The following is a 53,514-nucleotide window of genomic DNA, read 5'->3' as shown; positions in this document are numbered from 1 at the left end:
CCGGCTCGATCAGGCCCATGACCAGCTTCATCAGGGTGGACTTGCCCGCGCCGTTGCGACCGACGAGGGCGGCGCGGGTGCGCGGCTCGATGGCCATGTCGACGCCGTCGAACAATGGGCGTTGACCATCCTGAAGACGGACATCCTTGAGAGCGACGAGGGGGGGACGGGCAGCCATGGCGGGCCATATAGCGACCATCCCTGCGTTCGGCCATTGGCGTTGACGCATCAGGCGGGGCGCGATGTAGTCGCGATCGAACGGAACAGAGGCTGCGGATGACGAGCGCGGAAGGCCGGTTGCGGCCAGCAAGGCCCCGGCCGGGACGGATCTTCTATCTGGTCGCCCTGCTGCCGATGATCCTCGGCTTCGCCGCCATGGGCGTGATCCTGGCGACCCAACTGCCGAAGATGAAAGACGGCCTACAGCAGATTGTCGTTCCCGGCGCGCGCGAGGTGGCCCTCGAGCCGGGAACGCACACGGTCTTTCTGGAGACACGCAGCGTCGTCGAAGGGCGGGCGTATGTGGTCGATGAGGTTCCCGGTCTTCAGGTCCGGGTCGAAGATGCTGAGGGCGCGTCGGTCGCCCTGAGCGATCCCGCGGCATCCTCCACATACAGCCTCGGTGGGCGGCAGGGGCGTTCGATCGGCGCGTTCCGGATCGAGCAGGCCGGGATTTATCGAGTCAGCGCCGACTACGGCGAGGGTGGTGGTCCGCAGGCGGTCATCGCGGTCGGGCGGGATTTCATCGGCGGCTTGCTGATCTCCATCTTCTCCTCTCTGGGCGCGGTGTTCGCTGGGCTGGGCCTGACAGTCGGGCTGGCGATCTGGATCTATGTCAGCCGGCATCGCGCGAGAGCCGGCGACTGAGCGACACGCCGCCGCAGCGGAGGTTGGTTGACGCTTACCGTCTGGATGGTATGTAGTGGAAATGGATACGCTGACCCGCCGCCGCGCGCCCGAAACCACGCGCGCAGAGATCATCGACAGGGCGCTGGAAGTCGCCGCCGAGGTTGGGGCGATGGGCTTCACGCTCGATGCCGTGGCCGCACGGACATCGGTCAGCAAGGGCGCGTTGCTGCATCATTTTCCGACGAAGCTGGCCTTGCTGGAAGGTCTGACGGACCATCTGGCGGACATGTTCTGTGAGGCGGTTCTGGCCGAGGCGGCGCGTGATCCGCAGCCCTATGGGCGCCATGCCCGCGCCTATCTGCGGGTGACGATCAACGATGCGGTGACGGCCTGCGACGTCTCGATCGGACGCGCCATGCTGGTCGCTTGCGCGATTGAGCCCTCGCTGCGGACCCGGTGGTCGGACGGCGTCAGACGGGTCAAGGAAGAGGATCCGACCGATCCGGTCGGGGCGGACGACGCCCTGTTGCTCCGACTGGTCGCCGACGGGCTCTGGATGTCGGACCTGTTCGGAATCCACGACGTGTCGCCGGCCCAGAGGCAGGCGCTGCTGTCGCTGCTGACGCCTGGCCAGACGCTGATGGAAGCAGCCTGATGAACCCGACGACCTGGGCGGCCCTGCTGGGCGCTATCGCGTTCGAGGTGGTCGGCACCACCTTGCTGCAGAAGTCGGAGCAGTTCAGCCGGCTGTGGCCGACGCTGGGGCTGGCGGTCTGCTACCTGACCGCCTTCTACCTGCTGAGCCTCGCCCTGCGGCAGATTCCGGTTGGGCTGGCCTATGCGATCTGGAGCGGCCTGGGCGTGGTGGCGATCGCGACCATCGGCGTGGTCCTGTTCAAGCAGAAGCTGGACCTGCCCGCCATCGCCGGGCTGGGGCTCATCGTGACCGGGGTGCTGGTCATCAACCTGTTCTCGAAGAGCGTCAGCCACTGAGGCCCGGCTAGCGACGGCCGTTCTTCCGGGTCGGTCGGGACAGAAGCTGGTCGAGGCGGGGCGCCGCTTCCGTTACGAAGGTCAGCAGGGCGCCGCCGGCCAGCCACGCGCCGGCCGCGACGAAGGTCGCCGAGGCCATGACCGTGTAGGGCGCGAACCAGACCGCGACCGCGCAGGGGAGCCAGCCGAACCGCATCCAGTTGAACCACAGAGTCTGGGCGGCCAGGGACTGGATCAGGCGGATCGGACGGGCGGCGAGGATCATGAGGATGAGGGCCGCGGCGGCGACGGTCCTGAGGCTCCAGTCGTTGTCGGGAACCGGAACGGTGGCGACGGCGACCGTTGCGGCCACCGTGGCGATGGCCAGCATGGTGGCGGTGATCTGCCGTCGGCCGTGAGACAGGTTGAGCCAGGCGTCCTCCAGCGCCGGGCGTCCGTGGTGCGCCACAAGCGTCACACCCGTCGCGACCCAGCAGAGGCTGACCCAGGGCGCGCCGTGGGCGTGGACGACCAGCCAGCCGAGCGGAATCATCGCCATGAAGAAGCCGGCTCTCAGGCCGTTCCGGCTTTCCTCGAAATGGGCGTTGGTGATGCTCGTCCAGGCGACCAGCGGGCCCAGGATGAGCCACCAGGCCGCGACCCAGGGAAGATCGCCGGGAATGACCGACGAGACGAGTAGAACGATCACGGCGACCGGGGCCCAGCCGAGCCGGATCCACGCAGGTCGGGTCCAGACCCGTCCGTCATCTCGCCACCGCCGCCGCGGGCGAACGAGGCCGTAAAGCCAGACGGCTCCCAGCCCTGTGAGGACCGACAGCGCCAGAACCCAGAGGGCGAGGGCGTCGATCAGGTCCGGTGGTCCGAACAACTCCGCCGACATTCCCAGGCCGGTGAAGAGCAGGGGAAGCGTCAGGAGCGCCCAGAGGAAGATCGCGGGAAAGATCGGCGCTCTCTGCCGCCGGCGCCATCTTTCCATCGCTTTGGGATCGGTCTGGGGAAGCAGGCCGGCGAGGTCGTAGTCGAGGCGGTCGAGCAGGGCGCTGACCCTGGCTTCAAGTCCGAGGGTGAAGCGCTCGCGGAGGCGGCTCTGGAGCGTTGCAGGCTTGCTGAGCGCCCGCCAGGCCGCGTGATCCGGGGAGTTGCTCTGCTGGAGATGACGAAGGACAGCGGTGGTCTCCCGTCGCTGCAACACCATGGAAGCATGGCTCAGGTCGACGCCAATCCGACGATTATCCCAGCCGAAGAACTGGATCAGCGGCTCGACGAGATCGTCCGCCACCGGCCCGGCGCCGCCGATCGTCCACGCGAGCCAGTGTTCGGTCTGGATGTGCGTCTGAAGGGAGTCCATCGCCGGAGACCGGAAGATCGCCAGCATGGCCGAGAGGGCGGAGTGACGATCCCCGTCGGGATGGGACAGCAGGTGCGTGAGGCGGTCGCAGAGCGCCCTGTGGGACTGGACCAGCTCATGTTCGCGATCCAGTTCGGCGCGGATGTCCGCGGCGTCTTCCGAGGCAGGAGCGGGCGCGCCGATAGTCCAGTCCTGCGTGGAGCGCGACGGACGGGGCGCGGGTTCCTCGATCGGTGACGGCGGAACCTCCGGGCGGGTCCAGCGACGGGAGGCCTCGATATCGGGCCAGACACCGTCGAAATCGTCATCCTCGTCGTCATCGACGTCGTCCGAATACGCCCGCGGCACGGCCCAGCCATTCCGGGCCATGTCGGTGGCCTGATCGAAGGCGGCGCGGAGGTCCTGGAAACCCTCCGGGTCATCTTCAGGATGGACGATCTTCAGCCGTCGGGCGTAGGCGCGCCGGATCTCGTTGACGTCATTGGTGGGGTCGATGCCGAGCGTGGCCCAGATCGAGCCCCTCACAGCCAGGTCTCGCCCTCGAAGCGGTCGAGCACCTCGCTCAGCCGGGTGCGGGCCTGCTCGATGTCGCGAGGATCCTGACGCTCGAGGGCGCCTTCGAACAGCTGGATCTCGCCGGCGATGAACTGACGATCATTGCCGAGACTTTCCTCGTAGCAGCGGTTGGCGCGCGCCATGACCGCCTTGTTGGCGTCCGCGTCCCGGGGGTGCTGTTTGAGAGCCGCGAGAACCGCGCGGCGCTTCTCGAAGTCCTCGTTGTTCTTCACCGCCTCATCAGCGATGACCAGTTCGCGTCGCTCGCCGGTCTTCGGGATGTGGACATCGACTTCCAGAAGGCCGTTGATGTCGTAGCTGAAGCGGACTTCGATCTGGACCGAGCCGGGCGGGCCGGACGGGATCGGCACTTCCAGTTTGCCGAGTTCGATGTTGTCCGCGAGGTTTCGCGACTCGCCCTGATAGACAGGGATATCGACCACCCGCTGGTTGGCGGAACTGTTGGCGTAGTACTGAACGCGACTGGCGGGAATGACGGTGTTGCGCTCGATAATCGGCGAAAGGGTCGCCGGGAGCCAGCGGCCGTTCGCATCCTGATCGCTGGCGGCGATGCCCAGGGTGTAGGGACAGACGTCAGTCATGACGACTTCCTTGAGGGCGACGTCGCGGGCCTTCAGGCCGGCCTGTACGGCGGCGCCCACGGCGACAGCCTCGTCCGGATTGACGGCATTGGCCGGGAAGCGGCCGAACATGCGGGTGATGGCCCGGCGGACCAGCGGCATGCGGGTCGAGCCGCCGACCAGAATGATCTCGGACAGTTCATCGGCGCGCAGGTTTGCATCCCGGAGCGAGCGAAGGACCGGATCGCGAAGGCGGGTGATAAGCCCGGCGGCAAGAGCCTCGAAGTCGTCCGCGGTCACCTGCCGTTCGTAGGTCCTGTCCTTCCAGGTGACGGACATGGTCGCCGAGGGCGCGTCGGTCAGGGCACGACGGGCGCGCTCGGCCGCGTGGCGGATGCGCTCGCGAAGAAGGGGATCGGCGCGGTCCTTCTCGGGCACTTCCTTGCCGGCGGTGCGACGGAATTCCTCGCACAGGATGTCGTTGAAGTCCTCGCCGCCGAGCCGGTTGTCGCCGGTCGAGGCGCGCACCTCGATGATGCCCTCGAAGATCTCGAGCACGGAGACGTCGAAGGTGCCGCCGCCGAGATCGAAGACGAGGAAGCGGCTGGCGTCGCCCAGTTCGTGAATGCCGTAGGCGAGGGCGGCGGCGGTCGGCTCGTTGAGCAGGCGCTCGACCTTCAGGCCGGCCAGTTCGCCGGCGCGTCGTGTGGCCTTGCGCTGCTTGTCGTTGAAGTAGGCCGGAACGGTGATGACGGCCTCGGTCACCGGCTGGCCGAGCCAGGCCTCGGCGTCCGACTTCAGGCGGGCCAGGACCAGGGCGGACAGTTCCTCGGCGGTGAAATCCTTCTTGCCCAGCCGGGTCACCCGGTTGGAGCCCATGTAGCGTTTGAAGGCCGTGGCGGTCAGTTCAGGGTGCGTCGATTGCCGCTCGCGGGCCGCGAGGCCGGTGATCACCTCACCGGTGGTCTCATCGAAGCTGACCGCGGACGGGGTGAGGATGTGACCCAGGCTGTTGGGGATCAGCTCCGCCTTGCCATCCCGGAAGACGCCGACCGCACTATTGGTCGTGCCCAGATCAATCCCGATAATCACGCCTATCCCCCGAAGAAGCCGTGACTTTTTCTAGCGTGGCCACGGCCTTGGGGAAAGTGCGTGGGCGACACAACGGGCTGATCGGCGTATGGAGCCGCCGATGACCGCCTTCTGGGACACAAAGACCCTCGATCAGATGACCCGCGAGGAGTGGGAGAGCCTGTGCGACGGGTGCGGCCTGTGTTGCCTGGTCCGGTTCGAGGACGAGGATACGGGCGAGGTGATACCCACGCGGGTTCACTGCAAGCTGTTTGACCCGGTGCGCTGCACCTGTTCGGACTATGCCAACCGCAAGCAGCATGTGCCGGATTGCATCAAGCTGACCCCGTGGAACATCGAGGCGCTGGAGTGGATGCCCAAGTCCTGCGCCTATCGTCGCCTGCATGAGGGACGGACGCTGGCGCCCTGGCACCACCTGATCTCGGGGAGCCGCGAAACGGTGCATGAGGCCGGGGTGTCGGTGAAGGGGCAAACCGTTTCGGAGCTGGCGCTGAAGGAGCCGGAAGACGCGCTCGACTTCGAGGCGCCGGAGTGGCGCGAGGAGCGCGGCGTCTGAGTTCGGCCGAACTCACGCGAGGAAGTCCCACGTGATCAAGCGCTTGTAAAAAAGAGTCCGCGATCTTCCAGCAGTCGGACGCTGGCGGTGCATACTTTGGGCATGACGGGAAAGACCGACAGGGCCGAGGCGGCCCCGGTCCCGCTCCACGGAGATCATCATGCTGAACTGGCGACGGCCCTTCGGGGACCGCCGGCGCATCGCCGCGCCTGAAACCAAGGACAGCCGGGTCGGCGCCCTGATCGCGGTCGGCAGCGGTGGACGGGCTCGCTGGACGCCGAGGGATCTGGCCAGTCTGACGGCGGCCGGTTTCACGCAGAACCCGGTGGCCTACCGTTGCGTCCGCATGATCGCGGAAGCCGCGGCGGCGACCCCGCTGGCGGTGTTCGTGGATGGCGTTCGCGACGAGACGCATCCGCTGGCGGATTTGCTGGGCCGGCCCAATCCGGAGCAGTCGGGCGTTGAGTGGCTGGAGGGCGTCTATGGCGCGCTGCAGACCGCGGGGAACGCCTATGTCGAAGCCGCCGGAACGGAGGCGCCGGAAGAGTTGTGGTCCCTGAGGCCTGACCGGATGAAGGTCGTGCCCGGGCGCAGCGGATGGCCGGACGCCTATGAGTATGCGCTGAATGGCCGGTCGGTGACGTTCGGGCGGGCGTCGGACGGTTGGATGCCGGTCCTGCACCTGAAGCTGTTTCATCCACTGGATGACCACTACGGCTTCTCGCCCCTGGAGGCCGCGTCCTTTTCCATCGACGTGCACAACGCTTCCGGCCAGTGGAACAAGGCGCTGCTGGACAACTCGGCGCGACCGTCCGGGGCGCTGGTGTTCACCGCGCGGGAAGGCGAGCGGCTGACGGACGAGCAGTTCACGGCGCTGAAGGGCCAGATCGATGACCTGCACAGCGGGGTCGCCAATGCCGGCCGGCCGCTGGTGCTGGAAGGTGGAATGGACTGGAAGCCGCTGAGCTGGACGCCGGCGGACATGGATTTCATCGCCGGAAAGCATGCGGCGGCCCGGGAGATCGCCCTGGCGTTCGGGGTGCCGCCGCAATTGCTGGGCATCCCCGGAGACGCGACCTACGCCAACTATCGCGAGGCCAACACGGCCTTCTGGCGAGGGACCATCGCGCCGCTGGTGCGCAAAACAGCGGCGGCGTTGACGGTGTGGCTGGGCGGGCGGTTCGACGGGGTGCGGATTGAGCCCGATCTGGACGCCGTGCCCGCCCTGCAGCCCGAACGGGAGGCGCTGTGGGCGCGTCTGGAGGCGGCGAGCTTCCTGACCGACGAGGAACGGCGACGCATGGCCGGGCTGGGAGACTGACCGATGGACAGTTTGCGAAAGATTCCGGTGGCGCTGATCACCGCCCTGGTCGTGCAGACGATCGGCGGGCTGGTCTGGGCGGGCGGAGCGGCGGCCCGGATCGCGACGCTGGAGGAACGGGTCGGCGAGCAACGGCTGGTCGCGGAACGTCTGGCGCGCCTCGAAGCCCAGGGTGAAGCGACGCGGGCTGCGGTCGAGCGGATCGAACAAAGGCTGGAGGCACGGCGATGACGGAGGCCGTGGCGGACGCCGGCTTGCTGATCGAGGGCTATGCCTCCCTGTGGGGCGTCGCGGACCTGAACCGGGACGTGGTGGCTCCGGGCGCCTTTGCGAACAGTCTGGCGAAAACCGGAGCCGGCGGCGTGCGGATGCTGCACCAGCACGAAGGCCGCGCCATCGTCGGAGTGTGGGAGCATATGCAGGAGGACGAGCGGGGTCTGTTCGTGCGCGGCCGCATCCGGGACTGGTCCGCCGAGGCGCGGTTCGCCGGGGCGCTGGCGCGGGCGGGGGGCATGGATGCGCTGTCGATCGGGTTCCGGGCTGTCCGGGCCAGACGGGAGGGCGCGCTGCGCGTGCTGACCGAGGTGGACCTCTGGGAGGTGTCGCTGGTGACCTTCCCGATGCTGCCGGGCGCGCGGTTCAGTCTTTCCCGGTAGAGGCGGCGGTCCAGCCGTCGACAACCTTGCGAACCCTCGCCAGCACCTTCGGGTCTTTCACTGTTCGCCCAACGATGAGGGCGAAGAAGACGCCGAAGGCGAAGGGGAGCTGGAAGACGAAAACGAGAAGCAGGGCCGTCACGCCGATTAGCGCCCAGAGACCGATCAGCAGGGTCATCTGATCGACGACGACCGGCTCGGCGGGCTGCGGCGACCGGGTGGGAAGATGCGGTGCGGGGATATCTGCCTTCCGGACCTGCTGCGGGGCGTCGACGGTCTTCACCGCAGGAGGGACCGCGACCGCGGTCGGACGGGGCGTATCGTTCCGGCGTTGCAGGTCACGCGCAGGGCTGGGCGGCGCCGATCGGGCGGGCTCGAACGAGATGGAACGGCCCGATGCATCGACCGTGAAGACCTGATTGAAGGTCACGGTCGCGAAATCGATTGCGCGGGTGTCCTGGCCGTAGCTGTCGCCCAGGAGGCCGAGCAGGACGCCGTGACGGACGCGGGCCTTGAAGGCGATAGCATCGGGCAGGGATCCGACCATGGCGTGGACCGTGCCGAGATCGCCGGTGGGACCGGATGACGGGGCCGCACCGGCCCGATCCACGATCATTTCCGTGAACAGGCCGAAGCCGGAGTTCACCCGCTGATTGGGGCGGCTGCCCTCGAACTGGCCGGCGAGGTCAGGAATTTCCGCGCGCAGATCATGGGCCAGGGCGTTCATCACCGTGCGCTCAAGACGGCTGTAGCGGCTCATCGGGCGCAACCCGATGACGCGCAGGCGAAGCCGATCAGGCGATGAGTTTCGGGGCGATGCACGCCCTGACCCTAACCGCGTTCCGCGGTTCTTCAACCGGAGACACCATGAAAGAGACCAAACAGGCCCCGGCCACGCCGGAGGCTCGCGCCGCCATGCATGAAATGATGGCGGCGTTCGAGGCGTTCAAAGGCGCAAATGACGCACGGCTGGACGAGATCGAGCGGAAGGCGTCGGCGGACACGCTGCTGGAGGAAAAGGTGGCGCGTATCGATCAGGCGGTCAGCAGCGCCCAGGCGCGACTGGACCGGGCACTGAGCGAACAGCGCCGCACGCCGATCGGCGGTGAACCGAAAGCCGTTGAGGCGCCGGAAGCGAAGGCGGCGTTCGACGGCTATCTGCGCGCCGGGCAGGCGCTGGAGGTGAAGGCGGGACTGTCGTCCGCGTCCAACTCGGCCGGCTATGTCGTGCCGGAGCAGACCGAACGGGCGATCGAGCGCCGCCTGATGGCCGGCTCGCCGATGCGCGACATCGCCACGGTGCGCACGGTGCAGGCGGGCGTGTTCCGCAAGCCGGTGTCCATCGCGGGTGTCGGATCGGGCTGGGTCGCCGAGACGGCGGCGCGACCGGAGACGGATCCGGCGACGCTTTCGCTGCTCGAGTTTCCGGCGGCCGATCTCTATGCCTGTCCGGCGGCGACCCAGTCCCTGCTGGATGACGCCCTGGTCGATCTGGATGAATGGCTGGCCGCCGAGGTGGAGGACGCCTTCGCCGCGCAGGAGACGCAGGCCTTCGTCACCGGCGACGGAACCAACAAGCCGCGGGGCTTCCTGAACTACGAGATCGTCAGCCAGGCGGACCATTCGTGGGGTGAGATCGGCTATGTGCCGTCCGGTGGCGCTGGCACCTTCGCGGCGACCCACGCGACCGATCGGCTGATCGATCTGATCTACGCGCCCAAGGCCCAGTACCGACCGAACGCCCGGTTCGTGATGAACCGACGGACGGTGTCGGCGGTGCGCAAGTTCAAGGACGCGGACGGCAACTACATCTGGCAACCGGCCCAGCGGGCGGGCGAGACGGCGTCGCTGCTGGGCTATCCTGTGACCGAGATCGAAACCATGCCGGACATCGCGGCCAATGCGCCGGCAATCGCCTTCGGTGACTTCCGCCGGGGCTATCTGATCGTGGATCGCGCCGGGGTCAGGGTGCTGAGGGATCCGTACTCCGCCAAGCCCTATGTGCTGTTCTACACCACGCGTCGTGTCGGCGGCGGGGTGCAGGATTTCGACGCCATCAAGGTGATGAAGTTCAGCGCGAGCTGACGGTCACGCCTTGTCCGCAGGCGGCGGGCCCAGGCCCGCCGCCGCAACGTCCAGACAATCGAGGTTCTCATGACCGCACCGGTGTCTCTCGCCGAGGCGAAGCAATTCCTGCGCGTCGAACACGGCGCGGAGGACGAACTGATCCAGACGCTGATCGAGGCCGCGCGACTGCGGGTCGAGGGGGATGTGGGGCTGGGCCTCACCTCGACCTCGCCCGCACCGCTGAGGCTGGCGATCCTGATGCTGACGCTGCGCGCCTATGAGCGGGGCGAAAGTGAAATGCCGATCCAGCCGGTCGAGGCCTGGCTTGCGCCGTATCGCGTGGTGCGGCTGTGAGCCCGCGCCGGAACCTGCTGGCCGAACTGTTCGAGGCCAACGAAGCGGAGACGCCTTATGGCGGCCGAAGCGTCACCTATGCGCCGATGGGCACGGCCTGGCTGAAGGTCGGTCAGGTCCGCAGGCGCGACCGGTCCGAGGCGGGCGGATCCATCGAGATCGAGAGCCTGACCGCCGAGGCGCGGTCGGACGCCCGGCTGTCTGCGGGCCGTGTGTTGAGGTTTGGCGGCGGCGACTGGCGTATCCGGTCCGGCGAAGTGGTCGGCGGGCGCAGCATCCTGAATCTGGAGCGACGGCCATGAGCCATGAACTGGCCCTGCAGAAGGGCATCATCGCGCGCCTCAGGTCCGATCCGGCGACACAGGCCCTGCTCGGAGACCGGATCTGGGACACGGCGCCATCGCCTCCGAGGTATCCGCATCTGACCTTCAGCCGTAGCGAGAGCCGTTCGCTCGGCGCGGATGGCGGCGCGATCGAGCATCTGCTGACCCTGACCATCGTATCGAGTTTCCTCGGTGGGGAGGAAGCCAAGGCGGCGATGGCGGCTGTCCGGTTGTGCCTGCAGGACGCGGTCGTGGAGGCCGACGCCGTGCGGGCCGTGAGCCTGGGCGTCCGGTTCACCGACGTCTGGCGCTCCTCCACCGGCCATCGAACCTATGCGGTCCTGCGCGTGCGGGCCGTGACCGAAGACATCTGACAATCGGAGACCGACATGAGCGCTCAGCGCGGCAAGGATATCCTACTGAAGATCGAAGGCGAGGGCGGCGGGTTCACGACCGTGGCCGGACTGAGGGCGAGAACGATCGCGCTCAATGCCCGAACCGTGGATGTCACGGATGGAGACAGCGCCGGCCGCTGGCGTGAGCTGCTGTCGGGCGCCGGGGTGCGAACGGCGGCCGTGAACGGGCAGGGCGTGTTCCGGGACGCGGCTTCGGACGCTCTGATCCGGGAGGCCTTCTTCAGCCAGGCAGCGAAGGTCTGGCGGCTGATCGTGCCGGACTTCGGCCAATTGGAGGGCCCCTTCCTCGTGGCCGCGCTGGAGTACGCCGGTGAGCACGAGGGCGAGGCGACCTTTGCGATCAGTCTGGCCAGCGCCGGCGAGATCGGGTTCGAGGCGCTGTGATGAACGGCGTGCGGGGTGAGGTGCGCGCCATGCTGGGCGGCGCCGAGCGCCAGCTTTGCCTGACGCTCGGCGCACTGGCGGAGATCGAGACCGTGCTGGGCGTGGACGGACTGAACGCCCTCGCCGCCCGCCTGAAGGCGCTGTCGGCGAGAGACCTGCTGGCGGTCCTGGCTGCCCTGCTGCGGGGCGGCGGGGAGGGGGATCTGGCAGTCCAGATCAGCGGTTTGAAGCTGGATCCAAGGGAGGCTGCGGAAGCCGTGTCCCGAGCCTTTCTGGCGGCGGCGGAATGAAGACGCCCTGGGGCGAGATGTTGCGCGCGGCGGCGCGGTCGGGCGTGACGCCGGCGGCTTTCTGGTCGCTGTCGCTGCGTGAATGGCGGCTGCTGACCTCCCCGGGCCGCCAGCATGAAGCGCTTTCACGGGACGTGTTCGAGAGACTGGCGGAGGCCTGGCCGGATGACTGACAATTTCGATCAGAATGGATCGAGCCTTGGGGTTCGCGAAATTGAAGAGGCCGCAGAGGCGCTGGAGAGCTTGCGGGAGCCTGCCGAACGGGCGGCCGAAGCGATCCAGGACGCCTTCGGGAAGGCGGGCGAGAGCATCGCACGGTCATTGGGGCGGGCGGCCGCGGACGGGGAAATTTCCCTCGCCGAACTGGCGCGGGCGCTGCTGTCCGTTCTGAACAGCGCCGGGAGCAGCGGCCTTTCGGACGCCATCGCGACGGCTGTGACGGGTGCGTTTTCCGGGAGCCGGGCGGACGGTGGTCCGGTGCAGGCAGGCGGCGCCTATCTGGTGGGCGAGCGCGGGCCGGAGGTTTTCCGTCCGGCGAGCGGCGGAAGCATTGAGGCTGTCGCCGGCGGCGTCACGGTCAATTTCCAGCTGGAAGGCGGGGCGCCGTCGATCCTGAGATCGGAATCCCAGATCGCCCAGATGCTGGCCCGGGCGGTGGCTCTGGGCGTGCGCCGCAGCTGACACATCGCATGGAGGGTTCGATGGCATTTCATGAGGTGCGCCTGCCCGCGCGGCTGGCGTTCGGATCGACCGGTGGTGTCGAGCGGCGCACGGAGGTGGTGACGCTCGGCTCCGGTCATGAGCGACGGTCAACGCCGTGGGCGTCGGGGCGACGGCGGTATCTGATCGGAGGCAATCTGCGCTCGCTGGACGACATGGCGACGCTGACCGCCTTCTTCGAGGCGCGCCGGGGACGGCTCTACGGATTCCGGTTCAAGGATTTCGCGGACTTCAAATCCTGCCCGCCCAACGGCGCGGTCAGTTCGAGTGATCAGGTCCTGGGAACTGGAGATGGTCAGCGAAGGCAGTTCCAGCTCGCGAAGACCTATGCCGACGATGAGGGCGGCTGGCGACGGGAGATCACCAAGCCGGTGGACGCCACGGTGATGGTGTCGGTGGACGGCGCGGAGACGACCGCCTTCTCGCTCGATCTCACCAGCGGCGTGATCACCCTCGAAACCGCGCCGGCGGAGGGGGAGGTCGTCAGAGCCGGGTTCGAGTTCGATACGCCGGTGCGCTTCGACGCGGATCGGATCGAGATGACCCTGGAGACCTTCGAGGCCGGACGGGTGAGCGCTGTGCCGCTGATAGAAGTCAGGATCTGATCTGATGAGAGATGTTCCCGAAGAACTGGCCGCCCGCCTTGAAAACGGTACGGCGACGCTGGCCCATGCGTGGATTGTTCGTCGCAATGACGCGGTCCGGCTGGGGTTCACCGATCACGACCGTGATCTGATCGTCGAAGGCGTCACCTGTCTGGCCGGGAGTGGATGGACCGGAGGGGCTGTGGACGCCGCGCTTGGCGCGCCCGGTACGGCCTCCGTGAGTGGGGGGCTGGACGATGACGCGATCACCGAGGCGGATATCGACGAAGGGCTCTATGACGCGGCGGGTGTCGAGCTCTGGAAGGTGGACTGGTCGCGACCGGACCTGAGAGTGAGGCTGTGGAGCGGACGGCTTTCGAGAGTTCGGCGCGAGGGCGCCGGCTTCACCGCCGATCTGGAAGGACCTGCCGCGGCGCTGGATCGGGTGGTGGGACGGACGCTGGGCCGGGACTGCGACGCGGAGCTGGGCGACGGGCGGTGCGGTGTCGATCTGTCGACCTTTCCCGGCCTCAAATGCAATCGTCGTTGGGAGACCTGTCAGCGGGTCTTTCAGAATACCCGAAACTTCCGCGGCTATCCGGACATGCCGGGCGATGACTTTCTGACCACTATTCCTGTCGAGGGCGGGCGCAATGACGGCGGTAGCCGGAGATGAGGGCGCGAGCACTGGAGGTGGCGCGAGCCTGGGTGGGAACGCCCTACCGGCATCAGGCCAGCGTCAGGGGACATGGGGCGGACTGCCTGGGTCTGCTACGAGGCATATGGCGCGAGATCGTCGGAGCCGAGCCGGAAGCCATCCCAGCCTATCAGGCCGACTGGGCTGAGGTCGGCGGGGAGGAAGCGCTCTGGGCGGCCGCGCGACGGTGGCTGGTCGAGATACCGGTGGCGCGTGCGCGGCCCGGCGATGTGCTGCTGTTTCGCATGCAGCCGCATGCGCCGGCCAAACACTGCGCTGTTCTGGGCAATGACATCAACGAAGGACGGATGATCCACGCCTATTGGGGGCGCGCGGTCGTCGAAAGCTGGATGGGGCGCTGGTGGCGGTCGCGGCTGGTCGCAGCCTTTACCTGGCCCGCGCCGGCAGTTGCGAAGGATTTCTGAAATGGCGCAGGTGATCCTGGGCGGCATCGGGCAGGCGCTCGGCGGTCCCCTCGGCAAGGCGGTTGGCGGCATCATCGGTCAAGGTCTGGACCGGAGCCTGGTCGCGGGGCTTGAGACGCCGCGACAGCGTGGACCGAGACTGGAGAGCCTGAAGATCCAGGGCTCCGCCGAGGGGGCGCCCCTCTGCTGCGTCTTCGGTCGCGCACGAGTAACAGGGACAGTCATCTGGGCCGCCCGCTTTCGCGAGGACCGGCACACCTCATCGCCCGGTAAAGGAGCGCCCAGACGCGTCGAGTACGGCTACTCCCTGAGCTTCGCCGTTGCGGTGTGTGAAGGAGAGATCGACGGCATCGGTCGGATCTGGGCCGACGGCCAGCCGATGGATGTTTCCTCCGTGGCCTTTCGGGTCCACCGCGGCGGTGAGGATCAGAACCCCGATCCCCTGATCGAAGCGGTTGAAGGAGACGCGCCGGCCTATCGCGGGACCGCCTATGTCGTTTTCGAGGATCTTCCGCTGGGCGCCTTCGGAAATCGGGTTCCGCAGCTTGCATTCGAGGTCTTCCATCGACCGCGCGGACAGACGCCGGGGCTTGAGGATCGTCTGGAAGGTGTCTGCCTGATCCCGGGCGCGGGTGAGTTCGTCCTGGCCACCGAGCCGGTCATGCGCCGCGAGGGTTTGACGCGAACCTTGCCGGAGAACGTGCATGGCGGGGGCGCGGCGGATCTTCTCACCTCCCTTGATCTGCTGCAGGCGCAACTGCCGAACCTGAAGCGGGTTAGCCTGGTGATCGGCTGGTTCGGTGACGACCTGCGGGCCGCGCATTGCCGGGTTCGACCGGGAGTGGAGCGACGTGACAAGTTGACAGAGCCGCTGGTCTGGACCGTCGCCGGTCTGGACCGCGCCGAGGCGCACCTGATCTCGGGTGCGAACGGTGGACCGGCTTACGGCGGGACGCCGTCCGACGACACTGTTCGTCAGGCGATCACCGAACTGAAGTCGCGGGGGCTGGAGGTCACGCTTTATCCCTTCCTCTTTATGGACATGCCGGAGGACAACAGCCTGCCGGGCCTTGAGGGCGAGGCGCGACAGGCGGCCTATCCCTGGCGGGGGCGTGTGCGGGGGCGGGACGGCGCCGAGGCGGACGCCGATGTTGAGGCGATGTTCGGTACGGCGGGCGGCTGGGGCCTGCGGCGCCTTGCGTTGCATTATGCCCGGATGGCGGCGGACGCCGGTGCTGACGGCCTGCTGATCGGCTCGGAAATGCGAGGGCTGACCCTGACGCGAAACAGCGCGGGCGATTTTCCGGCGGTCGCGGCGCTGCAGACACTGGCCGCGGAATGCCGGGTGATCGTCGGGCCGAATGTGAAGCTGTCCTATGCCGCAGACTGGTCGGAGTACGCGGGATCGAGAGCGGACGGGGAGGTGCGGTTCCACCTCGATCCGCTGTGGGCTGATCCGAACGTCGATTACGTGGGGATCGACTGGTATCCGCCGCTGGGAGACTGGAGGGCCGGTGATGGCGGCCTTGATGCCGATGCCTATGCGGGGCCTGATGATCCGGCCTATCTCGCCGCACAGATCGCCGGTGGTGAGGGGTTTGACTGGTTCTATGAGAATGATCTGGATCGGCTGAACCAGATCCGGACGCCTGTCATCGACACCCATGCCGGCGAGGACTGGGTCTTTCGGGTCAAGGATCTGGCCGGGTGGTGGGGCCATGCACACCATGAGAGATCAGGCGGTCTGCGCGACGAGACGCCCACGGCCTGGATCCCGGGGATGAAGCCCATCCGTTTGACGGAGTTCGGCTGTGGTGCGGTCGATCGCGGCGGCAATGCGCCCAACCTCTTTGTGGATCCCAAAAGCGTCGAGACCGCGCTACCGCCCTTCTCCACGGGCGCCCGGGATGACCGCATGCAGAGACGCGCGCTTGAGGCGACGCTGGCGCATTTCGAGACCGGCAATCCGGTGTCCGGCGTCTATGGCGGGCCGATGCTTGAGGCAGCGGACGCCTGGTGCTGGGACGCCCGTCCCTGGCCGGCCTTCCCGGCTCGCCAGGATGTGTGGGCGGACGCCTCCGCCTGGCGTCGCGGACACTGGCTGAACGGCAGGCTGCATGGCGAAACCCGCGATCTGATCGAAGCCATCCTGAAGCGGGGCGGCGTCGAGGTGAGCGAGATCGGCCCGATCACCGGCGAGGTGCAGGGCTATGTGATCGATCGCCCGATGCCGACGAAGGACGCCTTGGCGCCGTTGGTCGGTGCCCTTGGCCTCCATGTCGCGGAGCGTGGCGGCGATGTCGCCCTGACGGCGAACAGCGAAAGGATGGTCGCACTCTCGCAGGCCGATCTGGCGATGCCGGACGAGGGCCAGGCGCTTCAAAAGGATCGCAAGCTGGATCGTGCACCGACGGCCGCCCGGGTACGCTTTATCGACGGTGATCGGGACTACAGGACAAGCGCGGTCCTGGCGCGCACGTCCGGTGACGGAGGCGGCGTGGACCTGGATTTCCCGGCGGTCTGCGGTCGGGCTCTGGCGGAGACAGCCGCGCAACGTGCGCTGCATGAGGGCGCCGAGGCCCGTCTTGTGGCGAGGCTCGGACCGCTCGCCTCGCTGCGACTGGAGCCGGGGGATGTGGTCGGTCTTGCAGGGCAGGTTGGAGATTGGCGGGTCGCGCGGCTGGATTTCGCCGAGGCTGTCTCGGCGGAACTGGAGCCCGTCCTTGCGCCGATGGCCCCAGCGACCGATGACGAGGCGCCGACGGTCGCGCCGACAGATCCGGCGGTGGGTGCGCCGTTCCTCCGCATGCTGGAAACACCGCCTCTTCCAGGCGGAGAGGACGATCCCCGTCCCTTCGCGGTGGTCGCCGGCATGCCCTGGCGGCCGCAGGAGGTGCGTGCGGGAGCCTCGGCGACCACCCAGACAGTGCGCGTCGAGGTGGCGCGTTCGGCGACGGTGGGCACGCTGACAAGCGCGCTGCGCATTGGCGCACGGTATCGCTGGAACGCGGCCTCGTTGACTGTGCGAGTCGAGGGGCGTGCGCCGGAGAGTCGACCCACCGAAGCCGTTCTGGCCGGCGCCAACAGCCTGGCGGTCGAGACGCCGGACGGGTGGGAGCTGGTCCAGTTTCGTGACGCTCAGCTGGTCGGTGATGATGTCTGGCGGCTGTCCGGCCTGTTGCGCGCACAGCGGGGCACCGAGGCGGCGATGCGGGTCGGAGCGGAGCCGGGCGCTGTCGTCGTGTTTCTGGATGACCTCGAGTCTCGGGCGTCCCTGTCGCCGGGCGAGCGCGGTCTTCCGTTGATCTGGCGCGCCTCGCCCGTCGGCTCGGCGGGCGGGGGAAGCACCACAGAAGTGCGATGGATCGCGTCCGGCATTCACGAACGACCGTTCAGTCCGGCCCACCTGCGGGCGACGCCGGACGGAGATGGCGGGCTGCGGATCGACTGGACGCCGAGAGATCGCCTCGACGCGGATGGCTGGGGCGCGGGAGTCGCCTCGGGTGAGACGTCGCGCTTCAGGGTGTCTGTCGTTGCCGGGGACGGCATCGTGCGGGCGCGTCAGGTCGAGGCGACCTCCGTGACCTACGACGCCACGGACTTCCCCGATGGCCTTTCCGGCGAGGTCACGGTCAGCGTGGCGCAGTGGGCCGAAGGCTATGGCTGGGGAGAACAAGCCAGAATCAGCCTTTGAAAGCACGACTGTCTGCGAGAGGAGTTTGCGGAATCCGCCGGATGGCCTAACTGAAATGCTCGGTGTGTGGAGCAGGAGTACACTCGAACGTGGCTGGCGATCCCTACAAGGAACTGGGCGTGGCCCGGGGCGCGAGTCAGGACGAGATCAAGAAGGCGTTCCGCAAGCTCGCCAAGGATCTGCATCCCGACAAGAATCCCGGCGACAAGGCCGCCGAAGACCGCTTCAAGCAGGTGACGGCGGCGTTCGACATTCTCGGCGACAAGGACAAGCGCGCGAAATTCGACCGGGGCGAGATCGACGCGGACGGACGCGAACAGTTTCGCGGCTTCGGCGGCGGCGCGGGCGGCGGACGCGGGCCGGGCGGCTTTGGTCAGGGGCCGTTCGGACAGGGCGGCCAGCGTGGCGGGTTCGAGAACATCGACCTGGATGAAATCTTCGGCGGCATGTTCGGCGGCGGAGCCCGACCGGGTGGTGGTCGCGCCGGGCCGGCCAAGGGGCAGGACGTCCGCGCCACGCTTGAGATCAGCCTTGAGGATTCCATCTCGGGCGCGACCCGTCGAATCCAGTTCTCTGATGGCCGCACGCTGGACGTGGCTATCCCCAAGGGCGCGGGCGACGGCCAGACGATCCGTCTGAAGGGGCAGGGGATGCCCGGTCGCGGCGGTGAGAACGGCGACGCCCTGATCGAGCTTAAACTGGCCACGCATCCGGTCTTCACGCGCGAGGGCGCCGACCTGACGATGAACCAGCCGGTGCCGCTCTATGACGCGGTGCTGGGCGGCAAGGTGCCGCTTCGTACTCCGGAAGGTACGGTCAGCATGACCATTCCGGCGGGCTCTAGTTCGGGCAAGGTGCTGCGCCTGAAAGGGCGAGGCGCGTTCGCTAACGGCAAGCGTGGCGATCTGTTGGCGACGCTGATGATCGTGCTGCCGGAAGGAGACGAAGCGCTGACGAAGCTGGCGCAGAAGGCGCGCGACGAGGGGCCGATCCGGCCGTTCCGGGACTGAACGGGAATGACCAGCAAGCCGAACGCCAAGCCTGAGCGGCCCTGGTTCTCGTCCGGACCGACCGCGAAGCGACCGGGGTGGTCGTCGCAGGCCATATCCCATGAGCTGCTGGGTCGCGGCATCCGCGCCCCTGAAGTTGTCGCCCGCTTCGCCCATGGGCTGAAGCTGACCCGCGAACTGCTGCAGGTCCCGGAAGACTGGGTCATGGTCTATGTGCCCGGTTCCGACACCGGGGCGGTCGAGGCGGCCATGTGGTCCATGCTGGGCGAACGTCCCGTGCAGGTTCTGGCTTTCGAGAATTTCGGGAAGGTCTGGGCGACCGATGCGAAGACGCATCTGAACCTTGATCCGGAAATCATCTCCGCGGCATGGGGCCAGTTCCCGGATGTTTCGCGCATTGATCCGAACAAGGATCTTGTCTTTCCGTGGAACGGCACGACCTCAGGCGTGAAGGCGCCGGGGGCGGACTGGCTGTCGAGCGATCGCGAGGGGATCGTGATCTGCGACGCCACCTCGGCTGCCTTCGCGATGCCGCTGCCGTTTGACAAGGTCGATGTCGTGACCTTCAGCTTCCAGAAGGCGCTGGGCGGCGAGGCGGGCCTCGGAGTGGCGGCGCTGTCGCCCAGGGCGGTGGCGCGGCTGGACCGCTACGCGCCGCCGCGCCCGATCCCGAAGGTTCTGCGTCTGCGCGACGACAAGGGCTTTGATCGCCTGCTCGCCACTGGCTCGATGCTCAACACGTTTTCGGTGTGGACGCTGGAGGACTGGATCGACGGGGTCGAGTGGGGGCTGGCGATCGGCGGGCTCGACGCCCTGATCGCGCGCACCGACGCGAACGCGGCCGCTCTGGATCATTGGGTCGCTCGCACGCCGTGGATCGAGTACCTCGCCGAAACCTCCGACATCCGATCGACGACTTCAGTCTGCCTCAAGGTCGTTGATCCGCGGGTTCAGGCGATGAACGACGAGGCGCGTCGCGACTTCGTCACCCACATGAAGGTGCTGGTCGAGGCCGAAGGCGCCGCCTTTGACATCGAAGGCCACAGGAACGCCCCCGCCGGCTTGCGCATCTGGTGCGGCTGTACGGTGGATGTGGCGGATATCGAGGCTCTGACGCCCTGGCTCGACTGGGCGTTCGAAATGGCTATCGTAGAATATTCCGCCGACTGAGCAGGACACCCGGCGATTCCCCCGCTATAGGCTGCGCCCGCATTCCGGAAACCGGACAAGCGGAGAAGTGTCTTGGCGAACGTCGCAGTGGTCGGCGCCCAGTGGGGCGACGAGGGCAAGGGCAAGATCGTGGACTGGCTGTCCAACCGCGCCGACGTGGTCGTGCGGTTCCAGGGTGGTCACAACGCGGGCCATACGCTGGTCGTCGGCAATCAGGTCTACAAGCTGGCGCTGCTGCCGTCGGGCGTGGTGCAGGGCAAGCCTTCCGTCATCGGCAACGGCGTGGTGGTCGACCCCTGGCATCTCGTGAAGGAGATCGAGGGCATTCGCGCCCAAGGCGTCGACATCACCCCGGACCTGCTGACCATAGCCGACAACGCCAGCCTGATCCTGCCGATCCACCCCGCGCTGGACGTCGCGCGCGAAGCCGCCGCCAGCGCGCCGGGCGCCAAGATCGGCACGACCGGCCGCGGCATCGGCCCGGCTTATGAGGACAAGGTGGGGCGCCGCGCCATCCGCGTCTGTGATCTGGCCAATGAGGACGACCTCAAGGTCAAGATCGACCGCCTTCGCTCGCACCATGACCCGCTCCGCGCCGGTCTGGGGCTTGAGCCCATCGACCCTGAAGCCCTGTTGGCCCAGCTGCTCGAGATCGCGCCCAAGATCCTCCCCTATGTGAAGCCGGCCTGGCGCGTGCTGGATCAGGCGCAGAAGGCGGGCAAGCGCATCCTGTTTGAAGGCGCGCAGGGGGCCTTCCTTGATGTTGATCACGGCACCTACCCCTATGTGACCAGCTCCAACACCGTTGCCGGACAGGCCGCGGCCGGCTCAGGCCTCGGCCCGCGCGGCGTTGGCTATGTGCTGGGCATCGTGAAGGCCTACACCACGCGTGTTGGCGAAGGTCCGTTCGCCTGCGAGCTGGACGACGAGGTCGGTCAGCATCTGGCGACCGTGGGTCGCGAAGTGGGCGTGAACACGGGCCGGGCGCGGCGCTGCGGCTGGTTCGACGCCGTGCTGGTGCGCCAGTCGGTGGCGATCAACGGCATCGACGGCATCGCCCTGACCAAGCTGGACGTTCTGGACGGGCTGAAAACACTGAAGATCTGCGTCGGCTACAAGGTGGACGGCGAGGTGCTGGACTATCTGCCCTCGAGCCTGAAGGCCCAGGCGGCGGCCGAGCCGGTGTTCGAGGAGCTGGAGGGCTGGAGCGAAAGCACCGCCGGCGTCCGCAGCTTCAAGGACATCAACGCCAACGCCATCAAATACGTCCGTCGGATCGAGGAGCTGATTGGCGCACCGGTTGCGCTGCTGTCCACCAGCCCGCAGCGGGACGACACCATCCTGATGCGTGATCCGTTCCAGGGCTAGGGCAAGCCTTTAGCGTTCAACGCAATTTAACCCTGACGCTGCATAAGGGGCGGACCTGAGGAGGTTCGCCCTTGTTCGCTATTGATCGTCGCATCCTCGCCCGGATCGAGCCGGTGACGAAGCGGGTCCTGATCGTGGACCCCAACCCGCACGCCGCGCGGTTGCTGAACGACATCGTCAAGGCGCTCGGTGCACGGGACATCATCATCGAGGCGGATGAGGCGAGGGCGCTGAAGGCCGCCGCCGCTCTTGAGCCCGGTATCATCTTCATCGAGCGCACCGGACCGGGGCTGGACGGCGAAAGTCTGGCTCGCCGCATTCGCCGCTCGGATATGGATTGCCGCCGCGCGCCGATCATCATGGTCACGGCCGAGGCGACCGCGACGACCATTCTCGGTGCGCGGGATTCCGGCGTGCACGAGTTCCTTCGCAAGCCCTTCACCAGCGGCGATCTGCTGAAGCGGGTCGAGAACGTAGCCTTGAAGCCGCGCGACTGGATCGAGGCGGTCGGCTACGTCGGCCCGGATCGTCGACGCTTCAACTCGGGTGAGTACACCGGGCCCGCCAAGCGCAAGGGGGATCGGGCCAGCAGCGGCGTGGCCGCGGTCGAGGCGGCCAAGGATCAGGCCATGCGCATCCTCGCGTCCGCCCTCAACCAATTCGACCAGGATCCGATGCAGGCCGTACGGTCCATCCGCGAGCAGGCCGTTGCGTTGAAGGCGGTGGGCATGAAGCTGTCCGACACCCGTCTGGTGGTGGCGGTTGGCGCGCTGGAGGTCAGCCTGGCGTCCGGCCCCGGCTCCAAGGAAACCCTGTCGGCCCCGATCGGCGCCTTGCTGGCCATGCATCAGGCTGAGCCCATGAAAAAGGCGGGCTGAACCAGCCCGCCTTCATCACTTTTCTCTTTGCGCTATCGCTCGCCGCGCGGCGGCTCGCTGCTTGAGCGCAATCAGGCGTTGACCAGGTTCCGCTCTTCAGCAGCGGCGCGCATGGCCTTCTGCAGCTTCTCGAACGCCCGGACCTCGATCTGACGCACGCGTTCGCGGCTGACACCGTACTCGCCGGCCAGTTCTTCCAGCGTGACCGGATCGTCCTTGAGGCGACGTTCCGTCAGGATGTGCTTCTCGCGATCAGTCAGCTCCTGCATGGCTTCCTGAAGCAGGCCCATGCGCAGCGACTTTTCTTCGTCTTCCGCCAGCTGGGTCTCCTGCGAGACGGCCGTGTCATCGGCCAGCCAGTCCTGCCACTCGCTTTCGCCGTCCGCGCGCAGCGGGGCGTTCAGCGAGGCGTCGCCGCCGAGACGGCGGTTCATGCTGATCACGTCCTCATTGGTCACGCCCAGCTTGGTGGCGATGGCCTCGACGTGTTCCGGATGCAGGTCACCTTCCTCGAAGGCCGAGATCTGGCTCTTGGCCTTGCGCAGGTTGAAGAACAGCTTCTTCTGCGCGGCGGTGGTGCCCATCTTCACGAGCGACCAGCTGCGCAGGATGTATTCCTGGATCGAGGCGCGGATCCACCACATGGCGTAGGTCGCCAGGCGGAAGCCCTTGTCCGGATCGAATTTCTTGACCGCCTGCATCAGGCCGACGTTGCCCTCGGAGATCACTTCGCCGATCGGCAGGCCGTAGCCGCGATACCCCATCGCGATCTTGGCCACGAGACGAAGGTGCGAGGTCACGAGGCGGTGGGCGGCTTCAGGATCCTGGTGCTCGGTCCAGCGCTTGGCCAGCATGAACTCCTCGTCCTTGGCCAGCATCGGAAACTTGCGGATTTCCGTGAGATAGCGCGACAGGCCCTGTTCGGGCGACATGACAGCGAGCGTAGTATTGGAAGCCATATTTCTGGTCCCTCCGACCGTAGTACCGAGCGGGTCCAACGGTATCGGCCACCGAATGTGCACCGACGCCTCACCCCTCAACCGGATAGATGGGGACGGGTTTCCGTCTTTGTCAGAGGCGGATTGTCACACGAAAGCGTGACCGTTGCCCGGGCGCCACTACGCCAGTCGAGGAGGCTTATAGCGGATAGTGCGTCCTTAATCAAGACTGACTTTTCCCAAGGGCAGAGCCGTCCCTTGGAGCCGTTGTTCAGAGGTCGCGCAGAAGGCTTTCCAGCGCCAGCATGTCGGGCGGCGGCTGTGTTTCGAAACGCAGGGCTTCGCCGGTTACCGGATGAACAAAGCCGAGCACGGCGGCGTGGAGCGCCTGGCGGGTGAGACCGGCGTCGTGGACAGCCGCCCGGACCGATGCGGCGGGACTGCCGGATCCGTAGACAGGATCGCCCAGGATCGGCGCGCCCTTTGACGCCAGATGCACCCGGATCTGATGCGTACGACCCGTGTGCAGGGTGCAGGCGACACGGGCGGCGAGCGGCGCGCCTCCCGCGCGGGCGGGCTCGCCGAAAGTCTGCTGCACCACATAGTCGGTGATGGCGTTGCGTCCGCCGGACTTCAGCACGGCCATCTTCTTGCGATCCGAGGATGAACGGCCGATCAGGGTTTCTATCCGTCCCTTCGCGGGATTGGGGGCGCCCCGCGTAAGGGCGATGTAGGTCCGTTCGATGTCGTGGGTGGCGAACAGGGCGGACAGGCCCGCGTGGGCGCGATCCGTCTTGGCGGCGACCATCACGCCGGAGGTGTCCTTGTCCAGCCGGTGGACGATGCCCGGTCGGGCGACGCCGCCTATGCCGGACAGGCTGTCGCCGCAGTGCGCCAGCAGGGCGTTGACGAGGGTGCCCGTCTCGTTGCCCGGCGCCGGATGGGCGGCCATCCCCGCGGGCTTGTCGATGACAATGAGATCCGCGTCCTCGTAAAGGACGGTCAGCGGAATGGTCTCGGGCTGGGGCGTGGCCGGAGCGACCGGGGGGAGGGCGACGGCGTAGAGGCCGACCCGGGCCTTGGCTGAACCGCCGGACACCGGCTGCCCCTCGAAGGTCACCGCGCCTTCCGCCAGCAGGGCCTGCAGGCGCGCGCGGGACAGGGCCGGAAAGGCCTCCGCCAGGGCCTTGTCCAGACGAACGCCGCCGGCTTCGACACGCGCCTCCAGCACGGTCGCATCGTCGTCTTCGCTCAGCAGGGGTTCGTCGGACACCATCCACTCCGCCGCCGGACGGCGGTTGCTCCGTCTAGCATGACGGGCTGTCGGCGGGTCAAATCGCCCGCACAACCAAGCGTAGCCTTGGCGCGCTCGAAATGGTAAATATCGCCGGTCTTCGGGGGACGTCCATGCGCACCGCAGTTTTCAGCATCACATTGATCCTGGCCGGCACGCTGCTGGGTAGTTGCGCGACCATGAGCGAGGCCGAATGCCTCGCCGGCGACTGGACGGGGCGTGGCTTCAGCGACGGCGCCGCCGGCTACTCCCAGAGCCGTCTGGGCGAACATGCCCAGGCCTGCACCAAGCACGGGATCGTGCCGGACGACGCCGCCTATCGGGCGGGATGGGCGCAGGGCGTGGTGCGTTACTGCACCCTGTCCAACGGCTTTGCGCAGGGGCGGACGGGAAGCAGCTATGCCGGCGTCTGTCCTCGCGAGCTCGAGGCCGACTTCCTGCCGGCCTATGAGGACGGCCGTCTGGTGCATGCGGCGGAGGCGGCGATCGCCTCGGCTCGCAGCAGCGTGGACAGCCGCAGCGATCGTCTGAAGGAGCTGGACGACAAGATCGAGGCCAAGCAGGGCGAACTGCGCGCTGAGGGCCTCACGGACGAACAGCGCGATGCGATCCGCAACCGCATCCGCGAAATCCGGCGCGAGCGTGAGGACACCGAGCGGGACTGGCGACGCGCCCAGGACGAGGTTGATGACGCCGAGCGGAACGCCCGCGATCTCCGCTATCGCCTGCAGCGGATCTACGGCGCCTGGTGACGCCGTAGATCGGGCAGGGATCAGGCCCCCTTCGAACCGCCGAAGTGCGGGTCCAGTTCACCCGAGGCGTAGCGCTTGGCCATCTGGGCGGTGGACAGCGGCTTGATCTTCGACGCCTGACCCTCGCAGCCGAACTGCTGGTAGCGCTCGATGCACAGCTTGCGCATCGCTTCCTTGGCGGGCTTCAGATAGGCGCGCGGGTCGAACTCGCCCGGCTTCTCGGCCAGCACCTTGCGGATCGCGCCGGTGATGGCCATCCGGTTGTCGGTGTCGATGTTGATCTTGCGCACGCCGTGCTTGATGCCGCGCTGGATTTCCTCGACCGGCACACCCCAGGTCTGGGGCATCTGGCCGCCGTACTGGTTGATGATGTCCTGCAGGTCCTGCGGCACCGAGGACGAGCCGTGCATGACCAGATGGGTGTCCGGCAGACGGCGGTGGATTTCCTCGATCACGTTCATGGCCAGCACTTCGCCGTCCGGCTTGCGGCTGAACTTGTAGGCGCCGTGGCTGGTGCCCATGGCGATGGCGAGCGCATCGACCTTGGTCGCCTTCACGAAATCGACCGCCTGATCCGGATCGGTCAGCAGGGCCGAGTGGTCCAGCTTGCCCTCGAAGCCGTGGCCGTCCTCGGCCTCGCCCATGCCGGTTTCCAGCGAGCCCAGCACGCCCAGCTCGCCCTCGACCGAGACGCCGCAGCTGTGGGCCATCTGGGTGACGCGACGGGTGACATCGACATTGTATTCGTAGCTGGCCGGGGTCTTGGCGTCCTCTTCCAGCGAGCCGTCCATCATCACCGAGGTGAAGCCGTACTGGATGGCGGTGGCGCAGGTCGCCGGGCCGTTGCCGTGGTCCTGGTGCATGCAGACCGGGATATGCGGATACAGTTCAGCCAGGGCGTCGATCAGCTTGGCCAGAACGATGTCGTTGGCGTAGCTGCGGGCGCCGCGCGAGGCCTGGATGATGACGGGGGCGTTGACCTCATGGGCCGCCTCCATGATCGCGAGGCCCTGCTCCATGTTGTTGATGTTGTACGCCGGCAGGCCGTAGCCTTCCTCAGCCGCGTGATCGAGCAGTTGTCGCAGCGTGATGCGCGCCATCGGTGGTCCCCTGGGTGATTTATTTTGGGGCCGGTTTAGCGTCCCCGGGCGGTGAAGTCACGCCGTGTTACAGGTGGGCGGTTTCGGCGCTCAGCGGCCAGTGAAGACGGCGGTCTGGCGGTTCATGAAGGCGACGACCGCCGCCTGGGCGTCCTCGCTGTTCATCAGGGCGCGGACGTCATCGTAGAGCGCCGCCTTCGCGGCCTCTGGATCGGTTTGCGACAGACGCGCCGACTTCAGCGTGGCGGCCACGCCCAGCGGCGCCTGGGCCGAAATCCGCTCGGCCAGCGCGACGGCGCGGTCCAGCGCCTGGCCCGGCGCGACGACCTCCTGCACCAGACCCAGCTCCCGCGCCTGTTGCGCGTCGAACTCGTCCCCGGTCAGCAGCCAGCGCATGGCGTTCTGATAGCCGCCGGCCTGGGCCATGCGGCTGGTCGCGCCGCCGAAGGGGAAGATGCCGCGCGACACCTCGATCTGGGCGAAGCTGGCGGTCTCGTCGGCGACGACCACGTCAGCGGCCAGCGCCAGTTCGATGCCCAGCGTCAGGCATTTGCCGTGGATGGCGGCGACGATCGGTTTGGGGCAACGCTCGGCGTACAGGCCCCACGGATCAATCCGGGCGCCCGCGGTGATGCTGTCTCCCGCCATGATGCGCGGCGCGACATCGGCGAGGTCCAGCCCGGCGGTGAACATCGGTCCGTGGGCGTGCAGCACGCCGCAGCGGATGTTCGGGTCATCCGCCAGATCGGTATAGGCCCGGGCCAGTTCGGCCAGCATGTCGAAGGTGAAAGCGTTCCGCTTCTCGGGCCGGTTCAGCCCGATCAGGCGGACATGGCCGCGATCCTCGATAGTGATGGTCCCGGCCACGGCGATCGTCCCTTACTTGACCTGCAGCGCCTCGACGCCCGGCAGGGCCTTGCCCTCCATCCACTCCAGGAAGGCGCCGCCCGCGGTCGAGACGAAGGTCATGTCCCCGGCGGTTCCGGCGTGGTGCAGGGCCGCGACGGTGTCGCCGCCGCCGGCCACGGCGACGATCTTGCCGGCCTTGGCCAGTTCCGCCGCGTGTTTCGCCGCCGCGACGGTTGCGGCGTCGAAGGGCGGGACCTCGAACACACCCAGCGGGCCGTTCCAGATCAGGGTCTTCGACCCGTCCATGGCGGCGTTGAGGCGGGCGACGGTTTCGGGACCGGCGTCCAGGATCTTGTCGTCGGCCGACAGGGTCTCGCCGGCCTTGACCGTGCGTGCCTCGGCGCCCGGCTTGACCTCGACGGCCACGATCACGTCCACCGGCAGCAGCAGCTCGCAGCCCTTGGCCTTGGCCTCTTCCATGATGGCGAGGGCGGTGCCGGCCATGTCCTTCTCGGCCAGCGAGCCGCCGATCTCAACGCCTTGGGCGTACAGGAAGGTGTTGGCCATGCCGCCGCCGATGGCCAGCTTGTCTAGCTTGCCGACGAGGTTCTGCAGCAGGTCCAGCTTGGTGGAGACCTTGGACCCGCCGACGATGCCGATCACCGGCTTCTGCGGATTGCCCAACGCCGCGTCCAGAGCCTCCAGCTCACGGCGCATCGACGCGCCCGCATAGGCCGGCAGCAGACGGGCCAGACCCTCGGTCGAGGCGTGGGCGCGGTGCGCGGCCGAGAAGGCGTCGTTCACATAGACATCGCCCAGTTCCGCCAGCTGGGCGGCGAAGGCCGGGTCGTTCTTCTCTTCACCGGCGTGGAAGCGGACATTCTCCAGCAGGACCACGCCGCCCGTGTCCAGATCGGCCAGCACCGCCTTGGCCTCGTCGCCGACGCAGTCATTGGCGAAGCGGACGGGCGCGCCCAGCAGCCGCTCCAGGTCATCGACCACCGGCTGCAGGCTCATGGACGGCACGCGCTGGCCCTTGGGCCGGTCGAAGTGGGCCAGCAGCGCCACCTTGGAGCCGGCGTCCCGCAGCTTCTGGATCGTCGGCAGGGCGACGCGCAGCCGGGTGTCCTCGGTGACCTTCCCGCCCTCCATCGGCACATTGAAGTCCACGCGAACCAGCGCGGTCTTGCCGGCGAGATCCTTGGCGTCGTCGAGGGTGCGGAAGGACAAGGTCAGTCTCCAATTCTTTCTTCTCCGGCGGGAGAAGCGGACCCTGTGGAAGCAGCGTCACGTGGATGATTTTGTATTTGGCGTAGTCCGGCGTCGATGTCTGAATCAAGCGACGTGTGGTGCGGCCTCGAAGGTAGACTTTGAGGAGATTCTACTCATCCCCCGCGAAGGATCGCCAGCACGAGGAAGCTGAACAGGAAGCCGAGGATGACGCCTCCAATCGAAAGGAGAGCGGTCGCTACGACGACGGCTTTGCTCGCTTTGGATAGCCCGGTAATCTTGGCCAACCAAACCCAGAGTGCACCGCAAAGCAGAGCCAAGCCGCCTGCACGGACCAAGACGTCGACGACATACTGATCGTTGTCGTTCCAAGGCGACCCCGAGGCTTGGATCAAGCAATATGCAAGGAAGCCAAGCAGGAGGGCGCTGGCGGTGAACGCGCCAGCGCCTACCGGAGACAATGCTGCGACGACGATCACAGCAAGGTTCCTTGCGAGTGACGGTCTTGCTTTGTCTCCGGCCACAGCCTGGTCTCCGATTACAGGAACTTCGCCATCTGCAGCGCGGTGTCGCTCATGCGCGTCGCGAAGCCCCACTCGTTGTCGTACCAGCTCAGGACGCGGGCCAGCTTGCCATCGACCACCTGGGTCTGCGGCAGGGCGGCGGTCGAGGAGGCCGCGATGTGGTTCAGGTCCGACGAGACGACCGGATCGGTGGTGGTGAACAGCACGCCCTTCATCGGGCCGTCGGCGGCGGCCTGCAGGGCGGCGTTGATCTCGTCCACGGTGACCTCGCGACCGGCGACGACCTTCAGGTCGACGACCGAGACGTTCGGGGTCGGGACGCGGATCGACGAGCCGTCCAGCTTGCCCTTCAGTTCCGGCAGCACGAGGCCCAGCGCCTTGGCGGCGCCGGTCGAGGTCGGGATCATCGACAGGGCGGCGGCGCGGCCGCGGTAAAGGTCCTTGTGCATCGTATCCAGCGTCGGCTGGTCGCCGGTGTAGGCGTGGATGGTGGTCATGTAGCCGCGCTCGATGCCGAACAGGTCGTTCAGCACCTTGGCCACCGGGGCCAGGGCGTTGGTGGTGCAGGAACCGTTCGAGACGATGATGTCGTCGGCGGTCAGGGTCTCGTGGTTGACCTTGTAGACGATGGTCTTGTCGGCGTTCTCGCCCGGGGCCGAGATCAGCACGCGCTTGGCGCCGGCCTTCAGGTGGGCTTCGGCCTTGTCACGGGCGGTGAAGATGCCGGTGCACTCGAACGCGATGTCGACGTTCAGCTCCTTGTGCGGCAGGTTCGCCGGATCGCGCTCGGCGGTCACCTTGATCTTGCCCAGACCCACGTCGATCCAGTCGTCGCCATGCTCGACCGTGCCGGGGAAGCGGCCGTGGACCGAGTCGTACTTCAGCAGGTGGGCGTTGGTGGACACCGGGCCCAGATCGTTGATCGCCACGACCTCGATATCGCGACGACCGTGCTCGACGATCGAACGCAGGACGAGGCGGCCGATACGGCCGAAACCATTGATGGCGACGCGGATGGTCATGGGCGGGACTCCCTTGGGGCTGGTGCCGGAATATAGTTCGGCGCTTCAATGGGACCCAAAGCCCGGCGATACAACCCCGCGACTGTAACAAGACGTGATGAACTGTAACGCTGACGCTTTCAGGCGGCGTCCAGCGGGACCGTCAGCCGGGCGATCAGTCCGCCCCCGGGTCGGTTGGCCAGGGTCACCTCGCCGCCGAAGGCCCGCGCCGCCTGCCGCGCCACCGTCAGCCCCAGCCCGGCGCCGCCGGTCTCGCGGTTGCGCGACTGCTCGCCCCGGCGGAAGGGCTCGAACACGGCCTCCAGCTCCGCCTCGGGCAGGCCCGGCCCGTCATCCTCGATGGTGACCACGGCCAGACCGTCCAGGGCGAAGGCCTTCACCCGGGCGGCGCCCCCATACTTCACCGCATTGCCGATCAGGTTGCCCAGCGCCCGACGCAGGGCCGCGGGGTCGGCCATGACGGGCAGGGCGCCGCCGCCGTCGAAGACCACCCCGGCTCCGGTCTCTGTGAAGCCCGCCGCGCAGTCCGCGGTCAGGGCGTCCAGATCGAGGGGTTCGCGCCCCTCCGGCGTGGTCTCGCCGCGCACAAAGGCCATGGCCTGGGCGATCAGGGCGTCCATCTCCTCGATGTCGGCGGCCATCCGGTCACGCACCGCGTCCGGCGCCTGCTCGGCCCGGAAGCGCAGTCGGGTCAGGGGCGTGCGCAGGTCGTGGGCGATGGCCGCCACCGTCTGGGTGCGCTGCCGGATGTGGTCCCGTAGCGACGCCTGCATGTCGTTGAAGGCGTGAATCGCCGTGCGCACCTCCGATGGCCCGGAGGGCTTCAGCGGCTCGGCCTCGGGATCGGCGCCCAGCCGTTCGGCGGCCTCGGCGAAGACGCGGATGGGCCGCGTCAGTCGCCGCGCCATCCACCAGACCAGCGGGGCCAGCAGCAGGATCGAGATGCCGACCCCCAGCAGCACCCGCTGCTGCCAGGGCGACAGCAGGCCGTGCGGCGGCTCGACCGTCGCCCAGCGCCCGTCGTCCTGCTGCACCGAGGCGGTGAACGGGGCGAAGGTCAGGCGGTCCGCGCGCACGGTGAACTGCTGGACCGAGGAGTTGACCACGATCTGTCCGCCCCCTTCGGGACGCCGCATGGTGAAACGGGTGGTCTCCCCCTCCGCCGACGACTTGCCGGGTATGGGAATGGCGCGGATGACCGGAGCGTCCCCGGTCTTCCCGGCGGCATCGGGGCGGACGAAGACGTAACTGACCTCACTGGACGGTCGCAGCCGTATCTGCGGTCCTTCCGGCGCCGATCCCCGTCTGCGGGGCGGACGCTCGATGGATACACGAACCTGCGACAGGGGAACCCCCAGCCGCTCGGCCAGCGACCCGGCGATGGCGATGGCGACCGGGTCGCGCACATCGCGCTCCGTCCGTTTCGCGGGCTGATCCGTGATCCGTCGGTGCAGCGGGCGTCCGTCCGACGTCTCGGCGGCCTCGCCCTTCAGCGCCCGGCTGGCGGCGTCGATGCTGAACCCGACAGGACGCGGCTCCGGCGACAGCACCACCAGGGCGAAGGTCACCGCCTGCGACAGAACGATGGCCAGCACCGCCAGCGCCGCCACCTGGAACAGGACGGGAAAGGAACTGGGACGCTTCAAGCCGCCCCCCGCTGCCGCTCGACCTTGACGTCGAACATATAGCCCTCGCCGCGCAGGGTCTGGATCATCTCCAGCCCCGAGCCGTCATCCAGCTTCTTCCTCAGACGGCTGATCTGCACATCCATGGCGCGGTCGAACACATCGGCGTCGCCGCCCCGGGCGCGCTCCAGCAGCTGGTCGCGGGTCAGCACCCGCCCCGGTCGCTCGGCGAAGGCCTGCAGAAGGGCGAACTCACCCGCCGACAGGCTGACCATCCGGCCGTCCGGTCGCGCCAGCTCCCGCCGCAGCAGGTCCAGCCGCCAGCCCGCGAAATACAGGGCCGGCCCGGTCGCGCCCGGTTCCTCGCGAGGCCGCCGCAGCACCGCCCGGACCCGCGCCAGCAGCTCGCGCGGATTGCACGGCTTGGCCAGATAGTCGTCGGCGCCCAGTTCCAGACCGATGATCCGGTCGGTGTCCTCGCCCATGGCGCTCAGCATGACGATCGGCGTGCCCTTGCCGGCCAGGCGGCGACAAACCGAGAGCCCATCCTCGCCCGGCATCATCAGATCCAGAACGATGAGGTCCGGCGCGCGCACCGCGATGGCCCTGTCCATTTCCGCGGCCGAGGCGGCGCCCAAGGCGTCATACCCATGCTGGCCCAGGTAGTCGCACAGCACCTCGCGGATGCCGGGATCGTCATCGACGACGAGAATGCGGGACGCGTCTGCTTGCATGGCTCCATTCTGGCCCAGCCCGGCTCCGTCGTCATTTCAGCGCTGAAACATTCCGACAGCCAGATCGGCATTTTCAGCCATCGCATTGAAACTCCGGACGAAGAGTGACCCCCGGTCGGCGATTTCGTGATTTGGCCGTCGCCCGGCCGGCGCCCTAACGTGGGCGGATGATCTTCCGCCGTCTTGTCATGCGACTGGCCGTGCCCGCCGCGATGAGCCTTGCGTTCGTCGCGGCGCCGGCGGTCGTGACCGCGGCGGACGAGGCGCCGTCGGCGGCGGCGCAGCCGTCCCGGGAACGGGCGCGCATGAACCAGAGGGTTTTCGACAGCGTCTGGAGCGAGGTCCGCACCCAGTATTACGATCCGCTTCTGCACGGGATCGACTGGAACGCCGCGCGCCGCACCTACCGTCCGCAGGCCCTCGCCGCGCCCGATGACAGGGCGCTCTATCTGGTTCTGGACCAGATGCTCAATCTGCTGGACGATGATCATGCGGGCGCCGCGTCTCCGGCGGTCGCCCGTCGCCAGGACGCCCAGCGCACCCGGCGCGCGGCCATCGGCGTGACCCTTCGACCGGACCCGGAGCACCCCGGAGACTATCGCATCGAAAGCGTCCGGCGCGGATCGCCCGCCGAAGCGGCCGGGGTTGCGGAAGGCTGGCGGCTGGACATCGCCCAGGGCGGCTGGAGCCCCGAGCAGGACGTGATCGCGGGGCGGACGCTGAACCTGACCTTCGTGGACGACGCCGAAGACCGGCACGTCCTGTCCGTGACCCCCGCGATCCTGGAGCCGCAGCCGGCCTTCGTGGCCGATCGCTCGCGCCCCGGCGTGGTGGTCCTGCGCGTCGATGGATTCGATGCCGGGCTGGGCCGCTGGATGGGCGCTGAGCTGGCGAACCTGCCCCCCGAAACAGGCGTCGTTCTCGACCTGCGCGGCAATCCCGGCGGGCGGCTGATGGAGGCCGACGCCGTGCTCAGCTGTTTCCTGCCGCGCGATCAGGTCTGGGCCACGCGCACCCTGCGCTCGGGACGTCAGGTCGATCTCAGCACCGGCGGCGGCTGTGGCGATCTGGACCAGCCCGTGCCCAATGAGGTCGCCGTTCTGGTCGACAGCGACAGCCGCAGCGCCGCCGAACTGACGCCCGCCGCGCTGCAGGAGGCCCGCCGCGCCGTCGTTATCGGCGAACGCACCGCCGGCGCCGTCCTGATCTCGCAGGACACCCGCTTGCCCGACGGCGGTCGCCTGACCCTCAGCCGCTCCGACTTCGTCACCTCCGGCGGCGTGCGTCTGGAAAAGCGGGGCGTGACCCCGGACGTCGAGGCCTCGCTCTCCCGCGAGGACCGGCGCGAGGGCCGGGATCCGGCGCTGGACACCGCGATCCGGAGCCTGTCGCGTGAAACGGTCTTGGCGGGCCCCGACCGGTCGCTCTAGCATCCGGGCATGTTCAGGTTCAGCGTCCGTCCCCTCGTTGTCGCTCTCGCCCTGTCGCTGGCGGCCTGCGCCTCCATTCCCTACGCCGCTGACGACGAACTGCCGACACCGGTGCAGGTGGCGGACGGATCACCCGAGCGGGCCGCGCTGAATGGCGAGGTCTGGGACGCCGCCGTCCGCTACACCGAGCGTCTGTTCTACAAGCGGGACCTGGGCGGAGTGCCCTTCGCCGAGCAGGCGGCGGAGCGCCGGCCCGAGGCTGTGGCTTCGCCGGACGCGGATCAGTTCTACGCCCGTCTGACCGAACTGCTCGACCTGCTGGACGACGATCACACCCACGTCCTCAGTCCTGTCGAGCGCGAGATGGTCCGCGCCCGCGAACAGGGCCGGTCCCGCGCCGGCTTCGGTTTCATGCTCACGGCGCGCGGGGATGACCGCTTCGTTTCCCTCGTTCGCCCCGGCACCCCGGCCGCGGAGGCCGGCATACTGCCGGGCTGGAAGGTCGAAACGGTCAACGGCTTCCCGGTGATAGTGGCTCCGGCCCCCGTGGTCGGCCGTACGGACCGGATCGTCTTCGTGGACGAGGCCGGCGAACGGCGCACCCTCGACATGACCGCCGTCCTGATCGAGCCACGCCCGCGCTTCGAAACCCGGACACTGGACGGCGGCGTCGCCTACATCCGCTTCGATGACTTCGACAAGACCCGCTATGATGCGTTTGTCGCCGAGATGGAGCGACTGGCCGAGGCGCCGCCGCCCGGTCTGATCCTCGACCTGCGCACCAACGGCGGCGGGCGGCTGGACCTGTCAGGCCTGACGGCGTCCTGGTTCTTCGATGACCGGCAGGACTTCACCATTCTGGAAGGCCGCTTCATCGACAAGCGGCTCCACGTCGATTCCGCGCCCCGGCCCTATCTCGGCCCCGTCGCGATCGTGACCGGACCCGGCTCTGCCAGCGCCGCGGAACTGGTGGCGGGCGTGCTGCAGGAAAAGGGCAGGGTGGTCGTGGTCGGCGGGACGACGCGCGGGGCGGTGACCGGCACGCGCGCCATCAACCTGCCGGACGGCGGCCTGCTGCGGGTGGGCATGATCGTGATGACCACCCCGGCCCGCCGCTCGCTGGAGAAGGTCGGCGTCACGCCGGACATTCCCGTGGATGACGACTGGCTGGCCGTGCGCAACGGGCGTGATCCCCAGCTGGAGCGGGCGCTGGAGGTGGTTCAGGAACGCGCCGCCGCGCTCGCGGACGCGCGGGCGATCGAAGCCTCAGCCGGCGACGGGACGGACCTTTCCTGACGCCTCGCGGGCGCGTTCGCGGGCCTGATCAGTGTCCGCGCCCCGCGCCAGGGCCACGCCCATGCGGCGGCGCTCGAAGCTTTCGGGCTTGCCGAACAGGCGCAGGTCAGCGGTCGGCACAGACAGGGCCTCGGCCACGCCCTCGAAGGCGATGCCGGCAGCTTCGATCCCCCCATAGATGACCGCGCTGGCGCCCGGCTCGCGTTGGCTGACATCCACCGGCAGGCCCAGGATGGCCCGGGCGTGCAGGGCGAACTCGCTCATCGTCTGGGTCGCCAGGGTCACCAGTCCGGTGTCGTGCGGGCGCGGGCTGACTTCCGAGAACCAGACCTGATCGCCCTTCACGAACAGCTCGACGCCGAACACGCCCAGACCGCCCAGCGCCGCCGTGACCTTGCCGGCGATGTCCTGCGCCGAGGCCAGCGCCGCCGCCGTCATCGCCTGCGGCTGCCAGCTCTCGACATAGTCGCCCTTCACCTGCCGGTGGCCGATGGGGGCGCAGAAGTCGGTGCGGATCGAGCCGTCCGCCGCCTTGGAGCGCACGGTCAGCAGGGTGATCTCGAAATCAAAGTCGATCCGGCCCTCGACGATCACCGTCGCCGTCTCGACGCGTCCGCCGGACTGGGCGTAGGCCCAGGCGTTGGCGGAGTCCTCGATGGCCTCGATCATCGACTGGCCCTTGCCCGAGGACGACATCACCGGCTTCACGAAGACCGGCAGGCCGATCTCGTGCGCGGCGGCGGCCAATTCCTCGGCCGAGGTGGCGAAGGCGTAGGGGCTGGTCGGCAGGCCCAGTTCCTCGGCGGCCAGACGGCGGATGCCCTCGCGGTTCATGGTCAGGACGGTCGCGCGGGCGGTCGGGATCACAGTCGCCATCCCGGCCTCCTCGATCCGCGCCAGCACATCCGTGGCGATGGCCTCGATCTCCGGCACGATGATGTGCGGGGCCTCGGCCATGATCACGCCGTTCAGCACCTGCGGGTCGGTCATCGGAATGACGTGGCTGCGGTGCGCCACCTGCATGGCCGGCGCGTTCGGATAGCGGTCCACCGCGATCACCTCGGCGCCCAGCCGCTGCAGTTCGATCGCGACCTCCTTGCCGAGCTCGCCCGAGCCCAGAAGCATCACGCGAATGGCGGAGTCGGAAAGCGGGGTGCCGAGTTTCATTCTACCGTCCTTGTGAAATGCTCGAGATTGCGACGAATAAAGTCCTCGAGCCCGGCCGCTTTCGCCCTGCCAAATAGAGCCTTTTTGTGAGCTTCCCACGCATCCGGCGCGAGAAACAGCGCATTCGGGACGCCGTGGAATATGTTGGCCAAGTCGCGAGCACGGGGAAGATTCGCATCCTCCAGCGCCCGGATTTCAAGCAGCGCGACCTCGGTCATCTTCAACCATATGCGCTGCTCGCGGCTGAGCTCGAAGTCCACGGCGCTCAGTCCTGCGAAGGCGGCAGGGCGTACAGCCGCCGGAAGGCGTCCAGCGCGGCGCCGTGATAGATGGTGGCGTGGCTCTCGGTCGGGCGCGGCTCATAGGTCCAGCTCACGCCCGGCATGGCGAAGTCGCGCAGATTGCCGACCAGCACATCCATCGCCGCCTGCATCTCCCCGCCCTCGTCGCCGAGGGTCAGGATCAGGGTGCGCGGGTCATTGGAGTGATCGCGCAGGTGCGCCCCCGCCTGCCGCGCCAGCTGTCCGCCGTCCCACCACAGGCTTGGGCTGACGGCGACATAGGCGTCGAACATCTGCGGCTCTTTCAGGAAGGTCTCCACCACGAACAGCCCCGCCAGCGACTCGCCCATCAGGGCCGTCTCGCCATTGGTGCGATAGCGCGCCTCCACGAAGGGCAGGACCTCGTCGTTCAGGAACTGGCGGAAGCGGATCGACTGCCCCTGCGTCGGATAGCGGGCGATCAGTTCCGCATCCTCGGTTGGCAGGGCCAGCTCATTGCGGCGGTCCACCGAGGCGACGCCGACCACGATCACATCGCGCGTCGTGCCGACGATGGTCCCCAGCTGGGCGAGGCCCGAGATGTGATGGAAGTCCTGCGCCTGTCCGCCGTCCAGCAGGTACAGCACCGGATAGGTCTGGTCCGACTCCGCATAGCCGGGCGGCAGCCAGACATTGATCTCCCGCGTCGCTCCGTATGTCGCGGAGGGCAGGGCGTACGACTGGCCGATCACAATGGGTGTTGGCTCGACGGTCTGCGCCGCTGCCGGAACAGCGAAGGCCAAGGCGGCGACAGCGGCGACGATACGCAACATCAGGCGGTCTCTCCGGCAGGCTGGATCAGATCCCAGGCATTGCCATACAGGTCCTCGAACACCGCCACCACGCCATAGGGTTCATGCCTTGGCGCTTCGCGGAAGGTCACCCCCGCCGCTGTCCACGCCGCATGATCCCGCGCGAAGTCGTCGGTCTCGAGGAACAGCCAGACCCGTCCGCCGGCCTGATCGCCGATGCGGGCGACCTGCTCCGGCGTCGTCGCCTTGGCCAGCAGCAGGGCGGTGTCCCCGCCCTTCGGCGTCACCGTCACCCACCGCTTGCCGCCGCCCATATCGGTGTTGGTGTTCAGGCCGAAACCCAGCTTTCCGACATAGAAGGCGATGGCCTCGTCATAGTCACGGACCAGCAGGCTGACGGCGCCGAGGCGGCTCATCGGATCAGAGCCGCGCCTTGACCGCGTCCACCACAGCCTCGGTGGTGATGCCGAACTTCTCGTACAGCACTTCCGCCGGGGCCGAGGCGCCGAAGCCGGTCATGCCGACGAAGCCGCCGTCCTCGCCGATGAAACGCTCCCAGCCCTGCTGGATCGCGGCCTCGACGGCGACACGCACGGTGCCGCGGCCGATGACGCTGTCCTGATAGGCCTTGGGCTGCTGGAAGAAGAGCTCGAAGCAGGGGACCGAGACCACGCGGGTCGGGATGTTGTTGGCCTCCAGACGGTCAGCCGCTTCCAGCGCCAGCGGAACCTCGGTGCCGGTTGCGAACAGGGTGGCCTTGGCCTCGCCCTTGGCGGCGCGCAGCTCATAGGCGCCCTTGGCCGTCAGGTTCTCCGACGCCGCGACGGTGCGGACGGCGGCGGTCTTCTGGCGCGACAGGCACAGGGCCGACGGGGCGGTCTTCGTCTGCAGCGCGACCTTCCAGGCCTCCATCGCCTCGACGGTGTCGGCCGGGCGGAAGACCAGCAGGTTCGGAATGGCGCGCAGGGCGGCCAGATGCTCGACCGGCTGGTGGGTCGGGCCGTCCTCGCCCAGACCGATGGAGTCGTGGGTCAGCACGTGCACAGCCCGCACGCCCATCAGGGCGCCGAGACGGATCGCCGGGCGGCTGTAGTCCGAGAAGACCATGAAGGTGCCGCCGTACGGGATCACCCCGCCGTGCAGCGCCAGACCGTTCATCGCGGCGGCCATGCCGAACTCGCGGATGCCGTAGTTGATGTAGCGGCCTTCATAGGTCGGGGCGTCGAGGATCGGGGTGTCCTTGACGAAGGTGTTGTTCGAACCGGTCAGGTCGGCCGAGCCGCCGATCAGTTCCGGCACGGCGGCGAACAGTTCGTCCAGCGCGGCGCCCGAGGACTGGCGGGTGGCCTGGGCCGGCTTGGTCTCGACCAGTTCGGCGATCTTGGCGTCCAGCTTGGCGAAGGCGCCGTCCGGCAGCTCGCCCTTCATCGCGCGGGTGAAGTCTGCGGCCTGCGCCGAATCCTTCAGGCGGGCTTCCCACGCCTTGCGGTCCTTGGCGCCCTTGCGGCCGACCTTGCGCCAGGCCGACAACACGTTCTCCGGCATCTCGAACGGCTCGTGATCCCAGGCCAGACCCAGACGGGTCGCCGCGATCTCGGCCGCGCCCAGCGCCGCGCCGTGGGTCTTGTGGCTGCCTTCCATGGTGGCGGCGCCCTTGCCGATCTTGGTCTTGCAGGCGATCAGCGTCGGCTTGTCCTGCTTGGTCGCCCAGGCGAGGGCCGACTTCACGGCCTTCATGTCGTGACCGTCGACCGCCTTCACGGCCCAGCCGGCGGCCTTGAAGCGCGCCTTCTGGTCGGTGACGTCCGACAGCGAGACCTTGCCGTCGATGGTGATGTCGTTGTCGTCCCACAGGACGGTCAGCTTGTTCAGTTGCAGACGGCCCGCCAGCGCGATGGCCTCCTGCGACACGCCTTCCATCAGGCAGCCGTCACCCGCAACGACCCAGGTCCGGTGATCCACAAGATCAGCGCCGTACTTCGCCGCCAGGTGACGCTCCGCCAGCGCGAAGCCGACCGAGGTGGCCAGGCCCTGACCCAGCGGGCCGGTGGTCACTTCAACGCCCGGCATGTGGCCGTACTCGGGGTGGCCCGCCGTCTTCGATCCCCACTGACGGAAGTTCGACAGCTCTTCCTTGGTCGCGGCCTTGTAGCCGGTCAGGTGCAGCAGCGCGTAGATCAGCATCGAGCCGTGGCCCGCCGACAGGATGAAGCGGTCACGGTCGGCCCAATCGGGGCGGCTCGCGTCGAACTTCAGGAATTTGGAGAACAGGACCGTGGCCACGTCCGCCATGCCCATCGGCATGCCGGGGTGGCCGCTCTTCGCCTTTTCTACGCCATCCATGGCCAGTACGCGGATCGCGTCCGCCATCTGCTTCGGGGTGGCTTTGGCGGATACGGCTTTGGCGTCGGTCACTGTGGAGACCTTTCGTCGGAGGCGGAAAAAGCGAGGCGCGCCGCTTTACCCCGACGCGCGCGCGGGTTCTATACGGATTCTGGAGGTTCTGACCGGATGGATGCTGCAACGGCCGCAAAGGATCGTGTCGACAGGGCGTTGGCCCTGCTGGAACGTCGCCTGCTCGACCTGAAGAGCCGCGCCGCGAGCAACAGCCGCGTGCCGGACGACGACCTGTTCGCGCCCCAGCCGTCCAGCGAGACCGATCGCGCCCGCATCCATGAGCTGGAAGCCGCCGGTCGCGACGCCGCGGAGGCCCTGTCCCGCGCCGCGGAGGCGATTCGCGACACCCTCGCCGAGCAGGAGGGGCGCTGATGGCCACGGTGACGGTCGAGATCAACGGTCGCCCCTACGCCGTCGGCTGCGCCGATGGGCAGGAAGAGCGTGTGCGCGCCCTGGCCGGCCAGTTCGACGGCCACGTCCGTCAGGTGGCGGGCGAGGTGGGTCACGTCGGCGACCTGCGCCTGTTCCTGATGGCCGGCCTGCTTCTGGCCGACGAACTGCACGAGGCCCGCACCAACGGCGGGACGGCCGCCGCGCCGGAAGCGCCGGCGGCGCCCTCCACGGACGGCGTGGCGGAAGCCCTCAACGCCGTCGCCGCCCGTCTCGAGAAGATCGCCCAAGGACTCTGATCCTTGGTCCACGAAACCTTTCGCCTTTGTCATTTGAAGGGATGTAACAGCGCTTATACATTTCGGGGCATGACCTACTCGCAGCGCACGCACGGCGTCCTTCTTCGCCGGCTTATTGATCATCTCGACGGCGCCGTGGAGCAGTCCTACGTCGACGCCGGTCTCGACTACCGGCCCCGCTTCACCCCGATCCTGCGAGCCCTGCTGAACGACGGGCCAGCCAGCATCCGCACCCTCTCGGCCCGCACCGGCGTCACCCATTCCGCCGTCAGCCAGACGGTCAGCCAGATGGCGGCGCGGAACTGGGTCTCGCTCGAAGCGGGCAAGGACGCCCGTGAGCGGATCGTGGCCCTGACGGATTTCGCCCACGCCCGGCTGCCGACGCTTCAGCGCTGCTGGGCGGCCACGGCCGCAGCCTCTGACGTCCTCGACGCGGACATCGGCCAGCCGCTCGCTGACGTGCTCAGCCGCGCGCTCGAGGCGCTCGAGCAGACGTCCTTCCGCGATCGCCTCGCTGCCGCCGCCACCCTTTCCGGAGACAACCGATGATCCGCCTTGGCCTTGCCCTGTCCGTCTGCGCCGTCGCCTTGGCGGTCGCGACCCCGTCCTTCGCCCAGCGCGCCGCCCCCGTCGCCGTGGCCCGGGCCGCCACGGCGCCGATGACCGCCGCCGAGCGCAGCGCCGCCGTCGCCGCGATCATCACGGCGGTCGAGACCCGCTACGTCTTCCCGGAGCGCGTCGCCGCTATCCGGGATCACCTGAACGCGGGACTGGCCTCCGGTCGCTATGACACGACCGACCGGGGCGTCTTCGCCGAACGGCTGACCGCCGACCTGCGCGAGTCCAGCGATGACCGGCACATGTATCTGAACAACGACCCGGCCCAGTATGCGGCGGCGATCACCTCCGACGGCGAGGTCTTCGACAACCCCGAACTTCAGGCCATCTGGGCCGCCGCCGCGCGGCGCAGCAACAACGGCCTGACCGAGATGCGCATCCTGCCGGGCAATGTCCGCTACCTGCGCCTCAGCCAGTTCCACTGGGTCGATGATCGCACCGGCCAGGCCTATGACGACGCCATGCGCTTCCTGCGCGACGGGGATGCGGTGATCATCGACCTGCGCGGCAATGGCGGCGGCAGCCATGCGGCGGTTCGCTATCTGCTCAGCCATTTCATCAAATCCGATACCCTCGACATCACCTTCCTTGAGACGGGGGAGGAGCCGGTCCAGTCGCGCACCCTCGACCACCTTCCGGCGGGACGGATGATCGGCAAGCCGCTCTATGTCCTGATCAGCCGCCAGGTCGGCTCGGCCGCCGAGGCCTTCGCCTATGACGTCCAGCAGTTCCGGCTGGGAACCCTGGTCGGCGGGACCACGGGCGGGGCGGCCAACAACAACACCTTCGTCCCCATCGCGCCGGGCTTCATGCTCAGCGTCTCCTATGGTCGTCCGGTGCATCCGGTCTCGGGGACGAACTGGGAAGGCGTCGGTGTGGCGCCGGATGTCGAGGTTGATTCCCTGACCGCGCTCGACGCCGCCGCCGCCCTGGCGCTCAAGGGGCTGCTGGCACAGGCGGATGCCGATCCGGTCGATCGCGCGGGCTGGGAATGGGCGCTGGCCGGCGTCGAGGCCCGGCTCAACCCGGTCGAAATCCCGCCGGAGCAGTTGGAGCCTCTGGCCGGAACCTATGGCGGTCGCACCATCCTGTTCCTGAATGGTGGTCTGGTCTGGCGACTGGGCGGCGCCCAGGACTTCCCGCTGCGCCCCATGACCCGCGACGGCCTGTTCTCGGTCGAGGGCACGGACAACCGCATGCGCGCCCGCCTGACCGGGGATGCGCTCGAGGTGTTCCGCATTGAGGAGCCCGCGCCCAGCCGCTTCCCGCGAGACTGAAACCGCTGCGATGCGGCGCCATTGTTCCGCCCCCGGGGAACGACTATCTTGGTCCCCGGCGGGTCATGCTGTGGCTCACGTCGAAGGCAACATATCCTCGCGGCCTTAATTCACTCGAAGGGATCTGCCCCTGTCCGACCTCGTGGGGTTGGGCACGCGGAGCCCACCTGGCTACCCAGGCTCGAGAGGATTCAAACCGTCCTTCACGGCTCTCACGGCGCCGCCACCCTTTCTCTCTTTTGTGCGCTAACGCTCGGCTCGCGGAGCCTCGCTGCTTGAGCGCGGGCGCATTCCTCCCCCTTGGGGGAGGGGGACCATCCGAAGCCGCAGGCGAAGGATGGTGGAGGGGCGCCGGATACGGTACGCCCGGTTCATGATCGACAAGAGCCAGCTTCGGTCGGACATGCGCGCCCGCCGCAAGCGGCTGGCCGGCCTCGACCCGCAGGCCGCCGAACGCGCCGCGTCCCATGTCAGCGACCTCCCGCCCGGCGATCCGGTCGCCGTCTATCGCGCCATCGGTTCGGAACTCGACGCCGACGCCCTGACCCTCGCCCTGATCGACCAGGGCCGCAGCCTTTGTCTGCCGGTGGTGATCCAGCCCGACGCCGCCATGATCTTCCGCCGCTGGGCGCCCGGCGAACCGCTGGAGCTGGATCAGGCGGGCGTGCCCGCGCCCCTGTCCTTGGCCGAGGCTGTAATCCCGCAACTCATCCTCACGCCCCTGCTGGCTTTCGACGCCCACGGCGGACGGCTGGGGCAGGGGGGCGGCTACTATGATCGGACCTTCGCCGCCCTCCCGGACGCCATCCGCATCGGCTTCGCCTATACCGGACAGCAGGCCGAGGACCTGCCGGTCGAGGGGCACGACATACGTCTGCATGGCGTTCTGACCGAGGTCGGCTATACCGCCGCCCGAAAGGTATTTTGAAATATGCGTCTCGCCTTCTTCGGTGATGTGATCGGCAAGTCCGGTCGTGATGGTCTGTCCGACCACCTGCCCGCGCTCAAGCGCGACCTGAAGCTCGACTTCGTGGTGGTCAACGCCGAGAACGCCGCGGGCGGTTTCGGGATCACCGAGCACACGGCCAAGGAACTGTTCATGGCCGGCGCGGACTGCCTGACGCTGGGCAATCACAGCTGGGACCAGCGTGAGGCCCTGACCTATATCGTGCGCGAGCCGCGGCTGATCCGCCCGCTCAACTATCCGCGCCTGATGGATGCGCCGGGCGCCGGCGCCAATCTGTTCGAGACCCATTCGGGGCGGACGGTTCTGGTCATGAACGTGCTGGGCCGCGTGCACATGGACCCGATGGATGACCCCTTCAGCGCGGTCGAGAAGGAACTGGCCGCCTGTCCGCTGGGGCTGGCCGCCGACGCCATCATCGTCGACATGCACGCCGAAGCCACCTCCGAGAAGATGGCCATGGGCCATTTCTGCGATGGTCGCGCCTCGCTGGTCGTCGGCACCCACACCCATGTCCCGACCGCTGACAGCCAGATCCTGCCCGGCGGCACCGCCTACCAGACCGACGCCGGCGGCTGCTGCGACTATGACTCGGTCATCGGCAACGAGAAGGAAGAGCCCCTGCGGCGCTTCACCACCCGCCTGTCCGGCGGCCGCTACAGCCCGGCGCACGGCCCGGCGACCATCTGCGGTGTCTATGTCGAGACCGACGACAAGACCGGCCTGGCCACGCGCGTCGAGCCGATCCGCGTCGGCGGCCGTCTCAGCCAGGCGATCCCGGTCGTATGAAGCCAGGGCAGCGGTTTGCCGTCGTGGCGATCTTCGCCACGCTCGGCCCCGCCGCAGGTTCAGCTTCGCTCGTGATCGCCGGAGTGATTTGGAACATCATCTCCCGCTTCGGTGGTCAGGGGATCGGCGAGGTGTTCGCGACCTTGGCAGGGGCCCTGCTCGTCTTTGTCTTCTCGCTGATCATCGCCTATCCGGCGGCGGTTGTGTCGGCGACCGTGACCGGCGTTGTGATGGCCGGCCTCGCCGGCCGCGTCGGCGACCTGCGTCTCTGGCTGGCGTTAGGCACAACAGTCGGCGCGGTGAGCGCTTTCTGCCTCACCGGATGGCCATTCTATCAGAGCCTGATGCAGCACGATGAGAGTGTTGGGCTCATGAAGGCCGGCGCCGGCGCTTTCGCCGGTTGCGTCTCGGCGGCGGTGTCATGGCCTGTCGTCAGGGAACGGCGGGCTCGCTCCGCGCCCTCAATCTCAGAAGCAAAGGGCGACTGGCCCGCAGGGTGATCTGGTGCACCGGCCGCGGCTCGTCGCGCGTCACAGGCTCGACCTGCGCCGCCTTCAGGATGACCGCCAGGGCGATCATCGCCTCCTGCATGGCGAAGGCGGCCCCGATGCAGACGCGCGGTCCGGCGCTGAACGGCAGATAGGCATAACGGTCTACATCCTTGCGGTTCTCCGGCAGGAAACGTTCGGGCCGGAAGGCGTCGGGCTCCTCCCACAACAGCCGGTGCCGTTGCAGCACCCAGGGCGAGATGATCACCGTCGCGCCCGCGCGGATCTTCTGGCCGCCGATCTCGTCGTCGCCCAGCGCCCGTCGCGCCATGGTCGGCGCCGGCGGGAACAGCCGCATGGTCTCCTCCAGCACCGCCCGGGTCCAGGGAAGGCTCGCGGTCCAGTCCGGCCGGCTCACGTCGAACACATCCGCCTCGGCCTGCAGCCGCGCCATCACATCCGGCTGCCGCGACAGCAGATGCAGGGCCCAGCCCAGAGCCCTCGCCGTGGTCTCGTGCCCGGCGAGGATGAAGGTCAGGATGTTGGCGGCGACTTCCTCGTCGCTCAGCCCTGCGCCGTCCTCGGCCTCATCCCGCGCGTTCAGCAGGGCGGTCAGCAGGTCGTCCGGCGCCGTCTCTCCCGCCTCGATCCGGTGACGCCGCGCGGCCACCAGCGCCGTGACCCGCTGCTCGAAGAACCGCGCCGAACGCAGGCTGGCCAGTCGCCCCAGCCTTGGCGCCCAGTCCGGAGCGCCCAGCACATCCAGAGGATCGATCCGCGCGCCGTTGGCCAGAAACTGGTTCAGCGCCCGTTCGAAGCCCCGGGCCTCGCCGCCCAGCTCGTCCGAGAACATGGTCGCCGACAGGATGTCGAAGGTCAGGCCGGACATCTCGCTGTCGACATCCACCACCCTGGCGCGGGCGGCCAGTGACCAGCCTGTCACACGCGCCTCACACACCTCGGCCATTCGGGCGGCGCTCTTCACAGTGCGGGCCGGGGTGAACAGGGGCGCCAGGATGCGCCGCGCCCGCCGCCACTGGTCGCCCTCGGTCAGCAGCAGCCCCTCGGCCAGCATGGGCCCCAGCACCCGGCGTTGCAGTTCGCCCTTCTCATAGTTGGCGGCGTTCTCGGTCAGGACATGACGCACGCCCGTCGGATGGCTGACGACCAGCATCTCGCCAAAGGCGCTGTGGCCATAGACCTGCGGTTCATTGAAATGCCGCTCGGCCCAGATGCGCAGCGGATCGCGCCAGCTGACCCACAGGAAGGGCAGCAGCGACAGCGGCCGCCCCGTGCGACGGGGCGGGATGCGCGGGCGGAAGGTGGGAGAACCGTCGGCCATATGGGAAGCCTGCGCCCGCTATGCGGCGACGGAAAGGCGGAATATCGCCGGTTACCGGCCCGCCGGCTTCCAGACCTGCATCTCCGCGATCTCGCGGGTCTGGGCGTCCTTGACCCCCTGCGCCATGCGGCGAACCTCGGGATCGGTCGAGCGGGCCAGCGCCACATCGGCCATGGCCACGGCGCCGCGGTGGTGCTCGATCATCTTGGCGATATAGGCCTCGTCGATCGTCTCGCCCGAGGCTGTGGCCATCCCGGCGTGCATGGCCGCTTCCGACGCCGCGAAGGCGCGGTCGCCGGGCGTGGGGCCGGACGCCGGCGCATGGGCCGAATGATCGACCTCCGCCGTCTCCGGCGTCGCCGCCGAGTGATTGGCCGCCGCCGTGTCGCGCAGGGCCTGCTGCACCGGATCGCCGCCGCCCTCGCAGGCGGCCAGCATCATCAGAAGCGTCAGGCCCAGCGCGGCGCGCATCAGCCGTTCATCCAGGTCGGCATCCAGCTTTCGTGCATCTCGCGCAGGTGCGCCAGCGGCAGGCGGAACAGCTCGCCCTTCGGACCCGACGACGCGAAGTCCGCGCCCTTCACCTCGCCGACGACCGAGGCGTGCAGCCCGGCTTCGTGGGCCTGCGCGATCAGGGCGTTGGCGTCGGTGACGGCCACCAGATAACGGGCCTGATCCTCGCCGAACAGGAAGGCGTGGGCGTGGGCGGCGCTCGAGGCGTTCAGCTCGACGCCAACGTCCGACGCCAGCGCGATATCCGCCGCCGCGCCCACCAGACCGCCGTCCGACAGGTCGTGCACGACCGTCAGTTCGCCGTTCTCGATCAGGCCGCGCACGAAGTCGCCGGTCTTGCGCTCCAGCTTCAGGTCCACCGGCGGCGGAGCGCCGTCCTCGCGGCCCAGCACTTCGCGCAGGTAGATGGACGAGCCCAGCTCGCCATGCGTCTCGCCGATCAGCACCAGCACATCGCCCTCGGCGGCGCCGCCGAAGCCGGTCACCACATCATAGTTGGGCAGCAGGCCGACCGCGCCGACCGTCGGGGTCGGCGGAATGGCGACGCCATTGGTCTCGTTGTAGAGGCTGACGTTCCCCGACACGACCGGGAAGTCCAGCTCGCGGCAGGCCTCGGCCATGCCGTCGATGGCGCGCACGATCTGGCCCATGATCTCGGGGCGCTGCGGGTTGCCGAAGTTCAGGTTGTCGGTGATGGCGATCGGGCGCGAGCCGACGGCGGTCAGGTTGCGCCAGGCTTCGGCCACGCACTGCTTGCCGCCTTCATAGGGATCGGCCTGCACATAGCGCGGGGTGCAGTCGCTGGTGACGGCCAGACCCTTGTCCGTGCCATGCACCCGCACCACGCCCGCGTCGGCGCCGGTGGCCGAGTCCTGCAGGGTGTCGGCCATCACGTGGCGGTCGTACTGCTCCCAGATCCAGCGCTTGGACGCCATGTCCGGGCAGGTCAGGACGTTCAGCACCGCGTCGGTCCAGCTTTCCGGAGCCGGCACGTCCTTCGGATCGAGGCGCGGCTGCAGCTCGGGCTGCACCCACGGACGGTCGTACAGGGGCGCGTCGTCGAACAGCGGGGCCAGGGGCACGTCGCAGACCAGTTCGCCGTGATGCTTCAGCACCAGACGGCCGGTGTCCGTGGTCACGCCGATGACGGCGGCGTCCAGACCCCATTTCTGGAAGATGCGGTAGCCGTCTTCCTCGCGGCCCGGCTTCAGAACCGCCAGCATCCGCTCCTGCGATTCCGACAGCATCATCTCATAGGCGGTCATGCCCTCTTCGCGCTGGGGCACGGCGTCCATGTTCAGCTCGATGCCGACGCCGCCCTTGCCGGCCATCTCGACCGACGACGAGGTCAGGCCCGCGGCGCCCATGTCCTGAATGGCGGCGACGGCGCCCGAGGCCATCAGTTCGAGGGTCGCCTCGATCAGCAGCTTCTCGGCGAACGGGTCGCCGACCTGCACGGTCGGGCGCTTGCTCTCCGACTCATCGTCGAACTCCGCCGACGACATGGTCGCGCCGTGGATGCCGTCGCGGCCGGTCTTCGATCCGAAATAGACCACCGACAGGCCCGCCGCCGGGGCGGCCGAGTAGAAGATGGCGTCCGACTTCGCCAAGCCGACGCACATGGCGTTGACCAGGATGTTGCCGTTGTAGCCGGCGTGGAAGTTCGTCTCGCCCGCCACGGTCGGCACGCCGACGCAGTTGCCGTAGCCGCCGATGCCCGAGACGACGCCCGAGACCAGACGCCTGGTCTTCTCGTGCTCTACGTCGCCGAAGCGCAGGGCGTTCAGCAGGGCCACCGGGCGCGCGCCCATGGTGAAGACGTCGCGCATGATGCCGCCCACGCCCGTCGCCGCGCCCTGATAGGGCTCGATGAAGGACGGGTGGTTGTGGCTCTCCATCTTGAAGATGCAGGCGTCGCCGTCATCGATATCGATGACCCCGGCGTTCTCGCCCGGTCCGCAGATGACCCGCGGCCCCTTGGTCGGGAATTTGCCCAGATGGATCTTCGAGGATTTGTACGAGCAGTGCTCGGACCACATCACCGAGAAGACGCCCAGTTCGACGTGGTTGGGTTCTCGACCCAGCCGGTCCAGGACGACCTGATATTCGTTCGGAGCCAGGCCGTATTCGGCGGCCAGCTCGGCCATGGTCTTTTCGGGAGCGCTCATGGCCCGGCCTTCTAGCGACAGAAGGCGGTTCTGTCAGCCTCGCAGCGCGGAACATCGACCGGTTCGGGCCATTGAATCCGGTGACGCCCGAGAAACCGAGGATCACCGATGCACAGCCGCGACCAGATCACCCCGGATCATCAGCAGATGGACCTGTCGAATGACCCGGAGGAGGCCGCCCGTCTGAAGGCCGCGGCGCCTGAACTCGCCATGGCCAGCCGCCGCCAGCGGCTGACCGGCTCGGCTGCGGGCGTGGGCAGCGTCGGCTTTGGCGAATCAGGCGTCTTCGAGATCGACGAGGACCATTAGGCGGGCTTCTCGACCGGCGGCTTCAGCCGGAAGGTCAGGAGCACCGCGCCCACCAGCGTCACGCCGGAGGCGATGACCGCGCCGACCGCCAGCGCCGGGTTGCGCTCCATCTCGGCCACGAACACCGCCAGCAGCCCCCAGGCGATCGGCAGGGCGAAGGCTGGGGTGCGCAGAACCCAGGTCACCGCCAGCGCCTTGGCCGTCACCAGCACCACGGCGATCAGCGCCCAGACCGTCGGGGCCAGAACGGTCGGCAGGTCGCCGTTCCCTGTCAGCACCGTCAGCACATTCACCGGCGCGGCGATGCCCAGCCAGCCCGCCAGCAGGGCCAGCGGCCAGACCACCATCCACCGCTCCCGCGCCATCCGGGGCAGGGCGCGGATCTCGCGGGCGTTCAGCAGCAGCGGGACCAGCAGCACCAGCAAGGCGCCGAAGATCAGGGCGATGGTGCCCATCTCCCAGTCAAAGGCCGCCGCCACGATCCACCAGCCGATGCCAAGGAAGGCGAGGGCGGACGGCCAGCCCAGCTGGTTCAGCAGCGGGCTCTCCCCCGTCGCGGGCAGCACCTGCCGCACCGCATAGATCAGCAGGCCCAGATAGATGACGCCCCAGATGGAGAAGGCGTAGCCCGCCACCTTCAGGGTCGCGTCACTGTCCGCCGCGAACTCGCCCGCCGTCTGGCCCCACCCCATCAGCATCTGCGCCTGGGCGATCACGACCGCGAAGACGGCGCACGCCAGAACCACCAGCCTGCGGGTCATCTGGGCGGAGGTCGGACGAACGATCGAGGACATGCAGGCTCCGGGGCGTTGGCGTCGTCGGTGTTACGTCCGGCGAACGGCTTTGGTTCACCGGAACCGCTGCGGTTCGAACCGGTTCATCCTGCACACCTCCGGAGAAGATCGATGGCCGAAGAGAAACCCCGTTTCGAAACCGATTTCGTGGAAACCGACCGCGCCCGCGAACAGGGCCTCGGCCTCGGCGAACGCGAGCTCAAGGCCCAGCGTGATCCGGGCGGCATCGCCACGCCCGACGTTGATGAGGACGACGAGCCGGGCGACCCGGTCGTCCGCAACATCAAGGATGATCTGCAGGGCTGATCGCCGTTTCGCGGCGGTTGCGGCTTGACGGGCGGCGTTCGACGATTTCCGATCCCCCGCATGAGTATCGCGGGCAATATTGATCAGGAGACGTTTCGTCGCCGTCTGGCCGAGGCGGAGCATCGCCTGCAGGCCAATCCCCGCGATATCGTCGCCCTGATCGCCAAGGGGGACGCGCTGCAGGGGCTGGGCGACGCGCGCGCGGCGGCGGCCTTCCATTCCAATGCGCTCAGGCTGGCGGGCGACGGGCGCGGCCTCCCGCCGGAGCTCCTCCCGCACCTTCAAAGGGCCCGCGAGGCCGTGCGGGCCCAGGCGGATCGCTTTCAGGCCCACCTCACCGAAAGCCTTGGCCGGTCCGGTTTCGACCCGGCCACCTCCAGCGACCGTTTCAGCCTGTCGCTCGACCTGATGGCGGGACGCAAGCAGCTCTACCAGCAGCAGCCCCTTTTCTACCTTCTCCCCGGACTGCCGCAGATCCAGTTCCAGCCGCGCGAGACCGTGCCCTGGCTGGCGCAGGTCGAGGCCGCCGCCGCCGAGATCCGGGCCGAACTGGAAGCCCTGCTGGCCGAGCCGGCGTTGTTCCGTCCCTATGTCGAAAAGCGCGCCGACCGGCCCAATGGCGACACCGTCGGCATGGTCGACAATCCGGACTGGAGCGCCCTCTTCCTCTGGAAGGACGGGGTCGAGCAGCCGCTGGCGGCGCGCTGCCCCCGCACGCTCGCGGCCTTGGACGGCCTGCCCCTGTGCCGGGTGCCGGGCCGCACCCCGTCGATCCTGTTCTCCAAACTGGGCGCCGGCGCGCGGATCCCTCCGCACCACGGCCTGATCAACACGCGGCTGATCTGCCACCTGCCGCTGATCGCCCCGCCGGGCAGTCGCTTCCGCGTGGGCAATGATGTGCGCGAATGGCGCGAGGGTGAGGCCTGGGCCTTCGACGACACCATTGAGCACGAGGCGCGCAACGACAGCGGTCAGGACCGCACCATCCTGATCTTCGATGTCTGGAAGCCCGAACTGACGGCCGAGGAACGCGACCTCGTGTCCGCCCTGTTCACCTCCATCGACGCCTATGGCGCCGGTGGTGACGCATGGGGCGTCTAGCGGCCGTCAGGCTCAGGCGGCGTTGTAAATGCTCTGGAACAGGGTCGCGCCGTCCGCCGAACCCAACTCGGCCTCGAAGGCCCGGTCCGGGTGGGGCATCATGCCCAGCACATTGCCGCGGGCATTCTGGATGCCGGCGATGTCGGCGACTGAGCCGTTGGGATTGTCGACGTAGCGGAAGACCACCTGGCCCTCGCCCTCGATCCGCTTCAGGGTCTCTTCGTCGGCGAAATAGTTTCCGTCGCCATTGCCCTGGGTCATCACGACCTCGCGCTGGCCCTGATAGCCCGAGGTGAAACGGGTCTGGCCGTTGGCGACGGTCAGGCTGATCGGCTTGCAGACGTATTTGAGGCCCGAGTTGCGCAGCAGGGCGCCCGGCAGCAGTCCGGCCTCGCACAGGATCTGGAAGCCGTTGCAGATGCCGACCACGGCCACGCCGTCGTCAGCCGCCTTCTTCACCGCCTGCATGATCGGAGCCTGCGCCGCCATCGCGCCGCAGCGCAGATAGTCGCCGTAGGAGAAGCCGCCCGGCAGGACGATCAGGTCCAGCCCCTTGGGCAGTTCGGTCTCGGCATGCCAGACCATCTGCACCTGTTCGCCGGTGGAGCGTTCGACGGCGACCTTGCAGTCGCGGTCACAGTTGGAACCGGGGAAGACGATGACGGCTGCGCTCATGGCGCGGGCGTTTAGCAGGGTTCGAACGAAATGTCAGTGCGCGGGATCGATTGGCCTGAAACGCGGAAAACTTTCGATCTCCAGGCGCAACGCCGTGGCCTCAAGTTTGAGGTCTTTCATCTTCACAAGCAGGTCGTCCAGGTCGGAGCGGATGGCGACCGCCAGATCGTAGATCATCTCTTCGGTGACCTCGGTCATGGATCGATGATACCCGGGATTGAGCTCAGGCTCCAGCGACCGCCCGTTTCCCATCCAACCAGGCCCAGACCCAGATCGCCAGCCCGCCCAAGGTCAGCGCCACGGCCACCCAGCCTGTAGCGGCCCAACCCAAACCCGCGGCGACCGCCGTTCCCGCGAGCAGCGGTCCCAGCGCATTGGCCGTGTTGAAGGCCGAGTGGTTCAGCGCCGCCGCCAGCGTCTGCGCCTCGCCGGCCACATCCATCAGGCGCGTCTGCAGGATCGACCCCAGCCCGCCGCCGAAGCCGATGAACAGCACGATCACCAGCATCGACCACAGGTGATGGGAGGCCAGCGGATACAGCGCCAGCGAGACGGCGCTCCAGATCAGCACCCCCGCCGCCGCCTTGAAGCCGAACCGGTCGCCGGCCCAGGCGCACAGCAGGTTGCCGGTGAACATGCCGACGCCGAACACGGCGAACACCCAGGGCAGGATGTCGGAGCCGACGTGGGTCACCTCGCGCAGCACCGAGGCCAGATAGGCGTAGACGGCGAACATGCCGCCGAAGCCGATGGCGCTGACGCCCAGGGTCAGCCAGACCTGCCGGTTCTTCAGCGCCTTCAGTTCGCGCAGGGGGCTGGCGTTCGGGTGGGGCGGGTCGCGCGGGGCGAACAGGGCGACCAGAGCCATGGTCAGGACCGCCAGTGCGCCGACGATATAGAAGGTCCATTCCCAGCCATGCGCCTGACTGACCAGATTGACCACGGGCACGCCCAGCACGGTCGCGACGGTCAGGCCCATCAGAATGGTCGACACCGCTCGCGTGCGGAACTTCAGCGGCACCGCCGAGGCCGCGACCAGCGCCGCCACCCCGAAATAGGCGCCGTGCGGCAGGCCGCTCAGGAAGCGGAAGACCAGCATGGTCTTGAAGTTCGGCGACAGGCCGCTCAGCGTATTGGCGACGGCGAACAGGCCCATCAGCCCGATCAGCAGGATCCAGCGCGGCAACCGCGCGCCGAACGCCGCCAGGATCGGCGCCCCCACGACCACGCCCGCCGCATAGGCGCTGATGGCGTGCCCGGCGGTGGGCTCATCGACGCCGAGCCCCTCCGCAAATGCGGGCAGGACGCTCATCGCCGCGAACTCGGTGATGCCGATGGCGAACCCGCCCATGCCCAGCGCGATCAGCAGCAGGGCCACCGCGCCGGGTTTCATGGATTTCGCCGGTTCGATCCCGTCGGACTCAAGCTTCGTGGCGTCGACGGGCGTCATGGGCTTACTCGGGGGAAAGAATGCTGCGCCGCAACATAGGTCGCGCCGCGCCCCCTTCAACCCGACGAATGTGATCGGCGATCACATACCGTTGCGCGCAGGCGTCACCCCTGTTCGGTGTTCTCGTAGGTGGCGGTGATCGTGGCCTTGGCCAGCGTATGGAAATGCAGGTTGAAGCCGAACACCGCGCCCGAGTTGTCCGGCGTCACGTCCAGCTTTTCCGTGTCCACGGCGAAGACGGTGAAGATGTAGCGGTGCGGGCCGTGGCCC

At 68.1% G+C, this 53,514-nt stretch carries 62 protein-coding genes (2 of these 62 running past the window's edge); 36 read left to right on the top strand and 26 right to left on the bottom strand.

Going from position 1 to position 53,514, the window contains the following annotated elements:
* Positions 1-199: the 5' portion of an ABC-F family ATP-binding cassette domain-containing protein gene (locus ACFQQC_RS08720; RefSeq protein ID WP_376861666.1), read on the bottom strand. It extends 1,649 nt beyond the left edge of the window; only the first 199 of its 1,848 coding nucleotides appear in the window; the start codon lies at positions 197-199; the stop codon falls past the left edge of the window.
* A 77-nt stretch (positions 200-276) separates the two neighbouring features.
* Here ACFQQC_RS08720 and ACFQQC_RS08715 point away from each other — a divergent pair, with 77 nt between their 5' ends.
* The 3 genes from ACFQQC_RS08715 (at position 277) to ACFQQC_RS08705 (ending at position 1,842) form a co-directional block, all read left to right on the top strand.
* A complete protein-coding gene (locus ACFQQC_RS08715; RefSeq protein WP_376861665.1) occupies positions 277-867 on the top strand; it encodes a hypothetical protein in 591 nt (196 codons plus the stop codon).
* 61 nt (positions 868-928) lie between these two features.
* Positions 929-1,504, top strand: a complete 576-nt coding sequence (locus ACFQQC_RS08710) for a TetR/AcrR family transcriptional regulator (RefSeq protein ID WP_376861663.1) — start codon at positions 929-931, stop codon at positions 1,502-1,504.
* Positions 1,504-1,842 carry a DMT family transporter gene (locus ACFQQC_RS08705; protein WP_376861661.1) on the top strand — a complete coding sequence of 113 codons (339 nt, stop codon included), beginning with the start codon at positions 1,504-1,506 and terminating at the stop codon, positions 1,840-1,842. The genes ACFQQC_RS08710 and ACFQQC_RS08705 overlap by 1 nt, the downstream gene beginning before the upstream one ends.
* A gap of 7 nt (positions 1,843-1,849) precedes the next feature.
* Here the strand turns inward: ACFQQC_RS08705 and ACFQQC_RS08700 are convergent, their stop codons facing one another.
* On the bottom strand, positions 1,850-3,715 hold the full coding sequence (locus tag ACFQQC_RS08700) for a hypothetical protein (RefSeq protein ID WP_376861659.1): 1,866 nt from the start codon (positions 3,713-3,715) through the stop codon (positions 1,850-1,852).
* Positions 3,712-5,418 carry an Hsp70 family protein gene (locus tag ACFQQC_RS08695; RefSeq protein ID WP_376861657.1) on the bottom strand — a complete coding sequence of 569 codons (1,707 nt, stop codon included), beginning with the start codon at positions 5,416-5,418 and terminating at the stop codon, positions 3,712-3,714. Before ACFQQC_RS08695 ends, ACFQQC_RS08700 begins: the two co-directional genes overlap by 4 nt.
* Before the next feature lie 88 nt (positions 5,419-5,506).
* Between ACFQQC_RS08695 and ACFQQC_RS08690 the strand changes: the two genes are divergently transcribed.
* From ACFQQC_RS08690 to ACFQQC_RS08675, 4 genes are all read left to right on the top strand, one after another.
* On the top strand, positions 5,507-5,974 hold the full coding sequence (locus ACFQQC_RS08690) for a YcgN family cysteine cluster protein (RefSeq protein WP_376861655.1): 468 nt from the start codon (positions 5,507-5,509) through the stop codon (positions 5,972-5,974).
* A 160-nt stretch (positions 5,975-6,134) separates the two neighbouring features.
* Complete coding sequence (locus ACFQQC_RS08685; protein ID WP_376861654.1) at positions 6,135-7,295, top strand: phage portal protein; 1,161 nt, start codon at positions 6,135-6,137, stop codon at positions 7,293-7,295.
* Between the two features lie 3 nt (positions 7,296-7,298).
* Entirely contained in the window at positions 7,299-7,526 is a 228-nt protein-coding gene (locus ACFQQC_RS08680) for a hypothetical protein (protein WP_376861652.1), read from the top strand.
* Complete coding sequence (locus ACFQQC_RS08675) at positions 7,523-7,951, top strand: HK97 family phage prohead protease (protein WP_376861650.1); 429 nt, start codon at positions 7,523-7,525, stop codon at positions 7,949-7,951. The genes ACFQQC_RS08680 and ACFQQC_RS08675 overlap by 4 nt, the downstream gene beginning before the upstream one ends.
* On the opposite strand, the gene ACFQQC_RS08670 is transcribed toward ACFQQC_RS08675, so the two are convergent.
* Positions 7,935-8,711, bottom strand: coding sequence for a hypothetical protein (locus tag ACFQQC_RS08670; RefSeq protein ID WP_376861648.1), 777 nt, complete (start codon positions 8,709-8,711; stop codon positions 7,935-7,937). The two genes, ACFQQC_RS08675 and ACFQQC_RS08670, sit on opposite strands and share 17 nt — an antisense overlap.
* A 107-nt stretch (positions 8,712-8,818) precedes the next feature.
* Between ACFQQC_RS08670 and ACFQQC_RS08665 the strand changes: the two genes are divergently transcribed.
* The 16 genes from ACFQQC_RS08665 (at position 8,819) to ACFQQC_RS08590 (ending at position 22,331) form a co-directional block, all read left to right on the top strand.
* Entirely contained in the window at positions 8,819-10,036 is a 1,218-nt protein-coding gene (locus ACFQQC_RS08665; RefSeq protein ID WP_376861646.1) for a phage major capsid protein, read from the top strand.
* A gap of 69 nt (positions 10,037-10,105) precedes the next feature.
* Positions 10,106-10,372 (top strand): head-tail connector protein, encoded by a 267-nt coding sequence (locus ACFQQC_RS08660; RefSeq protein WP_376861644.1) that lies wholly within the window; start codon positions 10,106-10,108, stop codon positions 10,370-10,372.
* A complete protein-coding gene (locus ACFQQC_RS08655) occupies positions 10,369-10,674 on the top strand; it encodes a phage head-tail adapter protein (protein WP_376861642.1) in 306 nt (101 codons plus the stop codon). Before ACFQQC_RS08660 ends, ACFQQC_RS08655 begins: the two co-directional genes overlap by 4 nt.
* Positions 10,671-11,069, top strand: a complete 399-nt coding sequence (locus ACFQQC_RS08650; protein ID WP_376861640.1) for a DUF3168 domain-containing protein — start codon at positions 10,671-10,673, stop codon at positions 11,067-11,069. The genes ACFQQC_RS08655 and ACFQQC_RS08650 overlap by 4 nt, the downstream gene beginning before the upstream one ends.
* 15 nt (positions 11,070-11,084) lie before the next feature.
* On the top strand, positions 11,085-11,495 hold the full coding sequence (locus tag ACFQQC_RS08645) for a phage major tail protein, TP901-1 family (RefSeq protein WP_376861638.1): 411 nt from the start codon (positions 11,085-11,087) through the stop codon (positions 11,493-11,495).
* Positions 11,495-11,785 (top strand): GTA-gp10 family protein, encoded by a 291-nt coding sequence (locus tag ACFQQC_RS08640; RefSeq protein ID WP_376861637.1) that lies wholly within the window; start codon positions 11,495-11,497, stop codon positions 11,783-11,785. The genes ACFQQC_RS08645 and ACFQQC_RS08640 overlap by 1 nt, the downstream gene beginning before the upstream one ends.
* On the top strand, positions 11,782-11,958 hold the full coding sequence (locus tag ACFQQC_RS08635) for a phage tail assembly chaperone (RefSeq protein ID WP_376861635.1): 177 nt from the start codon (positions 11,782-11,784) through the stop codon (positions 11,956-11,958). The genes ACFQQC_RS08640 and ACFQQC_RS08635 overlap by 4 nt, the downstream gene beginning before the upstream one ends.
* Positions 11,951-12,466 (top strand): phage tail tape measure protein, encoded by a 516-nt coding sequence (locus ACFQQC_RS08630; protein WP_376861633.1) that lies wholly within the window; start codon positions 11,951-11,953, stop codon positions 12,464-12,466. Before ACFQQC_RS08635 ends, ACFQQC_RS08630 begins: the two co-directional genes overlap by 8 nt.
* 20 nt (positions 12,467-12,486) lie before the next feature.
* The gene (locus ACFQQC_RS08625) at positions 12,487-13,110 is read left to right on the top strand and encodes a TIGR02217 family protein (protein ID WP_376862108.1); all 624 of its coding nucleotides are present in this window, start codon (positions 12,487-12,489) and stop codon (positions 13,108-13,110) included.
* Between the two features lie 4 nt (positions 13,111-13,114).
* A complete protein-coding gene (locus ACFQQC_RS08620) occupies positions 13,115-13,765 on the top strand; it encodes a DUF2163 domain-containing protein (protein WP_376861632.1) in 651 nt (216 codons plus the stop codon).
* Positions 13,762-14,211, top strand: coding sequence for an NlpC/P60 family protein (locus tag ACFQQC_RS08615; protein ID WP_376861630.1), 450 nt, complete (start codon positions 13,762-13,764; stop codon positions 14,209-14,211). Before ACFQQC_RS08620 ends, ACFQQC_RS08615 begins: the two co-directional genes overlap by 4 nt.
* A 1-nt stretch (position 14,212) precedes the next feature.
* Positions 14,213-17,905: a glycoside hydrolase/phage tail family protein gene (locus tag ACFQQC_RS08610; protein WP_376861628.1), complete on the top strand. Its 3,693-nt coding sequence runs from the start codon at positions 14,213-14,215 to the stop codon at positions 17,903-17,905.
* A gap of 89 nt (positions 17,906-17,994) precedes the next feature.
* Positions 17,995-18,915 (top strand): DnaJ C-terminal domain-containing protein, encoded by a 921-nt coding sequence (locus tag ACFQQC_RS08605; RefSeq protein WP_376861626.1) that lies wholly within the window; start codon positions 17,995-17,997, stop codon positions 18,913-18,915.
* A gap of 6 nt (positions 18,916-18,921) precedes the next feature.
* Positions 18,922-20,085, top strand: coding sequence for a phosphoserine transaminase (locus tag ACFQQC_RS08600; RefSeq protein WP_376861624.1), 1,164 nt, complete (start codon positions 18,922-18,924; stop codon positions 20,083-20,085).
* 72 nt (positions 20,086-20,157) lie between these two features.
* The gene (locus ACFQQC_RS08595) at positions 20,158-21,453 is read left to right on the top strand and encodes an adenylosuccinate synthase (RefSeq protein WP_376861622.1); all 1,296 of its coding nucleotides are present in this window, start codon (positions 20,158-20,160) and stop codon (positions 21,451-21,453) included.
* Between the two features lie 71 nt (positions 21,454-21,524).
* Positions 21,525-22,331, top strand: a complete 807-nt coding sequence (locus ACFQQC_RS08590) for a two-component system response regulator (RefSeq protein ID WP_376861620.1) — start codon at positions 21,525-21,527, stop codon at positions 22,329-22,331.
* A 71-nt stretch (positions 22,332-22,402) separates the two neighbouring features.
* Here the strand turns inward: ACFQQC_RS08590 and rpoH are convergent, their stop codons facing one another.
* Positions 22,403-23,290: an RNA polymerase sigma factor RpoH gene (gene rpoH, locus ACFQQC_RS08585; protein ID WP_376861618.1), complete on the bottom strand. Its 888-nt coding sequence runs from the start codon at positions 23,288-23,290 to the stop codon at positions 22,403-22,405.
* A 250-nt stretch (positions 23,291-23,540) separates the two neighbouring features.
* Positions 23,541-24,545 carry an RluA family pseudouridine synthase gene (locus ACFQQC_RS08580; RefSeq protein ID WP_376861616.1) on the bottom strand — a complete coding sequence of 335 codons (1,005 nt, stop codon included), beginning with the start codon at positions 24,543-24,545 and terminating at the stop codon, positions 23,541-23,543.
* 131 nt (positions 24,546-24,676) lie between these two features.
* Between ACFQQC_RS08580 and ACFQQC_RS08575 the strand changes: the two genes are divergently transcribed.
* Complete coding sequence (locus ACFQQC_RS08575; protein ID WP_376861614.1) at positions 24,677-25,315, top strand: DUF2799 domain-containing protein; 639 nt, start codon at positions 24,677-24,679, stop codon at positions 25,313-25,315.
* 20 nt (positions 25,316-25,335) lie between these two features.
* Here the strand turns inward: ACFQQC_RS08575 and fba are convergent, their stop codons facing one another.
* The 7 genes from fba to ACFQQC_RS08540 all read right to left on the bottom strand — a co-directional run bounded on the left by fba (position 25,336) and on the right by ACFQQC_RS08540 (position 32,399).
* Positions 25,336-26,415 (bottom strand): class II fructose-bisphosphate aldolase, encoded by a 1,080-nt coding sequence (gene fba, locus ACFQQC_RS08570; protein WP_376861612.1) that lies wholly within the window; start codon positions 26,413-26,415, stop codon positions 25,336-25,338.
* A gap of 90 nt (positions 26,416-26,505) precedes the next feature.
* On the bottom strand, positions 26,506-27,282 hold the full coding sequence (locus ACFQQC_RS08565) for a crotonase/enoyl-CoA hydratase family protein (RefSeq protein WP_376861610.1): 777 nt from the start codon (positions 27,280-27,282) through the stop codon (positions 26,506-26,508).
* A 12-nt stretch (positions 27,283-27,294) separates the two neighbouring features.
* The gene (locus ACFQQC_RS08560) at positions 27,295-28,494 is read right to left on the bottom strand and encodes a phosphoglycerate kinase (RefSeq protein WP_376861608.1); all 1,200 of its coding nucleotides are present in this window, start codon (positions 28,492-28,494) and stop codon (positions 27,295-27,297) included.
* A 155-nt stretch (positions 28,495-28,649) separates the two neighbouring features.
* On the bottom strand, positions 28,650-28,973 hold the full coding sequence (locus ACFQQC_RS08555; RefSeq protein WP_376861606.1) for a hypothetical protein: 324 nt from the start codon (positions 28,971-28,973) through the stop codon (positions 28,650-28,652).
* Positions 28,974-29,032: 59 nt separating this feature from the next.
* Positions 29,033-30,040 (bottom strand): type I glyceraldehyde-3-phosphate dehydrogenase, encoded by a 1,008-nt coding sequence (gene gap / locus ACFQQC_RS08550; protein WP_376861604.1) that lies wholly within the window; start codon positions 30,038-30,040, stop codon positions 29,033-29,035.
* A gap of 119 nt (positions 30,041-30,159) precedes the next feature.
* Entirely contained in the window at positions 30,160-31,686 is a 1,527-nt protein-coding gene (locus tag ACFQQC_RS08545; protein WP_376861602.1) for an ATP-binding protein, read from the bottom strand.
* The gene (locus tag ACFQQC_RS08540) at positions 31,683-32,399 is read right to left on the bottom strand and encodes a response regulator (protein WP_376861600.1); all 717 of its coding nucleotides are present in this window, start codon (positions 32,397-32,399) and stop codon (positions 31,683-31,685) included. Before ACFQQC_RS08540 ends, ACFQQC_RS08545 begins: the two co-directional genes overlap by 4 nt.
* Before the next feature lie 167 nt (positions 32,400-32,566).
* Between ACFQQC_RS08540 and ACFQQC_RS08535 the strand changes: the two genes are divergently transcribed.
* Complete coding sequence (locus tag ACFQQC_RS08535) at positions 32,567-33,829, top strand: S41 family peptidase (RefSeq protein ID WP_376861598.1); 1,263 nt, start codon at positions 32,567-32,569, stop codon at positions 33,827-33,829.
* A gap of 9 nt (positions 33,830-33,838) precedes the next feature.
* Positions 33,839-35,125 (top strand): S41 family peptidase, encoded by a 1,287-nt coding sequence (locus ACFQQC_RS08530; RefSeq protein WP_376861596.1) that lies wholly within the window; start codon positions 33,839-33,841, stop codon positions 35,123-35,125.
* On the opposite strand, the gene purT is transcribed toward ACFQQC_RS08530, so the two are convergent.
* From purT to tkt, 5 genes are read right to left on the bottom strand one after another with little or no spacing between them, the layout of a single operon-like run.
* Positions 35,096-36,292 carry a formate-dependent phosphoribosylglycinamide formyltransferase gene (purT, locus tag ACFQQC_RS08525; RefSeq protein WP_376861595.1) on the bottom strand — a complete coding sequence of 399 codons (1,197 nt, stop codon included), beginning with the start codon at positions 36,290-36,292 and terminating at the stop codon, positions 35,096-35,098. The genes ACFQQC_RS08530 and purT overlap by 30 nt on opposite strands.
* Positions 36,289-36,552, bottom strand: coding sequence for a hypothetical protein (locus ACFQQC_RS08520; protein WP_376861593.1), 264 nt, complete (start codon positions 36,550-36,552; stop codon positions 36,289-36,291). Before ACFQQC_RS08520 ends, purT begins: the two co-directional genes overlap by 4 nt.
* A gap of 5 nt (positions 36,553-36,557) precedes the next feature.
* Positions 36,558-37,385 carry an alpha/beta hydrolase gene (locus ACFQQC_RS08515; RefSeq protein WP_376861591.1) on the bottom strand — a complete coding sequence of 276 codons (828 nt, stop codon included), beginning with the start codon at positions 37,383-37,385 and terminating at the stop codon, positions 36,558-36,560.
* A complete protein-coding gene (locus ACFQQC_RS08510) occupies positions 37,385-37,780 on the bottom strand; it encodes a VOC family protein (protein WP_376861589.1) in 396 nt (131 codons plus the stop codon). The genes ACFQQC_RS08515 and ACFQQC_RS08510 overlap by 1 nt, the downstream gene beginning before the upstream one ends.
* Positions 37,781-37,784: 4 nt before the next feature.
* Complete coding sequence (gene tkt / locus ACFQQC_RS08505; protein WP_376861587.1) at positions 37,785-39,779, bottom strand: transketolase; 1,995 nt, start codon at positions 39,777-39,779, stop codon at positions 37,785-37,787.
* Positions 39,780-39,875: 96 nt separating this feature from the next.
* On the opposite strand from tkt, the gene ACFQQC_RS08500 reads away from it, so the two are divergent.
* From ACFQQC_RS08500 to ACFQQC_RS08470, 7 genes are all read left to right on the top strand, one after another.
* The gene (locus ACFQQC_RS08500; RefSeq protein WP_376861585.1) at positions 39,876-40,133 is read left to right on the top strand and encodes a hypothetical protein; all 258 of its coding nucleotides are present in this window, start codon (positions 39,876-39,878) and stop codon (positions 40,131-40,133) included.
* Positions 40,133-40,450 carry a cell division protein ZapA gene (locus tag ACFQQC_RS08495; RefSeq protein WP_376861584.1) on the top strand — a complete coding sequence of 106 codons (318 nt, stop codon included), beginning with the start codon at positions 40,133-40,135 and terminating at the stop codon, positions 40,448-40,450. Before ACFQQC_RS08500 ends, ACFQQC_RS08495 begins: the two co-directional genes overlap by 1 nt.
* A gap of 69 nt (positions 40,451-40,519) precedes the next feature.
* Positions 40,520-40,999 carry a MarR family winged helix-turn-helix transcriptional regulator gene (locus tag ACFQQC_RS08490; protein ID WP_376861582.1) on the top strand — a complete coding sequence of 160 codons (480 nt, stop codon included), beginning with the start codon at positions 40,520-40,522 and terminating at the stop codon, positions 40,997-40,999.
* A complete protein-coding gene (locus ACFQQC_RS08485) occupies positions 40,996-42,345 on the top strand; it encodes a S41 family peptidase (RefSeq protein WP_376861580.1) in 1,350 nt (449 codons plus the stop codon). Before ACFQQC_RS08490 ends, ACFQQC_RS08485 begins: the two co-directional genes overlap by 4 nt.
* Before the next feature lie 373 nt (positions 42,346-42,718).
* Positions 42,719-43,273, top strand: a complete 555-nt coding sequence (locus tag ACFQQC_RS08480; RefSeq protein ID WP_376861578.1) for a 5-formyltetrahydrofolate cyclo-ligase — start codon at positions 42,719-42,721, stop codon at positions 43,271-43,273.
* Between the two features lie 3 nt (positions 43,274-43,276).
* A complete protein-coding gene (locus ACFQQC_RS08475; RefSeq protein ID WP_376861576.1) occupies positions 43,277-44,098 on the top strand; it encodes a YmdB family metallophosphoesterase in 822 nt (273 codons plus the stop codon).
* A 23-nt stretch (positions 44,099-44,121) separates the two neighbouring features.
* Complete coding sequence (locus ACFQQC_RS08470) at positions 44,122-44,598, top strand: hypothetical protein (protein ID WP_376861574.1); 477 nt, start codon at positions 44,122-44,124, stop codon at positions 44,596-44,598.
* Here ACFQQC_RS08470 and ACFQQC_RS08465 read toward each other — a convergent pair.
* Genes ACFQQC_RS08465 through purL form a run of 3 tightly spaced genes read right to left on the bottom strand, consistent with a single transcriptional unit; the run spans position 44,531 to position 48,609 of the window.
* Complete coding sequence (locus ACFQQC_RS08465) at positions 44,531-45,928, bottom strand: cytochrome P450 (RefSeq protein ID WP_376861573.1); 1,398 nt, start codon at positions 45,926-45,928, stop codon at positions 44,531-44,533. The genes ACFQQC_RS08470 and ACFQQC_RS08465 overlap by 68 nt on opposite strands.
* A 51-nt stretch (positions 45,929-45,979) precedes the next feature.
* Positions 45,980-46,399 carry a DUF305 domain-containing protein gene (locus tag ACFQQC_RS08460; RefSeq protein WP_376861571.1) on the bottom strand — a complete coding sequence of 140 codons (420 nt, stop codon included), beginning with the start codon at positions 46,397-46,399 and terminating at the stop codon, positions 45,980-45,982.
* Complete coding sequence (gene purL / locus ACFQQC_RS08455) at positions 46,399-48,609, bottom strand: phosphoribosylformylglycinamidine synthase subunit PurL (RefSeq protein WP_376861569.1); 2,211 nt, start codon at positions 48,607-48,609, stop codon at positions 46,399-46,401. Before purL ends, ACFQQC_RS08460 begins: the two co-directional genes overlap by 1 nt.
* 108 nt (positions 48,610-48,717) lie before the next feature.
* Between purL and ACFQQC_RS08450 the strand changes: the two genes are divergently transcribed.
* On the top strand, positions 48,718-48,918 hold the full coding sequence (locus ACFQQC_RS08450; protein WP_376861568.1) for a hypothetical protein: 201 nt from the start codon (positions 48,718-48,720) through the stop codon (positions 48,916-48,918).
* Here the strand turns inward: ACFQQC_RS08450 and ACFQQC_RS08445 are convergent.
* The gene (locus tag ACFQQC_RS08445) at positions 48,915-49,712 is read right to left on the bottom strand and encodes a hypothetical protein (RefSeq protein ID WP_376861567.1); all 798 of its coding nucleotides are present in this window, start codon (positions 49,710-49,712) and stop codon (positions 48,915-48,917) included. The two genes, ACFQQC_RS08450 and ACFQQC_RS08445, sit on opposite strands and share 4 nt — an antisense overlap.
* 111 nt (positions 49,713-49,823) lie before the next feature.
* Here ACFQQC_RS08445 and ACFQQC_RS08440 point away from each other — a divergent pair, with 111 nt between their 5' ends.
* Both ACFQQC_RS08440 and ACFQQC_RS08435 read left to right on the top strand, forming a co-directional pair.
* Positions 49,824-50,018, top strand: a complete 195-nt coding sequence (locus ACFQQC_RS08440) for a hypothetical protein (RefSeq protein ID WP_376861565.1) — start codon at positions 49,824-49,826, stop codon at positions 50,016-50,018.
* A gap of 60 nt (positions 50,019-50,078) precedes the next feature.
* Positions 50,079-51,119: an aspartyl/asparaginyl beta-hydroxylase domain-containing protein gene (locus ACFQQC_RS08435; protein WP_376861563.1), complete on the top strand. Its 1,041-nt coding sequence runs from the start codon at positions 50,079-50,081 to the stop codon at positions 51,117-51,119.
* Between the two features lie 12 nt (positions 51,120-51,131).
* Here the strand turns inward: ACFQQC_RS08435 and purQ are convergent, their stop codons facing one another.
* The 4 genes from purQ to ACFQQC_RS08415 all read right to left on the bottom strand — a co-directional run.
* The gene (gene purQ, locus ACFQQC_RS08430; protein WP_376861561.1) at positions 51,132-51,794 is read right to left on the bottom strand and encodes a phosphoribosylformylglycinamidine synthase subunit PurQ; all 663 of its coding nucleotides are present in this window, start codon (positions 51,792-51,794) and stop codon (positions 51,132-51,134) included.
* A gap of 33 nt (positions 51,795-51,827) precedes the next feature.
* Positions 51,828-51,992, bottom strand: coding sequence for a hypothetical protein (locus ACFQQC_RS08425; RefSeq protein WP_376861559.1), 165 nt, complete (start codon positions 51,990-51,992; stop codon positions 51,828-51,830).
* A 25-nt stretch (positions 51,993-52,017) separates the two neighbouring features.
* Positions 52,018-53,244 carry an MFS transporter gene (locus ACFQQC_RS08420; RefSeq protein WP_376861557.1) on the bottom strand — a complete coding sequence of 409 codons (1,227 nt, stop codon included), beginning with the start codon at positions 53,242-53,244 and terminating at the stop codon, positions 52,018-52,020.
* Between the two features lie 104 nt (positions 53,245-53,348).
* Positions 53,349-53,514, bottom strand: partial view of a YbhB/YbcL family Raf kinase inhibitor-like protein gene (locus ACFQQC_RS08415; RefSeq protein ID WP_376861555.1) — the final stretch only. Its footprint extends 314 nt past the window's final position; 166 of the gene's 480 nt are visible here — the last part of the coding sequence; the start codon falls outside the window, past its right edge; its stop codon occupies positions 53,349-53,351.

It is taken from the genome of Brevundimonas sp. GCM10030266 (assembly GCF_042666595.1).
Taxonomy (GTDB): Bacteria; Pseudomonadota; Alphaproteobacteria; order Caulobacterales; family Caulobacteraceae; genus Brevundimonas.
This window is presented reverse-complemented; position numbering and strand designations above follow the sequence as displayed.

Excerpts from the sequence above, each read along its gene's own strand:
- ACFQQC_RS08715 (WP_376861665.1), top strand. The coding sequence starts at position 277 with ATGACGAGCGCGGAAGGCCGGTTGCGGCCAGCAAGGCCCCGGCCGGGA.
- ACFQQC_RS08710 (WP_376861663.1), top strand. The coding sequence starts at position 929 with ATGGATACGCTGACCCGCCGCCGCGCGCCCGAAACCACGCGCGCAGAG.
- ACFQQC_RS08705 (WP_376861661.1), top strand. The coding sequence starts at position 1,504 with ATGAACCCGACGACCTGGGCGGCCCTGCTGGGCGCTATCGCGTTCGAG.
- ACFQQC_RS08690 (WP_376861655.1), top strand. The coding sequence starts at position 5,507 with ATGGAGCCGCCGATGACCGCCTTCTGGGACACAAAGACCCTCGATCAG.
- ACFQQC_RS08685 (WP_376861654.1), top strand. The coding sequence starts at position 6,135 with ATGCTGAACTGGCGACGGCCCTTCGGGGACCGCCGGCGCATCGCCGCG.
- ACFQQC_RS08680 (WP_376861652.1), top strand. The coding sequence starts at position 7,299 with ATGGACAGTTTGCGAAAGATTCCGGTGGCGCTGATCACCGCCCTGGTC.
- ACFQQC_RS08675 (WP_376861650.1), top strand. The coding sequence starts at position 7,523 with ATGACGGAGGCCGTGGCGGACGCCGGCTTGCTGATCGAGGGCTATGCC.
- ACFQQC_RS08670 (WP_376861648.1), bottom strand. The coding sequence starts at position 8,711 with ATGAGCCGCTACAGCCGTCTTGAGCGCACGGTGATGAACGCCCTGGCC.
- ACFQQC_RS08665 (WP_376861646.1), top strand. The coding sequence starts at position 8,819 with ATGAAAGAGACCAAACAGGCCCCGGCCACGCCGGAGGCTCGCGCCGCC.
- ACFQQC_RS08660 (WP_376861644.1), top strand. The coding sequence starts at position 10,106 with ATGACCGCACCGGTGTCTCTCGCCGAGGCGAAGCAATTCCTGCGCGTC.
- ACFQQC_RS08650 (WP_376861640.1), top strand. The coding sequence starts at position 10,671 with ATGAGCCATGAACTGGCCCTGCAGAAGGGCATCATCGCGCGCCTCAGG.
- ACFQQC_RS08645 (WP_376861638.1), top strand. The coding sequence starts at position 11,085 with ATGAGCGCTCAGCGCGGCAAGGATATCCTACTGAAGATCGAAGGCGAG.
- ACFQQC_RS08640 (WP_376861637.1), top strand. The coding sequence starts at position 11,495 with ATGAACGGCGTGCGGGGTGAGGTGCGCGCCATGCTGGGCGGCGCCGAG.
- ACFQQC_RS08635 (WP_376861635.1), top strand. The coding sequence starts at position 11,782 with ATGAAGACGCCCTGGGGCGAGATGTTGCGCGCGGCGGCGCGGTCGGGC.
- ACFQQC_RS08630 (WP_376861633.1), top strand. The coding sequence starts at position 11,951 with ATGACTGACAATTTCGATCAGAATGGATCGAGCCTTGGGGTTCGCGAA.
- ACFQQC_RS08625 (WP_376862108.1), top strand. The coding sequence starts at position 12,487 with ATGGCATTTCATGAGGTGCGCCTGCCCGCGCGGCTGGCGTTCGGATCG.
- ACFQQC_RS08620 (WP_376861632.1), top strand. The coding sequence starts at position 13,115 with ATGAGAGATGTTCCCGAAGAACTGGCCGCCCGCCTTGAAAACGGTACG.
- ACFQQC_RS08615 (WP_376861630.1), top strand. The coding sequence starts at position 13,762 with ATGAGGGCGCGAGCACTGGAGGTGGCGCGAGCCTGGGTGGGAACGCCC.
- ACFQQC_RS08610 (WP_376861628.1), top strand. The coding sequence starts at position 14,213 with ATGGCGCAGGTGATCCTGGGCGGCATCGGGCAGGCGCTCGGCGGTCCC.
- ACFQQC_RS08600 (WP_376861624.1), top strand. The coding sequence starts at position 18,922 with ATGACCAGCAAGCCGAACGCCAAGCCTGAGCGGCCCTGGTTCTCGTCC.
- rpoH (WP_376861618.1), bottom strand. The coding sequence starts at position 23,290 with ATGGCTTCCAATACTACGCTCGCTGTCATGTCGCCCGAACAGGGCCTG.
- ACFQQC_RS08580 (WP_376861616.1), bottom strand. The coding sequence starts at position 24,545 with ATGGTGTCCGACGAACCCCTGCTGAGCGAAGACGACGATGCGACCGTG.
- ACFQQC_RS08575 (WP_376861614.1), top strand. The coding sequence starts at position 24,677 with ATGCGCACCGCAGTTTTCAGCATCACATTGATCCTGGCCGGCACGCTG.
- fba (WP_376861612.1), bottom strand. The coding sequence starts at position 26,415 with ATGGCGCGCATCACGCTGCGACAACTGCTCGATCACGCGGCTGAGGAA.
- gap (WP_376861604.1), bottom strand. The coding sequence starts at position 30,040 with ATGACCATCCGCGTCGCCATCAATGGTTTCGGCCGTATCGGCCGCCTC.
- ACFQQC_RS08540 (WP_376861600.1), bottom strand. The coding sequence starts at position 32,399 with ATGCAAGCAGACGCGTCCCGCATTCTCGTCGTCGATGACGATCCCGGC.
- ACFQQC_RS08535 (WP_376861598.1), top strand. The coding sequence starts at position 32,567 with ATGATCTTCCGCCGTCTTGTCATGCGACTGGCCGTGCCCGCCGCGATG.
- ACFQQC_RS08530 (WP_376861596.1), top strand. The coding sequence starts at position 33,839 with ATGTTCAGGTTCAGCGTCCGTCCCCTCGTTGTCGCTCTCGCCCTGTCG.
- purT (WP_376861595.1), bottom strand. The coding sequence starts at position 36,292 with ATGAAACTCGGCACCCCGCTTTCCGACTCCGCCATTCGCGTGATGCTT.
- ACFQQC_RS08515 (WP_376861591.1), bottom strand. The coding sequence starts at position 37,385 with ATGTTGCGTATCGTCGCCGCTGTCGCCGCCTTGGCCTTCGCTGTTCCG.
- ACFQQC_RS08510 (WP_376861589.1), bottom strand. The coding sequence starts at position 37,780 with ATGAGCCGCCTCGGCGCCGTCAGCCTGCTGGTCCGTGACTATGACGAG.
- ACFQQC_RS08500 (WP_376861585.1), top strand. The coding sequence starts at position 39,876 with ATGGATGCTGCAACGGCCGCAAAGGATCGTGTCGACAGGGCGTTGGCC.
- ACFQQC_RS08495 (WP_376861584.1), top strand. The coding sequence starts at position 40,133 with ATGGCCACGGTGACGGTCGAGATCAACGGTCGCCCCTACGCCGTCGGC.
- ACFQQC_RS08490 (WP_376861582.1), top strand. The coding sequence starts at position 40,520 with ATGACCTACTCGCAGCGCACGCACGGCGTCCTTCTTCGCCGGCTTATT.
- ACFQQC_RS08485 (WP_376861580.1), top strand. The coding sequence starts at position 40,996 with ATGATCCGCCTTGGCCTTGCCCTGTCCGTCTGCGCCGTCGCCTTGGCG.
- ACFQQC_RS08480 (WP_376861578.1), top strand. The coding sequence starts at position 42,719 with ATGATCGACAAGAGCCAGCTTCGGTCGGACATGCGCGCCCGCCGCAAG.
- ACFQQC_RS08475 (WP_376861576.1), top strand. The coding sequence starts at position 43,277 with ATGCGTCTCGCCTTCTTCGGTGATGTGATCGGCAAGTCCGGTCGTGAT.
- ACFQQC_RS08465 (WP_376861573.1), bottom strand. The coding sequence starts at position 45,928 with ATGGCCGACGGTTCTCCCACCTTCCGCCCGCGCATCCCGCCCCGTCGC.
- ACFQQC_RS08460 (WP_376861571.1), bottom strand. The coding sequence starts at position 46,399 with ATGCGCGCCGCGCTGGGCCTGACGCTTCTGATGATGCTGGCCGCCTGC.
- purL (WP_376861569.1), bottom strand. The coding sequence starts at position 48,609 with ATGAGCGCTCCCGAAAAGACCATGGCCGAGCTGGCCGCCGAATACGGC.
- ACFQQC_RS08450 (WP_376861568.1), top strand. The coding sequence starts at position 48,718 with ATGCACAGCCGCGACCAGATCACCCCGGATCATCAGCAGATGGACCTG.
- ACFQQC_RS08445 (WP_376861567.1), bottom strand. The coding sequence starts at position 49,712 with ATGTCCTCGATCGTTCGTCCGACCTCCGCCCAGATGACCCGCAGGCTG.
- ACFQQC_RS08440 (WP_376861565.1), top strand. The coding sequence starts at position 49,824 with ATGGCCGAAGAGAAACCCCGTTTCGAAACCGATTTCGTGGAAACCGAC.
- ACFQQC_RS08435 (WP_376861563.1), top strand. The coding sequence starts at position 50,079 with ATGAGTATCGCGGGCAATATTGATCAGGAGACGTTTCGTCGCCGTCTG.
- purQ (WP_376861561.1), bottom strand. The coding sequence starts at position 51,794 with ATGAGCGCAGCCGTCATCGTCTTCCCCGGTTCCAACTGTGACCGCGAC.
- ACFQQC_RS08425 (WP_376861559.1), bottom strand. The coding sequence starts at position 51,992 with ATGACCGAGGTCACCGAAGAGATGATCTACGATCTGGCGGTCGCCATC.
- ACFQQC_RS08420 (WP_376861557.1), bottom strand. The coding sequence starts at position 53,244 with ATGACGCCCGTCGACGCCACGAAGCTTGAGTCCGACGGGATCGAACCG.